Here is a 56,986-nt window from a genome sequence, read left to right on the forward strand (position 1 = left end):
GACACCTCCGGCACGGTCTTCGCCGGGGCCAAGCGCTACGTCGTGGTCCGGACCGACAAGGGCGGCGTCGCCACCGCCCCCGCCCTCACGGCGGGTGACAAGGCGGGCGCGAAGAACGGCGCCTTCACCCTGCGGGCCACGCTCTACGGCACCCGCGAGTTCACGGTGAAGTTCACCGCAACGGTCACTCCGAAGCCCGCTCCCGTCGTGGACGCGCTGGCCCGTACCACCACCAAGCCGCTCACCGCGGTCGCCGGCTCCAGCTTCGTGGGCGTGGAGGTCAAGGCCACCGCCAAGGACGCACCCGTCGCGGGGACGAAGATCACGGCGGCCCTGGTCGAGAAGGACGCGAAGGGCGCCTGGGTCCCGGTGGACCCGGCCGCGAAGACGCCGTTCTTCAAGGACAAGGACGGCAAGCTCCTGCACACGGTGGCGCTGGCGCCGACCGGCGCCGACGGCGCGGTCGTGCTGCCGGACCTGTTCACCGCCTCGGCCCCGGGCGCGGACGCCGTCTCGGCCGCACCGGGGACGTACCACCTGCGCCTGGTCACCGAGAACGGCGTGGAGCTGATCCTGGACCTGATCGTCACGGCGGCCGCACCGGCTCCGGCGAATTCGGCGAACCCGACGGTCCCGGCCGCGTAAGCACACGAAGAGGGGGCCGGGACCCATCGGGTCCCGGCCCCCTCTTCTCTTGTGCCCCCGTCGGGGCGAAAAGGCAGGAGCCCCGCCCTCTCCGCTCGCACGGAGGAGGCAGGGCTCCTTGGGTACTGCATCTCCAACCCGCGATCGGGCTGGCCCAGGCGACTAGGCCGGGGTGACGTTCTCCGCCTGCGGGCCCTTCGGACCCTGCGTGACGTCGAAGTTCACGAGCTGGTTCTCCTCAAGGGAGCGGAAACCAGCCGCGTTGATCGCGGAGTAGTGGACGAAGACATCCGGGCCGCCGCCGTCCTGGGCGATGAAGCCGAAGCCCTTTTCAGCGTTGAACCACTTCACGGTTCCGGTAGCCATGAGCCCTCCTATGGGCCAAAGGGTCGCCCTGCTCCAGAACCTGCTAAGAAGTCTGAAAACTACAAAAGCCTGCGGGTCACATGCTCCGCAGGCTTCGTACTGCAAGGGAAACCAAACTGCAACTTGCGTCGAGCCTAGCACGCAGACTGCGGGGTCGACCAGAGGGAAAGATCACGTCACCCGGACGTTTGAGACCCGTCCGAAGGCTGACGGTCGGACGGGGGCTAGTCTCGCGATGTGGACGTCTATCGCAGCCGGCCCAGGGTCGGCCACATCCAGTTCCTGAACTGCCTGCCGCTGTACTGGGGGCTGGCCAGAACCGGCACGCTCCTGGACCTGGAGCTGACCAAGGACACCCCCGAGAAGCTCAGCGAGCGGCTCGTCCGGGGCGAGCTGGACATCGCCCCGATCACCCTCGTCGAGTTCTTGCGCAACGCCGACCAGCTCGTGGCCTTCCCCGACCTCGCGGTCGGCTGCGACGGCCCCGTGATGTCCTGCGTGATCGTGTCCCAGGTGCCCCTGGAGCAGCTCGACGGAGCCCGGGTCGCCCTCGGGTCCACCTCTCGTACGTCCGTACGGCTGGCCCAGCTGCTGCTCGCCGAGCAGTACGGCGTACAGCCCGACTACTACACCTGCCCGCCCGACCTCGGGCTGATGATGCAGGAGGCGGACGCGGCCGTACTGATCGGTGACGCGGCCCTGCGGGCCTCCCTGCACGACGCGCCCCGACTCGGTCTCACCGTGCATGACCTGGGGCTCATGTGGAAGGAGTGGACCGGACTGCCGTTCGTCTTCGCCGTCTGGGCCGCCCGCAAGGACTACCTCGAGCGCGAGCCCGCCATGGTGCGGGAGGTCCACGGGGCCTTCCTCGCTTCCCGGGACCTGTCCCTGGAGGAGGTCACCAAGGTGGCCGAGCAGGCGGCCCGCTGGGAGGCCTTCGACGCCGAGCTGCTGGAGCGGTACTTCACCACCCTGGACTTCCGCTTCGGCCCGGACCAGCTGGCGGGCGTACGGGAATTCGCGCGCCGGACCGGGGCGACGACCGGGTTCCCGGCGGACGTGGCCGTGGAGCTGCTCGTCCCGTAGCGGCGGCCCGTGGGGGCGGCCCGCGGCGGCGCCTCGGTGACCCTGTGGCGGCTCCGTGGCGGCGGCGTCGGAGGGCCGGTCCTCAGCGGGTGGGGACCGGTGCCTGGAGGTGGTCGCTGATCCACTTCATGGTGCCCTCGCCCATGCCCCGGATGTAGGTCTTGGCGTTGTGCTCGCCGCCCTGAATTACCTGCAAATGGGTCTTTACCGGACCCTTTCCATAATTCGCGATGAATTTCTGCACATTGGGCAGGCTGCTTTCCTTGCTGCCGACCTGGAACGCGAGATAAACATCCGGGCCCGTCTTCGCCGCGAGTTCCGTGGAGAGTCGTTCCGGATTGTTGGCCTGGCGCTCGTCCTCGAATCCTTTCCACAGCGGGGAGTCCGGCACGGTGTCCGGTCCGGAGGCGATGGCGGCCTTGAATTGGTCCGGCTTCTGGAGCACGGACTTCAGCGCCGCGAAGCCGCCCGAGGAGGAGCCCATGAAGGCCCAGCCGTCCCGGGCGCGGAAGGTGCGGAAGTTGGCCCGCACCAGATCCGGGACGTCCTCCGTCAGCCAGGTTCCCATCTTCGGCTGTCCCGGGATGTCGCTGCCGTCGTAGTAGTGGGACTTGTCCGGGTTGAGGACCGGCATCACCACCAGGAACGGCAGGCTCCGGCCCTCCAGCGACCAGTGGGCGATGCTGCTCTGGAGCTTCAGACCGGCTGCCATCCAGTAATTCTTCGGAAAACCGCGGCCGCCGGGGAGCGCGATCAGCACCGGGAAGCCGCTGTGCGCGTACTGGGGTTCGAAGTACTGCTTCGGCGCCCACACCCAGACTTTGCCGGTGAAACCCGATTTCTGGCCCTCCAGGGTGGTCACGCCGATCGTCGTGCCGTCGGGGAGCCTGCTCTCCTCGTGGAACTCCGCCTCGGGGCCGGTCGGGGGCAGGGTCAGCCGCTCCGCCTCGCTCACCGGACGCGGGCTGACGCCGCTGGTGGGCGTGGCGGTCGGGGTCGTGGCCGGGGCGTCGAAGCTGACCCGGGCGCCCTGACCGGAGCAGGCCGCGAGCGAGGCGGTGAGGCAGGCGGTGAGCAGGACGGCGGCCGAGGTCGCCGTGGCCGCCGTGGTGGTGCGCGGTCTCATGCCGATCACCGTGCCACGGATTCGGTGCCTCCGTGGGCCGACAGGGCCTAGTGTGCTGAGCCGTCGGGCAGGTACGGGGGAGCAGAGGACGGGGGACGCGATGCAGCCGCTGGAAGCCGGTGAACCGCGGGTGATCGGGGCGTACCGGCTGCTGGGCCGCCTGGGCGCGGGCGGTATGGGCCGGGTCTACCTGGGCCGCAGCGCCGGTGGCCGTACGGTCGCGGTCAAGGTCGTGCACCCGCACTTCGCGTCGGACGACGAGTTCCGCGCCCGGTTCCGGCGTGAGGTCGCCGCCGCGCGCCGGGTGGGCGGGGAGTGGACCGCCGAGGTACTGGACGCGGACCCGGAAGCAGCCGTTCCGTGGGTGGCCACGGCCTACGTCGCCGGGCCCGCGCTGGACCGGGCGCTCGCCGCGCACGGGCCGCTGCCCGCGCGGTCCGTTCGGGCGATCGGCGCGGGGCTGGCCCGCGCGCTGGTGGCGGTGCACGCGCTGGGCCTCGTACACCGGGACGTGAAGCCCTCGAACGTGATGCTCACCCTCGACGGGCCGCGGCTGATCGACTTCGGCATCGCCCGGGCCACGGACGGCACCGCCTCGCTGACCTCCACCGGGGTGTCGGTGGGCTCGCCCGGCTACATGGCGCCCGAGCAGATCCTCGGCAAGGGGGCCACCGGGGCTTCGGACGTTTTCTCGCTGGGTGCGGTACTGGCCTTCGCGGCGACCGGGAAGCCGCCCTTCAGCGGGGACAACGCGGCGACCCTCCTCTACAAGGTGGTGCACGAGGAGCCCGACCTGAGCGCGGTACCGGCCGGGGAGCTGCGCGAACTGATCGCGGCCTGCCTGGCCAAGGCGGCGGCCGACCGGCCCGCCCCGGAGGCGGTCGCGGTGGCGCTCGCCGGAGCCCTGGGCGCGCCGGGCTGGCTGCCGGGGCCGCTGGTGGAGGAGGCGAGCCGGGCGAACGCGCGGCTGCTGGACCTGGACGCGGACGTGCCGGACGCGTGGGGGGCCGCCGGTTCGTCGGGGGCCTCCGGCCTGGTGCCGTTCGCGACGCCGAGCTACGGGGACGGGGCGGGGGCCGGGGGCTCGGGCACGGGCTCGGGCTCGGGTGCGGGCTCCGGCCCGGGTGGCTCGCTCGGCTCCGGAGGTTTCGGGCCCGCGGACTCCTCGTACTCCGCTTCCGGGTCGGCTTCCGGGCCCTCGTACGACGGGTGGCGGGCCCCCGTCGGGCCGGTGGGGCCGTACGGGCTCCCGACCGGGGCGGGCGGCACGGGCGGGAGCGGGGCCGGGCACGCCGCCGGGCATGCCGAGACCGCCGCGGACGGGGTGGGCGGCGGGCAGCGCGGGGTCCGCTTGAGCGCGGCCGGGCGCCGGGTCAGCTGCACGCTGGTGCTGGCCCTGGGCGCCGTCGCGGTGGCCCTGGGGGGCGGGCTGTACGGGCTCGGACTCCTGCCGACGGGCCCGGGCGGCGGGCACGACGTGGCCTCCGGCCGTCCGTCCGCCTCGGCGCCGGCCACCGGGTCGTCGCCCTCGGTGTCGTCGTCGGCGTCGCCGCCCGCGCCGGGGGACGGGTCCGCGCCGCCGACGCGGAGCACGCGGGAGGACGTACCCAAGGAGTTCATCGGGACCTGGAAGGGCTCGCTCACCACCAACCTCGGCCTGCCCAGCCAGTTCGAGATCACCATCCGGGCCGGGAAGCGGGGCGCGGTCGTCGCGCGCGACACGTCGGTCATCGACCTGCTCGGGACGACCTACGACTGCAGCGGTGACTGGAAGCTCGCCGTGGCCACCGACCGCGCGCTCGTCCTGGACACCGCGGGCGGCCCCAACCCGCACCCCGGCATCTGCGCCCCCGGCTCCGCCGACGAGCGGTTCAGCCTCACCGGGAGCGGCGCTGTGCACTACCGCTCCGGGGACAAGGCCGCCGGGAACCCGGAGGGCGACCTGACGCGGGGGTAGCCCGGGCGTTCGCCCCGGCCCCCCGCGAGGGCACCCGACCGCTGGCGTAGGCTGGATCGGTCCGGACAACCCTTGACACACCGCCGAAAGGTGACGCACCGGTGACCGACCAGGCCGCTCTCCAGTCTGTCCTCGACCGTGCCGCCGCAGGGGGCCGGATCACCCAGCAAGAGGCCCTCGACCTCTACCGCGACGCGCCGCTGCACGCGCTCGGCCAGGCGGCCGACGCGGTGCGCCGCCGCCGGTACGCGGGTACCGAGCACATTGCGACGTACATCATCGAGCGCAACATCAACTACACCAACGTGTGCGTCACGGCGTGCAAGTTCTGTGCCTTCTACGCGGCCCCCAAGGACACCAAGAAGGGCTGGTCCCGCGACCTCGACGACATCCTGCGCCGCTGCGCGGAGACCGTCGAGCTGGGCGGCACCCAGATCATGTTCCAGGGCGGCCACCACCCGGACTACGGCGTCGAGTACTACGAGCACCACTTCGCCGCGATCAAGAAGGCCTACCCGCAGCTGGTCATCCACTCCCTCGGCGCGTCCGAGGTCGAGCACATGGCCCGCATCTCGGGCGTCTCGGCGGAGGAGGCCATCCAGCGGATCCACGCCGCGGGCCTCGACTCCTTCGCGGGCGCGGGCGCCGAACTCCTGCCGGAGCGGCCCCGCAAGGCGATCGCCCCGCTCAAGGAGTCCGGCGAGCGCTGGCTGGAGATCATGGAGATCGCCCACCGGCTGGGCGTGGAATCCACCTCCACCATGCTGATGGGCACCGGCGAGACCAACGCCGAGCGGATCGAGCACATCGCGATGATCCGCGACACCCAGGACCGTACGGGCGGCTTCCGCGCCTTCATTCCGTACACCTACCAGCCCGAGAACAACCACCTCAAGGGCCGCACCCAGGCGACGATCTTCGAGTACCTGCGCATGATCGCGATCGCGCGGCTCTACCTCGACAACATCGCGCACATCCAGGGGTCCTGGCTGACGGTCGGCAAGGAGGCGGGCCAGCTGTCGCTGCACTACGGCGCGGACGACCTCGGCTCGATCATGCTGGAGGAGAACGTCGTCTCCTCGGCCGGTGCGAAGCACCGCTCGAACCGCATGGAGATCATCGACCTGATTCGCAAGGCGGGCCGGACCCCGGCGCAGCGCGCGACGACGTACGAGCACCTGCTGGTCCACGACGACCCGGCGAACGACCCGGTCGACGACCGCGTGGTCTCGCACATCTCCTCGACGGCACTCGAGGGCGGCACGGCGCACCCCGAGCTGAAGCTCATCGCGACGAACTGACGCAGGCCTTCCCATGCTGACGCTGCACACCGCGGACCTGGTCGTGACCGGGCCGTCCTCGCCGCTGCCCGTCCTGCGGGGCGGGGCGGTCCTGGTCGAGGGGGACCGGATCGCCGAGGTGGGGGCGTACGAGGACCTCGCCGGGCGGTACCCGCTGGCCCGGGTCCGGCACTGGCCCGGGGTGCTGACCCCGGGGCTGGCCGTGGCCGGGGCGGCGGCGCTGCTGGAGGGGACGTACTACCCGGACGATCCGTCCGAGACCGCCGAGCTGGGCGCCGATCCGATCACGGGGGCGGCGGAGCTGGCGGCCCTCGGCCTGACGGAGGCGCGGCGGGGGGCCAGTGCGCGGAGGGGCACGCAGAAGCTGCTGTCGCGGGGGGTGGTGGTGGTCGTCGGGTCGCTGCGCGTGGCGGCCGTCCGTACGGCGGTGGCGCGCTCGGGGCTGACCCTGCGGGCGGACCTGGCGGTCGGCCGGGCGCCCTCTTCGGCGCCCTCTCCGGCCCTCTCTCCGGCCCCTTCCCTCGACCCCTTCGCGGGGCGGGCGTCGGTCGCCGAGGCGTTCTGCGGTGGGCTGGAGCCGGGGGGCGCGGCGCGCTTCGCGGTCTTCGACGCGCCGGACCCGGAAGCGCTGCTCGCCCTCGGCGCGACCACGTGCGTAGCCACCGTCATCGCCGGCCGCCTCCTCCACCGCCGCCGCTGACCCTCCGGGGGCGCGGCTGAGGATCCGGCGCGTCCGGCGCGTCCGGAGCTTCCGGGGGCCTGGTCCTCAAACGCCGGACGGGCTGAAGCTCCGGAGCCCGCGTTGTCGTCCGCGGCCGTGTGCGCCCTCCGGGGGCGCCTCAATCGCCGGCGAGGCTGGATGTGCCGGAGCCGGGACCTTCAGCCCGTCCGGCGATTGAGGACCGGGTGCGGGCGGAGGTCGTGTGTTGCGGGTGAGGCTGGATGTGCCGGGGCTGAAAATCAGGCCCGTCCGGCGTTTGAGGACCGGGTGCGGGCGGAGCCCGGGGGGTGGGCCTGAGAGGATGGGGGGTACATCAGCACCGCGCCCGGCGCCGCGCAGCGGACCGGCAACCCGATCTCTGCGAGGCCAACGCCAGTGACCCGCGCATCCCTGGACAAGCAGCCGCACGAAGTCGCCTCCATGTTCGACGGCGTGGCGGCCAACTACGACCTCACCAACGACGTCCTCTCCCTCGGCCAGGCCCGTCTGTGGCGCAAGGAGGTCGCCAAGGCGGTCGACGCCCGCCCCGCGCACAAGGTGCTGGACCTGGCCGCCGGGACCGCGACCTCCTCGCTGCCCTTCGCCGCGACCGGCGCGTACGTCGTCCCCTGCGACTTCTCCCTCGGCATGCTCCGCGAGGGCAAGAAGCGCAACCCGTGGCTCCCGCTCACCGCGGGCGACGCGACGAGGCTGCCCTTCAAGGACGCGGTCTTCGACACCGTCACGATCTCCTTCGGGCTGCGCAACGTGCAGGACACCGAGGGCGCCCTGCGCGAGCTGTACCGGGTGACCAAGCCGGGCGGCCAGGTCGTCATCTGCGAGTTCTCGCAGCCGACCTGGGCCCCCTTCCGGACCGTCTACACCGAGTACCTGATGCGCGCCCTGCCCCCGGTGGCCCGCGCTGTGTCCTCCAACCCCGACGCGTACGTCTACCTCGCCGAGTCCATCCGCGAGTGGCCGGACCAGCCCGCCCTGGCCGGGCTCCTGCAGAAGGCGGGCTGGTCGAAGGTCGCCTGGCGCAACCTCAGCGGCGGCATCGTGGCCCTGCACCGCGGGGTCAAGGACTAGCCGTGGACTACCAGGCGCTGCTGGAGCAGGTCGCGGCCGACACGGCCCCGCTGACCGGCAGCGGGACGCCCGCCGAGTACATTCCGGCGCTCGCGTCCGTCGACCCCCGCCAGTTCGGCATGGCCATCGCCGACCTCGACGGCAACGTCCACGGGGTCGGCGACTGGCGGACGCCGTTCTCCGCGCAGTCCATCACCAAGGTGTTCTCGCTGGCCCTCGCCCTCGCCGAGGGCGGCGACAGCCTGTGGGAGCGGGTCGGCCGCGAGCCCTCCGGCAACCCCTTCAACTCGCTCGTGCAGCTGGAGTACGAGAGCGGCATTCCGCGCAATCCGTTCATCAACGCGGGCGCGCTCGTCGTCACCGACCGGCTCCAGACCCTGACCGGTGACGCGAGCAGCGAACTCCTGCGCTTCCTGAGGGAGGAGAGCGGCAACCCGGACATCGGCTTCGACGCGGAGGTCGCCGCCTCCGAGGCGGAGCACGGCGACCGCAATGCCGCCGTCGCCCACTTCATGGCCTCGTACGGGAACCTCGACAACCCGGTCCCGGCCCTGCTCGACCACTACTTCTGGCAGTGCTCCATCGAGCTGAGCTGCGGCGACCTCGCCCTCGCCGCCCGCTTCCTGGCCCGGCACGGGCTGCGCGCCGACGGCTCGCGGCTGCTGACCCGCAGCGAGGCCAAGCAGATCAACGCGGTGATGCTGACGTGCGGGACGTACGACGCGGCGGGCGAGTTCGCCTACCGCGTCGGCCTGCCCGGCAAGAGCGGGGTCGGCGGCGGCATCGTCGCCGTCGTCCCGGGGCTGTGCACGCTCGCCGTGTGGAGCCCGGGGCTGGACGCCCAGGGCAACTCGGTCCAGGGTGTGGCCGCCCTGGACCGGTTCACCACGCTGACCGGTCTCTCCGTCTTCTGACGACCGCTCGGCCGGCCTATCCGGCGTTCTCGGGGAAGGTGAGCGTGTACTTGCGGCCCGGGTTTCCACTCGGAGTGGTGAACTCCTCGGCCAGTTCCATCCCGAGCCGCTCCGCGACCGCGATCGACCGGGTGTTGCGCGTGTCGATCATCGCCATGACGTACGGGACGCCCGCCGCCCGGACCCGTTCGACGGTGGCGAGCGCGGCGGTGTAGGCGTACCCCTTGCCCCAGAACTCGCGGCCCAGCCGCCAGCCGATCTCGATCTCGCCGAGGGGCGGACCCCAGGGTTTGGGCCACGGCTGCGCCCCGGTGAAGCCCATGACCGCGCCGTCCGCGTCCACCAGGGTCCACAGGCAGAACCCGCGCTGGGCGTCGTGCATCCGCTGGCGGGCGGTGAATTCCTCGTACACGGAGAGTTCGGCGGGCCCGCCCAGGAACTCCATGACGTCGTTGTTGCCGAACACCCGGTGCCAGGCGTGCGCGTCCTCGTCGGTGGGCACACGCAGCTGTACATCCGGGAGCGGCCGGGTCGGTGAGGCGGTCATCGTGGGCAGCCCTTCGGATCGTGATCTCTCTCGCTGCTTAGACTGCACATGTCTCGTGCCGTTCGGCACCCCTTATCGAGCCTTCGGGAGATCCCGCAGTGAGCGAGCCCCTGTCCGAACACTCCGCGGATGTGATCGTCGTCGGGGCCGGGCCCGCCGGTTCCACCACCGCTTACTACCTCGCCAAGGCCGGACTCGACGTCCTGCTGCTGGAGAAGACGGCCTTCCCGCGCGAGAAGGTCTGCGGCGACGGGCTGACCCCGCGCGCCACCAAGCAGCTCGTCGCGATGGGCATCGACGTCTCCGAGGAGGCGGGCTGGCTGCGCAACAAGGGCCTGCGGATCATTGGCGGCGGCCAGCGCCTCCAGCTGGACTGGCCCGAGCTGGCGTCCTTCCCGGACTACGGACTCGTTCGCAAGCGCGACGACTTCGACGAGACCCTCGCCCGGCAGGCGCAGAAGGCGGGCGCCCGCCTCTACGAGCGCTGCAACGTCGGCGAGCCGGTCCGTGACGCCCGTACCGGCCACATCACCGGGGTGCGCGCGAAGCTCGGCGAGGAGAAGACCGAGGTCACCTTCCGCGCCCCGCTGGTGGTCGCGGCCGACGGCAACTCCTCGCGGCTCTCGCTGGCGATGGGCCTGCACCGGCGCGAGGACCGCCCGATGGGCGTCGCCGTACGCACGTACTTCACCTCGCCCCGCCACGACGACGACTACCTGGAGTCCTGGCTGGAGCTGTGGGACCGGCGCGGCGCGCAGGACCGGCTGCTGCCCGGCTACGGCTGGATCTTCGGCATGGGCGACGGGACGTCGAACGTCGGCCTCGGCATCCTCAACTCCTCCTCCGCCTTCAAGGAGCTGGACTGGCGCGAGGTGCTCAAGGCGTGGTGCGCGTCGATGCCCGCCGACTGGGGCTACACCCCGGAGAACATGACGAAGCCGATCCGCGGCGCGGCGCTGCCGATGGCGTTCAACCGGCAGCCGCACTACACGAAGGGCCTGCTGCTGGTGGGTGACGCGGGCGGCCTGGTCAATCCGTTCAACGGCGAGGGCATCGCGTATGCGATGGAATCCGGCCAGATCGCGGCCGAGGTGATCGTCCAGGCGCACGCGCGGGCCACCCCGGCGCAGCGGGAACTGGCGCTGCACAGCTACCCGAAGGTCCTCAAGGAGACGTACGGCGGCTACTACACGCTGGGCCGCGCCTTCGTGAAGCTGATCGGCAACCCGAAGGTCATGAAGATCGCCGCTCAGCGCGGGCTGACGCACCCGGTGCTGATGCGGTTCACGCTGAAGATGCTGGCGAACCTGACGGACCCGCAGGGCGGCGACGCGATGGACCGCATCATCAACGGCCTCAGCAAGGTGGCTCCGAAGGCCTGATCAGGCCCAGCTCGACCGGTGTGATCGGGCCGATATGACCGCTTCTGGGGGGTACGTCGTCCAGCGCGCCGGGGTCGGCGCCGTGGACGGCGTGCACCCCCCGGCGGAGCAGGACCAGCCCGCACAGCAGCACGGACAGCGCGGAACCCCAGTACAGGGCGAGCACGGCCGGGCCGTCGGGACGGTTCCAGGGGCGGGTGGTGGTCAACAGCCAGCCGCCGAGCGCGAGCAGGCCGAGGCCCACGGCGGCCGCGACCGCCGTCGCGTCGGGGGCGGGGGCGTGGTCGTGCTGCCCGAAATCGTCCCCGTCGGGGGTGTTGTCCTGCGCGTGGTGATGCGTACTCATCCGGCCACCTCCTGAAGAGGATGGTAGGCCTCCGGGGCCCGGTACGGCGCCGAGGGGCGTACGGGCCGTGAGAGCGGACGGCGGCGTACCGGTGGGGGACGGACCCCCACGGGCGCCCGGGGGCGCGGAGACGGCGCGTCAGGCGTGCGCAAGGGCCGGTACCCGCCCCCCGAGCGGGGGAGTACCGGCCCTTCGCGGGCTCCGGGGGGCCGGAGCCGGGTGGATCAGAGGACGCGGACGGCGCCGGTCGGCGGGTCGTAGCTCAGCGAGCGCTCGACGATGCCGGTACCGGAGTTCTGCGCGCCGACGAACTTGCCGCCGCCGACGTAGAGGGCGACGTGGTAGGCGTTGCCGCGGCTGCCCCAGTAAAGGATGTCGCCCGGCTTGAGGTTGCTCAGCGAGACGGACGTGCCCTCGGAGGACTGGTCCTGGGACATGCGCGGCAGGGAGATGCCAGCCTGGCGGTAGGCGGCCTGCACGAGACCGGAGCAGTCGTACGAGGACGGGCCGGTGCCGCCGAGGACGTACGCCTTGCCGACCTGGTTGCGCGCGAAGTTGATGACGGCCGAGGCGGAACCGGTGGCCGGGGCGGTGACGCCCGAGTCGTCGGAGGAGCCCGAGCCCGCGGAGGAGCCGGAGCCGGAGGACGAACCGGAGGCGGAGGCGCTCGCGAGCTGCGTGCGGCTGGAGCTGCGGTTGGCGCGGTCGGCGTCGGCCTGGCGCTTGGCCTCGTCGGAGGCCTTCTTCTCCGCGTCGGCCTTGGCCTGCGCGTCGGCCTTGGCCAGCTTGGCCTCGGCGGCGGCGCCCGTACGGGCGGTCTCCTCCTGGGCGGTCAGTTCGCCCACGAGAGCGGCGGCGCGGGTGTTGTCCGCGGCCTTGACGACGGCGGAGGACACCTCCGAACCGAGGTCCATGTTGAGGACCGGCATCTCGAGGGTGGTTTCGGTGACGGGCTCGGCGGCGGGGGACGCGCTCGCCGTGCCGGCCATCGCCAGCGTGCTGAGAACGCCACCGGCAACTCCGGCGCGGACCGCGAGCTTCGAGGCGCTGCGGCGGGGCTTCCGGTGGCTGGGTATGTGAGCGGTGTGGGACATAGGGACAACCGGTATCAGGGGGTGGTGGGTCCCATCAAGAAACGTGGTCTGCGCCACAGTTGCGTCAGAACAGGTTTAACCGGGCGCGTCGCGGGCGTTATTGACGCCGTAACGGGCGAATCGGGCAGCGGCCCCCAGGGCTGTGATCATGGGTTTTCCGTATTAAGTCCGAATTGACCAGGCGGCTACCATCCACCTGCACAGATGGCCAAGCCCCCTTTCCCCGGCGTGAATTCGATTGTGGTGCAGGTCACAGAACCGTCACGCGGTGCGGGTGCTGTGACCCGTCCGTGATGCGGCTGTGAAGTTCGTGAACGGATGCACGCGTCCGCCGCCGGCCGCCGGGGTCCACTCGCGTCCTCGCGGGGTCCCCCGACCGGGGGACGCGGCTTCCCTTTACCATCCGCGCCCACCGCTCGCCAATTTGCGTGCCGTCTCCATCATTTGATAGGGCGACACCCCTTCCACCTGCGGTGAAGGGCACGGATGTCACCTTTGGTGATCATGTGGATGCTTCGCGTATGAAGATCACCACTCATCGGACTTCATGATCGTTCGTCAGGTGGTGGAGATCACAAACTCGTTGTTGTTACCCGTGTCGCAGATCACAGACCGCCGGGCATAAGATGCGCACCAGTCCGGCTTGTGAACTGCCTCACATGCAAGCGTTCGATCAAAAGCGTGATCTTTCCGAGGCGGAACAGTGCGCCGGTGCAGCGGTCCAACGGTCAAGGACGACTGGAAGGAGCGAGGAGCGTGAATGCGTACGCGCCCATCCTCGTGCTCGGCGCCCTCGGCGCAGGGTTTGCGATCTTCTCCGTGGTCATGGCCACGCTGATCGGCCCAAAACGGTACAACCGGGCGAAACTTGACGCCTATGAATGCGGGATCGAACCGACCCCGGTTCCGGCGGGCGGCGGTCGCTTCCCGATCAAGTACTACCTGACGGCGATGCTCTTCATCGTCTTCGACATCGAGGTTGTCTTCCTCTACCCCTGGGCCGTCACCTTCGACTCCCTGGGGATCTTCGGGCTCGTCGAGATGCTGCTCTTCGTGCTCACCGTCTTCGTCGCCTACGCGTACGTATGGCGGCGGGGCGGCCTGGAATGGGACTGAGGGGCTGAATTTTCCATGGGACTGGAAGAGAAGCTGCCGAGCGGCTTTCTGCTGACCACCGTCGAACAGGCCGCGGGCTGGGTGCGCAAGTCATCCGTCTTCCCGGCCACGTTCGGCCTCGCGTGCTGCGCCATCGAGATGATGACCACCGGAGCGGGCCGGTACGACCTGGCCCGCTTCGGCATGGAGGTCTTCCGCGGTTCGCCGCGGCAGGCCGACCTGATGATCGTGGCCGGGCGGGTCAGCCAGAAGATGGCGCCGGTACTGCGGCAGGTGTATGACCAGATGCCTTCTCCCAAATGGGTCATTTCTATGGGGGTTTGCGCATCTTCAGGTGGAATGTTCAATAACTACGCGATTGTCCAGGGCGTCGACCACATCGTCCCCGTGGACATCTATCTGCCTGGCTGCCCGCCCCGCCCCGAGATGCTGATGGACGCGATCCTCAAGCTCCACCAGAAGATCCAGGGCTCCAAGCTCGGTGTGAACCAGCGGGAGGCGGCCCGGGAGGCTGAGGAGGCGGCCCTCAAGGCGCTCCCCACCATTGAGATGAAGGGGCTGCTCCGGTGAGCGCGACGAACGAAGAGCCGGAGGGGAACGGGAACGTTCCCGTTCCCCGCGGCAGCGCGGGCGGCGAGGTCATCGGCGTCCGCAAGGGCATGTTCGGGGCCGAGAACGGCGGTGACACCAGCGGCTACGGCGGCCTGGTCCGCACCGTCGCCCTGCCGGGCGAGAGCAGCCGCCCCTACGGCCCCGCCGTCGAAGGCGGCTCGGCGTACGGGGTCTTCGACGAGGTCGTCGACGAGTTGGAAGGCGCCCTGGAGGAGCAGGACCTGCTCCCGGAGAACGCGATCGAGAAGGTGGTCGTCGACCGCGGGGAGCTGACGCTCCACATCGCGCGCGAGCACCTCGTACGGGTGGCCTCCACCCTGCGCGACGACCCGGCCCTGCGCTTCGAACTGTGCACCGGCGTCTCCGGGGTCCACTTCCCCGGGGACAAGAGCCGCGAGCTGCACGCGGTCTACCACCTGCGCTCGCTCACCCACGGACGGGTGCTGCGCCTGGAGGTGTCGGTCCCGGACCGCGATCCGCACCTCCCGTCGCTCGTCGCGGTCTACCCGACCAACGACTGGCACGAGCGCGAGGCGTACGACTTCTTCGGCCTGGTCTTCGACGGGCATCCGGCCCTCACCCGGATCATGATGCCGGACGACTGGCAGGGCTTCCCGCAGCGCAAGGACTACCCGCTCGGCGGCATCCCCGTCGAGTACAAGGGTGCCCAGATCCCGGCTCCCGACCAGCGGAGGTCGTACAGCTGATGTCCACTTCACCCGAGACGTCCCACGCCTCCTCCCGGGAGACCACCGAGGGCACCGTCTACACCGTCACCGGCGGGGACTGGGACGAGGTCGTCCAGTCCGCGGCCCGCGCCGACGACGAGCGGATCATCGTCAACATGGGTCCCCAGCACCCGTCGACGCACGGCGTGCTGCGGCTGATCCTGGAGATCGACGGCGAGACGGTCACCGAGGCCCGCTGCGGAATCGGCTACCTGCACACCGGGATCGAGAAGAACCTCGAATTCCGGAACTGGACGCAGGGCACCACCTTCGTGACGCGCATGGACTACCTGACGCCGTTCTTCAACGAGACGGCGTACTGCCTGGGCGTCGAGAAACTCCTCGGCATCACGGACCAGATCCCCGACCGCGCCACCGCCGTCCGCGTCCTGCTGATGGAACTCAACCGGCTCTCCTCCCACCTGGTGTGCATCGCCACCGGCGGCATGGAGCTGGGCGCGACCACGATCATGATCTACGGCTTCCGGGACCGCGAGCTGATCCTCGACATCTTCGAGCTGATCACCGGCCTGCGCATGAACCACGCGTTCGTCCGCCCCGGCGGCCTCGCCCAGGACCTGCCCGCCGGTGCGATGGACCAGCTGCGGGACTTCGTGAAGACCATGAAGAAGAACCTGCCGGAGTACGACAAGCTCGCCACCGGCAACCCCATCTTCAAGGCCCGCATGCAGGACGTCGGCTACCTCGACCTCACCGGCTGCATGGCGCTCGGCGCCACCGGCCCGATCCTGCGCTCGGCGGGCCTGCCGCACGACCTGCGCAAGACGGACCCGTACTGCGGGTACGAGGAGTACGAGTTCGACGTACCGACCACCGAGTCCTGCGACTCCTACGGGCGCTTCCTGGTCCGCCTCGAAGAGATGCGGCAGTCGCTGCGGATCGTCGAGCAGGTCCTGGACCGGCTGGAGCCGGGCCCGGTCATGGTCGGCGACAAGAAGATCGCCTGGCCCGCGCAGCTCGCGATGGGCCCGGACGGCCTCGGCAACTCGCTCGACCACATCAAGAACATCATGGGCACCTCCATGGAGGCCCTCATCCACCACTTCAAGCTGGTGACCGAGGGGTTCCGGGTCCCCGCCGGGCAGGTCTACGCGGCCGTCGAGTCCCCCAAGGGCGAACTGGGCGTCCACGTCGTCTCCGACGGCGGCACCCGCCCCTACCGGGTCCACTTCCGCGACCCGTCCTTCACCAACCTGCAGGCCATGGCGGCGATGTGCGAGGGCGGCCAGGTCGCCGACGTCATCGTGGCCGTCGCCTCCATCGACCCCGTGATGGGAGGCGTCGACCGATGAGCACTGCGCTTTCTGGAGGGGACACCCCCCAGTCCCCCCTCTCGCTGGGGATGCCCCAGCTGCCCGCCCCCGACTATCCGGCCGAGGTGCGCGAGCGGCTCGCGGCGGACGCCCGGGACATCATCGCCCGCTACCCGGACAGCCGCTCCGCGCTGCTGCCGCTACTGCACCTCACCCAGTCCGAGGACGGGTACGTCTCGCGCACCGCGATCCGGTTCTGCGCCGAGGTGCTGGGTCTGACCACCGCCGAGGTCACCGCCGTCGCCACCTTCTACACGATGTACCGGCGCAAGCCCTCCGGGGACTACCAGGTCGGCGTCTGTACGAACACCCTGTGCGCGGTGATGGGCGGCGACGCCATCTTCGACGAGCTGAAGCAGCACCTGGGCGTCGGCAACAACGAGACCACCGGCGACGGCAAGGTGACGCTGGAGCACATCGAGTGCAACGCGGCCTGCGACTTCGCCCCCGTGGTGATGGTCAACTGGGAGTTCTTCGACAACCAGACGCCCGAGTCCGCGAAGGCCCTGGTCGACGACCTGATCGCGGGCCGCGAGGTGCGGCCCACCCGGGGCGCGCCGCTGTGCACGTACAAGGAGACGGCCCGGATCCTGGCCGGGTTCCCGGACGAGCGTCCCGGCGCCGTCGAGGCGAGCGGCGGCGCCGGACCCGCCTCGTTGATCGGCCTGCGGATCGCGCGCGGTGAAGTCCCGCACCAGAGCGGCAAGGTCGTCCATCCGCGCGCCGGGGCAGACGCCGAGGAGGGGGAGTGATGACGGTGACCACCGAACTGAACGAGAACGGCACCAGCCCCGAGAAGCTGCTGGCGCCCGTACTGTCGGCGTTCTGGGACGACCCGCGGTCGTGGACGCTGGAGACCTACCGGCGCCACGAGGGGTACGAGGGCCTGCGCAAGGCGCTCGCGATGACCCCGGACGACCTGATCGCCTACGTGAAGGACTCGGGGCTGCGCGGGCGCGGCGGCGCGGGCTTCCCCACCGGAATGAAGTGGCAGTTCATTCCGCAGGGCGACGGCAAGCCGCACTACCTGGTGGTGAACGCGGACGAGTCGGAGCCGGGGACCTGCAAGGACATCCCGCTGCTCTTCGCCAACCCGCACTCCCTCATCGAGGGCATCGTGATCGCCTGCTACGCGATCCGCTCGCAGCACGCCTTCATCTACCTGCGCGGCGAGACCGTCCCCGTACTGCGCCGCCTGCACGAGGCCGTGCGGGAGGCCTACGCGGCGGGCTACCTCGGCAAGGACGTACTCGGCAGCGGCCTGGACCTGGAACTGACGGTCCACGCGGGCGCGGGCGCGTACATCTGCGGTGAGGAGACCGCGCTCCTCGACTCGCTCGAAGGCAGGCGGGGCCAGCCCAGGCTGCGTCCCCCCTTCCCCGCGGTCGAGGGGCTCTACGCCTGCCCCACCGTGGTGAACAACGTCGAGTCCATCGCGTCCGTTCCCGCGATCCTGAACCGGGGCAAGGACTGGTTCAAGTCGATGGGTACCGAGAAGTCCCCCGGTTTCACGCTGTACTCGCTGAGCGGGCACGTCGTGGGGCCCGGGCAGTACGAGGCCCCCCTCGGGATCACCCTGCGCCAGCTCCTCGACATGAGCGGCGGGATGCGGCCCGGGCACCGGCTGAAGTTCTGGACCCCCGGCGGCTCCTCCACCCCCATGTTCACCGAGGAGCACCTCGACGTGCCCCTCGACTACGAGGGCGTGGGCGCGGCCGGCTCCATGCTGGGCACCAAGGCCCTGCAGTGCTTCGACGAGACGACCTGCGTGGTCCGCGCGGTCACCCGCTGGACCGAGTTCTACGCGCACGAGTCCTGCGGCAAGTGCACACCGTGCCGCGAAGGCACGTACTGGCTGGTCCAGTTGCTCCGCGACATCGAGGCGGGCAAGGGCGTCATGTCCGACCTCGACAAGCTGAACGACATCGCCGACAACATCAACGGCAAGTCGTTCTGCGCGCTCGGCGACGGTGCGGCCAGCCCGATCTTCTCCTCGCTGAAGTACTTCCGCGCGGAGTACGAGCAGCACATCACGGGCAAGGGCTGCCCCTTCGACCCCAGGAAGTCGACCCTCTGGGCTGACACGGAGGTGAACGCGTGACCGTCACCAGTAATGCTCCCGCCGGTGGCGGAGAGGCAGTGCAGCCGCCCGCCGACCTGGTGTCCCTGACCATCGACGGCGTGGAACTGTCGGTGCCCAAGGGGACCCTGGTCATCCGGGCCGCCGAGCAGATCGGCGTGGAGATCCCCCGGTTCTGCGACCACCCGCTGCTCGACCCGGTCGGCGCCTGCCGGCAGTGCATCGTCGAGGTCGAGGGCCAGCGCAAGCCGATGGCCTCCTGCACCATCACCTGCACCGACGGCATGGTCGTCAAGACGCAGCTGACCTCGCCGGTCGCCGAGAAGGCCCAGCGCGGGGTGATGGAGCTGCTGCTCATCAACCACCCGCTGGACTGCCCGGTCTGCGACAAGGGCGGCGAGTGCCCGCTGCAGAACCAGGCGATGTCCCACGGCAACGCCGAGTCCCGCTTCGAAGGGCGCAAGCGCACCTACGAGAAGCCCGTACCGATCTCCACCCAGGTGCTGCTGGACCGTGAGCGCTGCGTGCTGTGCGCGCGCTGCACCCGGTTCTCCAACCAGGTGGCCGGTGACCCGATGATCGAGCTGCTGGAGCGCGGCGCGCTCCAGCAGGTCGGCATCGGCGAGGGCGACCCCTTCGAGTCGTACTTCTCCGGCAACACCATCCAGATCTGCCCGGTCGGCGCGCTCACGTCCGCCGCCTACCGGTTCCGCTCCCGCCCCTTCGACCTGGTGTCCTCCCCGAGCGTGTGCGAGCACTGCGCGGGCGGCTGCGCGACCCGCACCGACCACCGCCGCGGCAAGGTGCTGCGCCGCCTGGCGGCCGAGGACCCCGAGGTCAATGAGGAGTGGGTCTGCGACAAGGGCCGCTTCGGGTTCCGCTACGCGCAGCGCCCCGACCGGCTGAACACCCCGCTGGTGCGCGGCAGCGACGGGGTGCTCGCCCCGGCGAGCTGGCCCGAGGCGCTGGCGGCCGCGGCCGCCGGACTGGCCGCCGCGCGCGGCCGGGCGGGGGTGCTCACCGGCGGCCGGCTGACCGTCGAGGACGCCTACGCCTACGCGAAGTTCGCGCGGGTGGTGCTGGACACCAACGACATCGACTTCCGGGCCCGGGTGCACAGCGCGGAGGAGAGCGACTTCCTGGCCTCCTCGGTCGCGGGCCGCGGCAAGGACCTCGACGGCACCGGGGTCACCTACGGGTCGCTGGAGGCGGCCCCCGCCGTCCTGCTCGCCGGCATCGAGTCCGAGGAGGAGGCCCCCGGGGTCTTCCTGCGGCTGCGCAAGGCGCACCTCAAGCGCAAGCAGCGCACCTTCGGCCTCGCGCCGTTCGCCACTCGCGGTCTGGAGAAGGCGGGCGGCACCCTGCTGGCCGCCGCCCCCGGCACCGAACCCGAGTGGCTGGACGCGCTGGCCTCCGGCACCGGTCTGGAGGCGGGCGGCCAGGAGGCGGCCGAGGCGCTGCGCGCTCCCGGCGCGGTCATCGTGGTCGGCGAGCGGCTCGCCGCCGTCCCGGGCGCGCTGACCGCGGCCGTACGGGCGGCCACCGCGACCGGTGCCCACCTGGTGTGGATCCCGCGGCGGGCCGGTGAGCGGGCCGCCGTCGAGGCGGGCGCGCTGGCGTCGCTGCTGCCGGGGGCCCGCCCGGCCACCGACCCGCGGGCCCGCGAGGAGGTCGCCGCGGCCTGGGGCCTGGACGAGCTCCCGCACCGCTACGGCCGGGACACCGGCCAGATCGTCGAGGCGGCGGCGGGCCGGGAACTGGGCGCGCTGCTCGTCGCGGGCGTCGAGGTCACCGACCTGCCGGACCCGGAGCGGGCCCGCGAGGCCCTCAAGGAGGCCTTCGTGGTCTCCCTGGAGCTGCGGCCCAGCGAGGTCACCGACCACGCGGACGTGGTGTTCCCGGTGGCGGCGGTCGCGGAGAAGCCGGGTGCCTTCATCAACTGGGAGGGCAGGGTCCGGCCGTTCGAGGCCGCGCTGAAGCCCGAGCAGATGACCCGGCGCCTGGCCCCGGCCGACTCCCGCGTGCTGCACATGCTGGCGGACGCCGCCGACCGGCCGATCGCGCTGGCCGACGTCCACGCCGTACGCCGGGAGATCGACCGGCTCGGGCCGTGGACCGGGGAGTACGCGGGCGCGCAGGGCGCGGACACCGCGCCGCTGCCCCGGCCCGGCGCGGGCGAGGCGGTCCTCGCGGGCCACCGGCTGCTGCTCGACCAGGGCAGGCTCCAGGACGGGGACGAGGCGCTCGCCGGTACCCGGCACGAGGCCCGTGCCCGGCTGTCGGCGGCGACCGCGGAGGAGACCGGGGTGAAGAACGGCGATCTCCTCGCCGTCACCGGACCGGCCGGTTCCGTGGAACTGCCGCTGCGGATCACCGAGATGCCCGACCGGGTGGTCTGGCTCCCGCTGAACTCCACCGGCTCCGGAGTCCTCGCGGACACCGGCGCCCGCCCGGGCGCCCTGGTCCGCATCGGACCCGCGACCCCGCGGCCCGACACCGGCGACGCCACTTCGGAGGTGGACGCGTGAACGGCGTACAAATCGCTGCCGAGGACCTGTCGCTGTTCGGCAAGGACGTCTGGTGGCTGGTGCTCATCAAGGCGGTGTTCTGCTTCGCCTTCCTGATGGTGACCGTGCTCTTCTCCATCGTGTGGGAGCGCAAGGTCGTCGCCTGGATGCAGCTGCGCATCGGCCCCAACCGGCACGGCCCCTGGGGCCTCCTCCAGTCGCTCGCCGACGGCGTCAAGCTGATGCTGAAGGAAGACATCGTCGTCAAGCGGGCCGACAAGGTGGTGTACATCCTGGCCCCGATCATCGCGGCGGTACCGGCCTTCATGGCCATCGCGGTGATCCCCTTCGGGCCCTCCGACAACCAGGTCTCGATCTTCGGCCAGCGCACCACGATGCAGCTCACCGACCTGCCGATCGCGATGCTGTACGTCCTCGCGGTGGCCTCGGTCGGCATCTACGGCATCGTGCTGGCGGGCTGGTCCTCCGGCTCGACCTACCCGCTGCTCGGCGGTCTGCGCTCCTGCGCGCAGATGATCTCGTACGAGATCGCGATGGGCGCGGCCTTCGCCTCGGTCTTCCTCTACTCCGGGTCGATGTCGACCTCGAAGATCGTGGAGGCGCAGGGCGACCGCTGGTTCATCGTGCTGCTGCCGGTGTCCTTCATCATCTACGTCGTCACGATGGTGGGCGAGACCAACCGCGCCCCCTTCGACATGCCGGAGTCCGAGGGCGACCTCGTCGGCGGCTTCAACACCGAGTACTCCTCCATCAAGTTCGCGCTGTTCATGCTGGCCGAGTACGTCAACATGGTCACCGTCTCCTCGGTCGCCACCACCCTGTTCCTGGGCGGCTGGCGGGCCCCGGCGCCGATCTCCACCTACTGGGAGGGCGCGAACCACGGCTGGTGGCCGATGCTCTGGTTCGTCCTCAAGGTGCAGCTGCTCCTCTTCTTCTTCATCTGGCTGCGCGGCACGCTGCCGCGCGTGCGCTACGACCAGCTGATGAAGCTCGGCTGGAAGGTCCTGATCCCGGTCTCCGTGGTCTGGCTGATGCTCGTGGCGACCGTCAGGGCGCTGCGCAACGAGCGGTACGACTTCTCGGAGATCGTGCTGTACGTCGGCGGGGGCGTCGTCGCGATCCTGCTGCTCTCCCTGATCGTGGACGTCTTCCGCGACCGCAAGGGAAAGGCGGCCGAAGCGGCCGGTGCGGGCGGGGCCGCCGAGGCCTTCGACCCGCTGGCGGGCGGCTTCCCGGTTCCCCCGAAACCAGGCCAGCACCTGGCGCCCGTACCGCGCAGGCGGCCCCGCGGAGAGCGGGAGCTGATCGTCAGTGGTGGGCCGAACAACGACAGTGACCGAGAGGAGGGTGCTGAGGATGTCTGACGCCGACCAGAACGAGAAGTGGCAGAACCCGGTCGCGGGCTTCGGCGTGACCTTCAAGGCCATGTTCAAGAAGCGGCTCACCGAGCAGTACCCGGAGCAGCAGAAGACCACCGCTCCGCGCTTTCACGGGCGGCACCAGCTCAACCTCCATCCGGACGGCCTGGAGAAGTGCATCGGGTGCGAACTGTGCGCCTGGGCCTGTCCCGCCGACGCCATCTACGTGGAGGGCGCGGACAACACCGAGGAGGAGCGCTACTCCCCGGGTGAGCGCTACGGCCGCGTCTACCAGATCAACTACGCCCGCTGCATCCTGTGCGGGCTCTGCGTCGAGGCGTGCCCGACCCGGGCGCTGACCATGACCAACGAGTTCGAGCTGGCCGACTCCAGCCGCGAGGCGCTCATCTACACCAAGGAGCAGCTCCTCGCCGGGCTGACCGAGGGCATGGTCGAGGCCCCGCACTCCATCTTCCCGGGCACGGACGACCAGGACTACTACCGGGGGCTGGTGACGGAGGCCGCTCCGGGCACCGTCCGCCAGGTCGCGGTCTCCAAGGGCGAGACCGCCGACGGGAACGCCACCGAGGGGGTCGGCGCGTGAACGCCATGGCCGCCGCTTCGCTCACCTCCACCGGTGAGGCCGTGCAGTTCTGGGTCCTGGGCACCGTCGCCGTGATCGGCGCGCTGTGCACGATCCTGATGAAGAAGGCCGTGCACAGCGCGCTGTGCCTGGCCGGGACGATGATCATCCTGGCGGTCTTCTACCTCGCCAACGGGGCGTACTTCCTGGGCGTCGTCCAGGTCATCGTCTACACCGGCGCGATCATGATGCTCTTCCTCTTCGTGGTCATGCTCGTCGGCGTCACCGCCGCGGACTCCCTCAAGGAGACCATCAAGGGCCAGCGCTGGCTGGCGGTCCTGTGCGGGCTCGGCTTCGGCATCCTGCTGATCGCCGGCATCCGCAACGCCTCCCTGACCCACTTCAACGGGCTGGGGAAGGTCAACTCCGCGGGCCACGTCGAGGGTCTGGCCACCCTGATCTTCACCAAGTACGTGTTCGCCTTCGAGATCACCGGCGCGCTGCTCATCACGGCGGCCGTCGGCGCGATGGTGCTCACCCACCGCGAACGCACCGAGCGGCCCGCCACGCAGCGCGAGCTGGCCGAGAAGCGCGTACGCGACGGAGTCCAGCTCCCGCCGCTGCCCGCCCCCGGCGTCTACGCCCGGCACAACGCGGTGGACGTCGCGGGTCTGCTGCCGGACGGCACCCCGTCCGAGCTGACCGTCAACAAGACCCTGCGCGCCCGCGGCCAGATCCGGGACGTGTCCAGCACGGCGCTGGAGGACCTGAAGGCGCTGGAGCAGGCCTCGTCCGAGCGGCTCGGCCGTGAGGAGGCATCGAAGTGAATCCCGTCAACTACCTCTACCTCGCCGCCCTGCTGTTCACCATCGGCGCGGCCGGTGTGCTCATCCGCAAGAACGCGATCGTCCTGTTCATGTGCGTCGAGCTGATGCTCAATGCCTGCAACCTGGCCTTCGTGACCTTTTCCCGGATGCACGGCAACCTCGACGGCCAGATCATCGCGTTCTTCACGATGGTCGTCGCCGCCGCGGAGGTCGTGGTCGGCCTGGCGATCATCGTGTCGTTGTTCCGTACCCGCCACTCGGCCTCGGTCGACGACGCCAGCCTGATGAAGCTGTAAGGGGCGCTCACCGTGGAGAACCTGATCGCGCTGCTCGTAGCGGCGCCCCTGCTCGGAGCGGCGGTGCTGCTGTGCGGCGGCCGGCGCCTCGACAAGGCCGGGCACTTGCTCGGCACCCTGTTCGCCGCCGTCTCCTTCGGGATCGGCGTGGTGCTGTTCACCGACATGCTCGGGCGCGGCGCCGAGGAACGGGCCATTCACCAACGGCTGTTCAGCTGGATTCCGGTGGAGGGCTTCCGGGCCGACCTCGGCTTCCAGCTCGACCAGCTGTCGATGACCTTCGTCCTGCTGATCACCGGCGTCGGCACGCTCATCCACGTCTACTCCATCGGTTACATGGAGCACGACGAGCGCCGCCGCCGTTTCTTCGGCTACCTCAACCTGTTCCTCGCGGCGATGCTGCTCCTGGTCATCGCCGACAACTACCTGCTGCTGTACGTCGGGTGGGAGGGTGTCGGCCTGGCGTCGTACCTGCTCATCGGCTTCTGGCAGCACAAGCCCAGCGCGGCCACCGCCGCGAAGAAGGCCTTCCTGGTCAACCGGGTCGGCGACATGGGCCTGTCGATCGCCATCATGCTGATGTTCACCACCTTCGGGACCTTCGCCTTCGGGCCGGTCCTGGGCGCGGCGGACGCCACGGGCGAGGGCAAGCTGACGGCCATCGGCCTGATGCTGCTGCTGGCCGCCTGCGGCAAGTCGGCGCAGGTGCCGCTGCAGTCCTGGCTGGGCGACGCGATGGAGGGCCCGACCCCGGTCTCGGCCCTGATCCACGCGGCGACGATGGTGACCGCGGGCGTGTACCTGATCGTCCGCTCCGGGGCCATCTTCAACGGGGCGCCGGACGCGCAGACCGCGGTCGTCGTGGTCGGCGCGGTGACGCTGCTCTTCGGTGCGATCGTCGGTTGCGCGAAGGACGACATCAAGAAGGCCCTCGCCGGGTCCACGATGTCGCAGATCGGCTACATGATCCTGGCCGCGGGCCTCGGCCCCATCGGCTACGTCTTCGCGATCATGCACCTGGTGACGCACGGCTTCTTCAAGGCCGGTCTCTTCCTCGGCGCGGGTTCCGTGATGCACGGGATGAACGACGAGGTCGACATGCGCAAGTACGGCGCCCTGCGCACGTACATGCCGGTCACCTTCGTCACCTTCGGCCTCGGCTACCTGGCCATCATCGGCTTCCCGGGCCTGTCGGGCTTCTTCTCCAAGGACAAGATCATCGAGGCGGCCTTCGCGAAGGGCGGCACCGAGGGCTGGATCCTGGGCGGAGTGGCCCTGCTGGGCGCGGCGATCACCGCGTTCTACATGACCCGCGTGATGCTGCTGACGTTCTTCGGCGAGAAGCGCTGGCAGCCCGCGCCCGACGCGGACACCACGCCCGGTGCGGAGCCCGCGGCCGAGGACGCGGCCGGCCGGATGCCGCACCCGCACGAGTCCCCGAAGTCCATGACCGTCCCGATGATCATCCTGGCCTTCGGCTCGGTGTTCGCGGGCGGCATCTTCGGGATCGGTGACCGGTTCCTCAAGTGGCTGGAGCCCGTCACCGGGCACGAGCACGGGAACCCGCCGGTCAGCGCGCTGACGGTGACCCTGTCCACCATGGTGGTCCTGGTCCTCGGTGTCGGCGTCGCCTGGATGATGTACGGGCGGCGGCCGGTCCCGGTGGTCGCCCCGCGCGGCTCCCTGCTGACCCGGGCCGCCCGCCGCGACCTGCTCCAGGACGACTTCAACCACGTCGTCCTGGTGCGCGGCGGCGAGCACCTGACCCGCTCGCTCGTCTACGTCGACCACAGCCTGGTCGACGGAGTGGTCAACGGTACGGCCGCCGCGGTCGGCGGGCTGTCGGGCAGGCTCCGCAAGCTCCAGAACGGCTACGCCCGCAGCTACGCGGTCTCGATGTTCGGGGGCACGGCGATCCTGATCGCCGCGACCCTGCTGATGAGGGCGGTGTGAGATGAGTTTCCCGCTTCTGACGGCGACGGCGGCGCTGCCCGCGGTCGGCGCGATCCTGACGGCGGCCGTACCGGCCGCCCGCAGGACCGCCGCCAAGTGGCTCGCGCTGCTGGTGTCGGTGGCGACGCTGGCGCTGGCCGCCATCGTCGCGGTCCGCTTCGATCCCGGCGGCGACCGCTACCAGCTCACCGAATCCCACTCCTGGATCAAGGACTTCGGGGTCCGCTACGAACTGGGCGTGGACGGCATCGGGGTGGCGCTCATCGCGCTCACCGCGCTGCTGATCCCGTTCGTGATCGCGGCCGGCTGGCACGACGCCGACCCGCTGGACGAGCCGACCAGTGGCTCCGCCACGTGGCACCCTTCGCGCTGGCGGCCGACCCAGGGCTTCTTCGCCCTGATCCTGCTGGTCGAGGCGATGGTGATCATCTCCTTCGAGGCCACCGACGTCTTCCTCTTCTACATCTTCTTCGAAGCCATGCTGATCCCGATGTACTTCCTCATCGGCGGCTTCGGGGACCGGGCTCACTCCGGCTCCGACGAGAACGCGGCCGCGCAGCGCTCGTACGCGGCCGTCAAGTTCCTCCTCTACAACCTGGTCGGCGGACTGATCATGCTGGCCGCGGTCGTCGGGCTGTACGTGGTCGCGGGGAACTTCTCCCTCCAGGAGATCGTCGAGGCCCGGGCCGCCGGGACCCTGGACATGTCCCAGGGCACCGAACGGCTGCTGTTCCTCGGCTTCTTCTTCGCCTTCGCGGTGAAGGCCCCGCTGTGGCCGCTGCACACCTGGCTGCCCAACGCGATGGGCGAGGCCACCGCCCCGGTCGCCGTCCTGATCACCGCGGTGGTCGACAAGGTGGGCACCTTCGCGATGCTCCGCTTCTGCCTCGGGCTCTTCCCCGAGGCGAGCAAGTGGGCCACCCCGGTCATCCTGGTCCTGGCCCTCATCAGCATCGTCTACGGCGCGCTGCTCGCGGTCGGCCAGCGCGACATCAAGCGCCTCGTCGCCTACGCCTCGATCTCCCACTTCGGCTTCATCATCCTGGGCATCTTCGCGATGACCTCCCAGGGCCAGTCCGGGGCCACCCTCTACATGGTCAATCACGGCCTGTCGACGGCGGCGCTGATGCTGGTGGCCGGATTCCTGATCTCGCGGCGCGGCTCGCGGCTCATCGCCGACTACGGCGGTGTGCAGAAGGTGGCCCCGGTGCTCGCCGGGACCTTCCTGATCGGCGGCCTCGCCACCCTCTCGCTGCCGGGCCTCGCGCCCTTCGTCAGCGAGTTCCTCGTCCTGGTGGGCACCTTCGCCCGCTACCCGGTCGTCGGCATCATCGCGACCTTCGGCATCGTGCTGGCCGCGCTCTACACGCTGGTGCTCTACCAGCGCACCATGACCGGCCCGCTCAAGGAGGAGGTCCGCACCATGCCGGACCTGCACCTGCGGGAGGTCCTCGTGGTCGCCCCGCTGATCGCCCTGCTGATCGGGCTCGGCGTCTACCCGAAGCCGCTGACCGAGATCGTCAACCCGGCGGTGAAGCACACCATGTCCGATGTGAACCAGAAGGACCCCAAGCCCGCCGTACCGGTGAAGAGTGTGGAGGCCGCCAAGTGAGCACCACCGCTGTGGGCCTCTGGTCCCTGGCCGCCGGCCCGATCGACAAGATCCCGGCCCCGCACATCGAGTACGTCCAGCTCTCGCCCACGCTGATCGTGCTGGGCGCCGCGCTGATCGGCGTCCTCGTCGAGGCGTTCGTACCGCGCAAGGCCCGTTACTACGCCCAGGTGTTCCTCACCGTCGCCGCGCTGGCCTCGGCCTTCGCGGCGGTGGTGGCGCTCGCCGCGGGCGGGTACGGCACCGCCAAGGCGCACGTCGCCGCGATGGGCGCCGTCGCCGTCGACGGGCCGGCGCTGTTCCTCCAGGGCACCATCCTGCTGGCCTCGATCGTGGCCGTCTTCACCTTCGCCGAGCGGCGCCTGGATCCGTCCCCTCGCTTCGCTGGGGAGACCCCAGAGGCCCACGGCAGCCGGCGGGTGGACTCCTTCGCCGCCCAGGCCGCGTCCGTACCGGGCAGCGACAGCGAGAAGGCCGCCGTCAAGGCCGGGTTCGCCACCACCGAGGTGTTCCCGCTGGTGCTGTTCGCGGTCGCCGGAATGCTGATCTTCCCGGCGGCCGACGACCTGCTGACCCTGTTCGTGGCGCTGGAGGTCTTCTCCCTCCCGCTCTACCTGCTCTGCGCCCTCGCCCGCCGCCAGCGGCTGATGTCGCAGGAGGCCGCGGTCAAGTACTTCCTGCTGGGCGCCTTCTCCTCCGCCTTCCTCCTCTTCGGCATCGCGCTCCTCTACGGCTACGCGGGCTCCGTCTCGTACTCCGTGATCGCCGACGTGGTGGACGGCACCGTCCAGAAGATCGACCCGGCCCTCGCGGGCACCATGGGCAACGACGCGCTGCTGCTGATCGGCGGCGCGATGATCCTGATGGGCCTGCTGTTCAAGGTCGGCGCGGTCCCCTTCCACATGTGGACCCCGGACGTCTACCAGGGCGCCCCGACCCCCGTCACCGGCTTCATGGCGGCGGCGACGAAGGTGGCCGCCTTCGGCGCGCTGCTGCGGCTGCTGTACGTCGTCCTGCCGGGCCTGCGCTGGGACTGGCGCCCGGTGATGTGGGGCGTCGCGATCGTCACGATGCTGGCGGGCGCGGTCATCGCGATCACCCAGACCGATGTGAAGCGGCTGCTGGCGTACTCCTCGATCGCGCACGCGGGCTTCATCCTGGCCGGTGTGATCGCCACGTCGAAGGAGGGCGTCTCCTCCGTCCTCTTCTACCTGGCGGCGTATTCCTTCGTGACGATCGGCGCCTTCGCCGTGGTCACGCTGGTGCGCGACGCGGGCGGCGAGGCCACGCACCTGTCCAAGTGGGCGGGCCTCGGGCGCCGTTCCCCGCTGACGGCGGCGGTCTTCGCGGTGTTCCTGCTCGCCTTCGCCGGTATCCCGCTGACCTCCGGCTTCGCTGGTAAGTTCGCGGTCTTCAAGGCGGCGGCGGAGGGCGGCGCGGGGGCGCTGGTCGTGGTCGGTGTGATCTCCTCGGCCATCGCGGCGTTCTTCTACATCAGGGTCATCGTGCTGATGTTCTTCAGCGAGCCGAAGGCCGACGGCCCGACGGTGGCGGTCCCCTCGTTCCTGACGATGACCACGATCGCGGTGGGCGTGGCGGTCACGGTGGTCCTGGGCGTCGCACCCCAGTACTTCCTGGAACTCGCCGGCCACGCGAGCACGTTCGTGCGCTGACCGGTTCTTCGCGGGTACGCACCAGGGCCCGGGCCCCCGAGGGGGTCCGGGCCCTGTGCCGTCCTCAGCGGCCGTGATCGTGCTCGTGCGCGGCGGGCTTCGCCGGGGTGGCGGCCTTGCCGGGGCAGGTCAGGGCGGGGTTCCAGTTGTGGAAGCGGCCGGCCGGGTTGTCCTTGTACGCCCACATGTGGAGGTCGTAGTGCTTGGGCATGCCCGCCCAGTGGCCGGGCATGGGCCCGTCGAACGGCAGGCCGAACATGCTCGGCCGGTCGTCGCTGGTCTTCAGGTCCTGGTCCCGGTCGGTGGACATCCACTCCACGGTCTGGAGCTTGCGGCGGCCGTGCCGGTCCTTCTCGGTGCTGTAGAGGAGCGCGGTCGGCCTGCTGGGGTCCAGGGAACCCCAGTAGGACTCCTTGACGTAGTGGTAGCCCATGGAGCCCACCCCGAACGGGTTGGTCATGCACGCTTCACCGTGCGGTACGTACCCGTCCTTGAGGGCCTCCCGCTCGTCCGCGTACTTGGCGGTCACCGCCATCGCCGTGGCCATGTCGCGCATCGCCCGCTGATCGCGGGGATCGGGCGCCGGCCCGTCCACCGCCTGGGCCGAGGGGACGGCGGTCCAGACGAGGGACGCGGCGGCCGCGCAGGTCAGGACGGTTTTCAGGTGACGGGCGGTCATGGGACTCCTCGCGGTGGGGTGCGGGATACGGGATGGGGCCCTCCCGGGTTCCGTCCGCCCACCCTCTCGGCCCGCGCCGCCGGCCGCACGCGGGCGGCGCCCAATGGGGGAGCTGCCCGCGCGAGTCACCCCTGCCGCGACTCCACCCGTCCGGCGTAGGCGCGCGCGTCCGGGTCCCCCAGCCGCAGCGGCACGCCGCACTGTTCGGGCACGCCACCGGGCGGGACTCGACGTACGGCTCTGGCCCGGGGCTCCGGCGGGGCGACGGGAAGATCCGCCGCCCCGCCGGGAAACTCGCCCCCGAGGCGTGGACTAGCGGGCGTCCACGATCCGGGCGGCGGCGATCGTTCCGGTGACCTCGCCGAGGCCGACCTTGGTGCCGTCGGGGCCGGGGGCCCAGGCGGTCAGGGTGACCGTGTCGCCGTCCTCCAGGAAGGTGCGCTTGCCGTCGGGGAGTTCGAGGGCGTCGCGGCCGTTCCAGGTCAGCTCCAGGAGCGAACCGCGCTGGCCGGTCTCGGGACCGCTGACGGTGCCCGAGCCGTAGACGTCACCGGTGCGCAGGGAGGCGCCGTTGACGGTCATGTGGGCGAGCTGCTGGGCGGCCGTCCAGTACATCGAGGAGAACGGCGGGTGCGCGACCTCGTGGCCGTTGATCGCGACCGTGATGCGCAGGTCGAAACCGCCCTGTTCATCGGCGCCGGCGTCCGAGTCGTCGAGATAGGGCAGCAGCGGGAAGTCGCGCGCCGGGGGCGTCACACGGGCCGCGTCCAGGGCCTCCAGCGGAGTGACCCAGGCGGAGACGGAGGTCGCGAAGGACTTGCCGAGGAAGGGGCCGAGCGGCACGTACTCCCAGGCCTGGATGTCCCGCGCCGACCAGTCGTTCAGCAGGAACAGGCCGAAGACGTGCTCGCGGAAGTCCCCGAGCGGCACGGCCGTGCCCAGCTCGGAGGGGGTGCCGACGACGAAGCCGACCTCCGCCTCGATGTCGAGCTTGATGCTCGGGCCGAAGACCGGCGCCGGGTCGGCGGGCGCCTTGCGCTGGCCGCAGGGCCGTACGACGTCCGTGCCGGAGACCACGAGGGTGCCCGCGCGGCCGTGGTAACCGATGGGCAGGTGCTTCCAGTTGGGGGTGAGCGCGTCACCGTCCGGGCGGAAGATCTGCCCCACGTTGGTGGCGTGGTGCTCGCTCGCGTAGAAGTCGACGTAGTCCGCGACCTCGTACGGCAGGTGCATGGTGACGGCTTCGAGGGGCACCAGGTGCGGCTCGACGGCGGGACGGTGGCCGGGATCGGTCACCCACGCGGTCAGCGCGCGGCGCACGTCGTGCCAGGCGGTGCGCCCGGCCGCGAGCAGCGGGTTGAGCGTGGGGCGGCCGAGCAGCCCGGCGTACGGGGACCCGAGCGCGAGGGCCACGGCCCCGGCGTCCAGCACGTACCCGCCGATCCGCACGCCGATGCGCCGTCGGGGTGCCGTGTCGCCGCCCGTGTTCTCGGCGGTCGAGAAGACGCCGTACGGGAGGTTGTGCGGCCCGAACGGGTCGCCCTCGGGAACGTCGAGGGGGCTCTGCAGGGGCATGGGATACTGCCTCGCTTTCCGCGCGGTCCGGGGGTGTCCCGGGTCTTGTTGACACGTTACGTGCCTGGTGGGGCCTGCGGGAGGCCGGATTCGGGCGCTATTTGTAGGACTTGTCCAACGAGGTCCGTATCCTTGAACCCGTGACTTCCGCCCTCCCGCACGCCCTCCCCTACGCCCTCATCGCCACTGACCTGGACGGGACTCTGCTGCGCGCCGGTGACACGGTCTCCGCCCGCTCGTACGCGGCGCTCGCGACGGCGCGCGCGGCAGGCGCCCGGCACATCATCGTCACCGGGCGCCCCGTACCGCAGGTCCGCCACGTACTTGAGGACCTCGGCTACACGGGGCTCGCGGTGTGCGGGCAGGGCGCGCAGGTGTATGACGCGGCGGCCGGGCGCATGCTGCACTCCGTCCCCCTGGACCGGGACCTCGCGGAGGTCGCGCTCGGCAAGATCGAGGCGGAGATCGGGGAGGTGTTCGCGGCCGTCAACCGGGAGGGGGTGGACGCGGAGATGCTGATAGGGCCGGGCTACCGGATGTGGCACCCGCACCTCCCGACGGTCCGCGTCCCGCGCCGCTCCGACCTGTGGTCGGCCCCGATCAACAAGGTGCTGCTCCAGCACCCGGAGCTGGACGACGACGAACTGACCCGGGTCGCGCGGGGGGTGGTCGGTGACCTCGTGAACGTGACGATGGCGGGGGAGCACACGGTGGAGCTCCAGCCGCCGGGGATCGACAAGGCGAGCGGGCTGGCGTGGGCGACCGGTGTCCTGGGCCTGGACGCGTCCTCGACGATCGCCTTCGGCGACATGCCGAACGACATCCCCATGTTCGCGTGGGCCGCGCACGGGGTGGCGATGGCGAACGCGCACCGGGAGCTGGTGGCGGTGGCGGACGAAGTGACCCTGTCGAACGAGGCGGACGGGATCGCGGTGGTCCTGGAACGCCTGTACCGGTAGCCGGGGGCGGCGGCCGTTCCAGCCCGCCCGGCGTGTGGGGGCCCGCTGGAGGGCAATCCCAGCCCGCCCGGCGTTTGAGGGCAGCGTTTCGCGCCGCGGGTGCCTCCGGCGGCGCCTCAAACGCCGGCGGGGCTGGATTTGGTCCGGCCCGGAGGGCAGCTTCAGCCCGCCCCGCGGGGGAGGCGGCGTTCCCACGTGCGGTGGAAGAGGACTTCGTCGGCCTCGCGGCAGACGACCTCGTTCGACGTCACGAAGCCGCCCTCGTCGCACGAGATCTCCGACCGGGTCTCGACCCTCACGTCCCAGCCCAGCTCCGGCCGGTGCAGCCGGATCCGCCAGTCCGAGCGGGTGCGGGCCGACAGGGGGTCCGCCTCCTGGATCTCGTACACCTCCAGCGCGTCCTCGCTGAACTCCAGCCCGTCCGGGTACACCCGCGTCCCGCCGTAGCGCGGATCCACCTCCAGCCGCCACGTCCCGCGCGCCACGTCCCGCACGACCAGCCGTTCCGGACGCGGCTCGTCCAGGGTCCCGGGATAGGACACCCCCAGCCCCTCCGACTGTTCCGGGGCCTCGAAGGCGATCTCCGCCGCGGCGGCCCCGGGCGCCCGGACCGGCAGGGTCAGCGCGCTCCCCGCCGGTTCCAGCGTCCAGCCCGCCTCCGAACCGGCCCGCGGCCAGATCCACGGCCAGTACGCGGAGGACAGGGCGAGCCGGATCCGGTGCCCGGCCGGAAAGGCGTGCCCGATGCCGTTCAGCTCGAAGGTGACGTCCTCGTACGCGCCCACCGGCCACGCCACCGCCTGGTCCCGCCCCCGGCGCGCGGACAGGTTCAGGGCGCCCCGCGTGACCAGGGTCGAGGACCCGTCGGGCGCCACGTCGCAGACGCGGGCCACGACCTGCCCGTACGGCACGTCGAGCCGCAGCCGCAGGGTGACCCGGGGCCGGCCGAGGATCTCCACCCGCTCGCCCGCCCCCACCGGGAACTCGAAGCACGCCGACTTTGCGTCCTCCTCCCGCTGGTCGGGCGGCAGGTCCCCGTCGTTGCCGAAGGGGAAGAAGCGGCCCGCGTCCAGGCCGGTGTGCTGCGGGGACGCGACGACCACGGGGGCGCCCTGGAGCCCGTACGAGAGCGGCGAGACCGAGGGGGAGGGCCAGGCGGTGTCGCCGACCCAGCGGCCCTCCAGCCGTTCGTACACGGTCGCCGGGCGGTGCGACTCGCTGATCCAGGAGCGCAGCAGCGGCTCGTCCATGACCCCGTTGTCCACGCCCTTGAGCCAGTGGTCCCACCACCGCAGGGTCTCCTGGAGGAAGCCGATCGCCGGGCCGGGCGGCAGCCCCCGGTCGGGGTACTGGTGGGACCAGGGGCCGATCAGGCCGCGCACCCGGTCGGGCGGCAGGTGCTCGACCAGGCGCAGGACGGTGTCCCGGTAGGGGTCGTGCCAGCCGCCGACGGCGAGGACGGCCGCGCCGATCGCGGAGTAGTCCTCGCAGACGCTGCCGTGCTTCCAGTAGCCGTCGCGGGTCTGGTGCGAGAGCCAGGTGTGGACGAGCGGTTCGACGGCCTCCAGCCGCTCCAGCCACCGCTCCTTCCAGCCGTCGCCCGCGTAGAGCGGGTCCGGCGGGCGGGCGGCGAAGGCGAGCATGGTGGCGGCCCAGGCGTGCATGTCGACGGCGAGGACGCAGCCGCCCATGTAGTGGACGTCGTTGTCGAAGCGGTCGTCGGTGGAGCAGACGGTGACGACGGCCTTGAGCGGTTCGGGGGCGAGGGCGGCGATCTGGAGGGAGTTGAAGCCGCCCCAGGAGATGCCGAACATGCCGACGGCCCCGGTGCACCACGGCTGCGCGGCCAGCCACTCCACGACGGCGACCCCGTCGGCCAGCTCCTGGGCGTCGTACTCGTCGCCGGGGAGGCCCCCGCTGTTGCCGTGCCCGCGTACGTCGACGCGCACCGAGGCGTAGCCGTGCCCGGCGTACCAGGGGTGGCGCTGCCGGTCGCGGGGGGCGGTCCAGTCGGTGAGCCGGTACGGGAGGTACTCCAGCAGCGCCGGAACGGGCTCGTCGGTCACCGGCCGCCAGATCCGGGCGTACAGCTCCACGCCGTCGTCGCCGGGAAGCGGGATCCGGACGTCCTCGTGGGTGGTCCCGTAGGGGAAGTCGGTACGGATGATCATGGGTGGGCAGCCTCCGGTCGACTCGTGGGCATCGGCTCAGTGGACGGGGTGCATCGTGCGCCGCAGCCAGGGGGCGAGGGCGATCACGGCCACGCCCGCGGCCACCGCGATCCCGCCGTTGACACCGAAGTACACGGGGTTGGAGACCTCGCCGTAGATCTTGACGACCTGCGCCTGGATGCCGTTGGCGAGGGCCAGCGAGAGGAACCACAGCGCCATGGTCTGGCTCGCGTACGCCCTGGGGGCGAGCTTGGTGGTGGCCGACATGCCCGAGGTCTCCAGCAGGACGTCGCCGAGGCCGAGCAGCAGGTAGGAGCCGACGATCCACCAGGCGGCCATCTCGTAGGTGCCGTCGCCCGCGTGCCCGGAGGTGGGGACGACCATCAGGAGGAAGGACAGGCCGCCCAGGATCACCCCGATGGCGATCTTGTTGGAGGAGTGCGGCTGGCGGGGGCCCATGCGCACCCACAGGGCCGCGACGACCGGGGCCAGCGCCACCTCGAACGCGCCGAGCGCGGAGGCGTACCAGCCCGCGGGGAAGTCGAAGCCGAGGATCGTGGTCCGGGCGTTCGTCGAGGCCAGCAGCATCATCGTCGAGTACGCCTGGAACAGGATGAAGTTGAAGGCGACGGAGGCCAGGAAGAGCACCACGTACGGGCGCAGCCTGCCGCGCTCCTCGGCGCTCACCCGGGGGCTGCGGAACATGACGGTGAAGTAGACGACCGGGGCGATCACCGAGAGCAGGGTGAGCAGGTCGACGAGGCGGCCCAAGGTGAGCCAGCCGAGGGAGGCCAGTACGGTCGCCAGCGCGGCCACGGCCAGCGGTCCGCCCGCGATCGTCCACACGGCGCGGCGCATCGCGTCGGGGGCGAGGGCGTACTCGGCGGAGTGCTTTCGTCCGGCCAGATGGCGGCGCCCGAGGACGTACTGGATCAGCCCCGCGGTCATGCCGACGGCGGCGGCGGAGAAGCCCCAGTGCCAGCCCTGGTGCTCGCCGAGCCAGGCGGTGACGAGGGGTCCGGCGAACGCGCCGATGTTGATGCCCATGTAGTAGAGGGCGAATCCGGCGTCGCGGCGCTGGTCGTCGGTGCGGTACAGCTTGCCGACCATGCTGGCCACATTGGGCTTGAGCAGGCCGGTGCCCGCGCTGATCAGGCCGAGGCCCACCCAGGTCATGGCGGCGGTCGGCACGGCCATCGCGTAGTGGCCGCAGGCGATCAGGACGCCGCCGCAGAGGACGGCCCGGTAGGAGCCGAGGATCCGGTCGGCGAGCCAGCCGCCCGCGACGGAGACCAGGTAGACCATGGTTCCGTAGGCGGCCGATACGGAGGCGGCGGTTCCCGGATTCATTCCGAGGCCGCCGTTGGCTACGGTGTCCGCGAAGTACAGAACGAGAATGGCCTGCATGCCCAGGAACGAGAAGCGCTCCCAGACCTCCAGTCCGGAGAGCGTCGCCAGACCCCGGGGGTGGCCGAGGAAGGCGTGGTCGTCGCCGGGCGGCGGCTGCTCGGTCTCCGGGTCCACCGGTTCGTCGGTATCGGTCGCAGTTATGGACAAAACGTATTCTCCGGTCGTATCGGCTCCCCCAGAACATACCGGTGCGGTTCGGGCAGTGCGCGGGTGGCGACCGGGCAGGCGCTCTCGGTGATCGAAAACAGACCGGATACGCTGGCTTGAGTGATGGCAGCGACACATCGACAATCCAGGTGATCGTCACCGTGATCGTCAGCAGACAGGAGTACCCCTCGTGACCGTCGTCGGGCCGTTCGGACTGAGCGTGCGGGACCAGGCTCTTGAGAGCGATGTCCAGGCCGGACTGGCCGCAGTCGAGGCGGGTCTGCTGGAGGCCACCAAGAGTGAAGTCCCCTTCATCACCGAGGCCGCGCAGCACCTGATCAAGGCGGGCGGCAAGCGGTTCCGGCCGCTGCTGGTGATGCTCGCGTCCCGTTTCGGCGACCCCTACGCACCCGGCATCGTGCCCTCCGCGGTGGTCGTGGAACTCACGCACCTCGCCACGCTCTACCACGACGACGTCATGGACGAGGCGGACGTCCGGCGCGGGGTGGAGAGCGCCAACACCCGCTGGGGCAACTCCGTGGCGGTCCTGACGGGTGACTTCCTGTTCGCCCGCGCCTCGCACATACTGGCCGACCTCGGGCCCGAGGCCGTACGGATCCAGGCCGAGGCCTTCGAGCGGCTGGTGACGGGCCAGATCCTGGAGACCGCCGGCCCGCGCGACGGCCGCGACCCCGTCGCGCACTACCTCGACGTCATCGCCGGCAAGACCGGCTCGCTGATCGCGGTCTCCGGCCGCTTCGGCGCGCTGATGGCCGGGGCGGACGACTCCGTCGTCGACATCCTCACGCAGTACGGCGAGCGCCTCGGCACCGCCTTCCAGCTCGCCGACGACGTCCTGGACATCGCCTCCGACTCGCACGAGTCCGGCAAGACGCCGGGTACGGACCTGCGCGAGGGCATCCCGACGCTGCCGGTGCTCCGGCTGCGCGAGACGGCCGCCCGGGACGGGCGGGCGGAGGACCTGGACCTCGTACGCCTCCTGGACGGCGATCTGACGGACGACGCCCGGCACGCCGAGGCGCTGTCGCGGCTGCGGGTCCACCCGGCGCTGGAGCAGGCCAGGCGGGACACCATCCGCTACGCCGAGGACGCGCGTGCCACGCTGGCGCCGTTGCCCGAGTGCTTCGCGAAGTCGGCCCTGGAAGAGCTGTGCGACGCGGTGGTGCACCGGGCCGGATAGGCCCCCGGCAGGCCGCGGGTGTGCCGCTGCTCGGCCATTGGACAGAGGCGAGGCCCCGCGACCCCTACTGGATGGGGGCGTGGGGCCTCTCTCATGTCATCCCAGGGGTGTACGCCGGATTGGCTCCGAGGAGTGATGACGCGACCCCCTCCTCTTTGGTCAGATAGAGGCACATCCCCACCAGATCGGGTGAGAGTGGCGGCGCGGGGTGGACGCAAGACAGCCGGGACGGGTAGGTCGCCGCCTACACACAGAGGTAGGGCAGAGACATGGAAGCGAACGTAAAGACTTCTCGCAAGGCCTCGCGGTACGCGGTACCGGTCGTGGTCCTGGGAGTGGCCGTGGCGACCGTCGGACTGGTTCCGGCCTTCGCCAACGCGAGCGGACCGGACCTTCCCAAGGTGACGGCGCAGCAGCTCATCGAGAAGATCGCGGCATCGGACACGCAGCAGCTGTCCGGCACCGCGAAGATCAGCACCGACCTCGGCCTGCCGAGCCTGGCCACCGGCCTGCTGGGCGGCGGGGGCGTCACCGGGGGCTCCGCGAACCCGGAGGACAAGGTGGCGCAGCTCGCCGCCGGCACGCACACCTTCAAGGTCGCGGCCGACGGCCCGGACCGCCAGCGGCTCACGTTTCTGGACGGGAAGGACGAGTACAGCCTCATCCACAACGGTGACGAGGTCTGGGGCTACGACAGCAGGGCCAATGAGGCCTTCCACGAGAAGAACGCGGGCGCCAAGGCCGGGGAGAGGGCCAAGGAGCACAAGACGGCCGACCGCCTCGGCACCTCGCCCGCCCAGCTCGCCGAGCAGGCCCTGAAGGCCGCCGGACCCACCACGGACGTCAGCGTGGGCGATACCGCCCAGGTGGCGGGGCGCGATGCCTACCAGCTGGTGCTCAAGCCGAAGGCGAGCGGCTCCACGATCGGCTCCGTGCAGATCGCGGTGGACGCCAAGAACGGCGTGCCGCTGCGCTTCCAGGTGCTGTCCAGCCAGGGCGGCAAGCCCATCGTGGACGTCGGCTTCAACAAGGTCGACTTCGTCAAGCCCGCGGCCGACACCTTCACCTTCACCCCGCCCAAGGGCGCCAAGGTGAAGGAGGGCACGGACGCCCCGGGGGCGGCCACGGGCGACAAGGGCGCCAAGGAGCACCGGGGCCTGCAGTCCCTGCCGATCCCCGGCCTGGACGGTCTGGGCGGCGGCACGGGCAAGGGTGACACGACCGTGCTCGGCGAGGGCTGGGCCTCGGTCGCCCGCATCGACTCCGGCAACGGCAAGGGCCTCAAGGACCTGGAGGGCAAGGCCAACGAGAAGGACGCCCCCAAGGAGGCCAAGCAGTTCCTCGACTCGCTCGGTGACAAGGTCACCGGCACGTTCGGCTCGGGCAAGGTCTTCTCGACCCGCGTGGTCAATGCCCTGATCACGGACGACGGCAAGGTCTACGTGGGCGCGGTCACCAAGGACACGCTCGTGAAGACGGCCAACGCGGCCAAGTAGCCGCCCGTACGCGAAGGGTGGCCCGGGACATGTGTCCAGGGCCACCCTTCCGGCGTAACCCTCCTCCGTACAGCGGGCCCGCTGTACGGTGAGGGGCATGTCGAGACACGTCACCATCCGCCTGGAAGAAGAGTTCCACGAGCGCCTCAAGGCGCGCGCGGCGGCGCTGGGGACGACGGTGACCGCGCTGATCACCGAGGTCACCGAACGCGAACTGGACGAGGACCGCAAGAACTTCCTCTCCGGTATCGAGGAGTTCGCCGACCACTGGGGCTACTTCCAGGAGCGGTTCGGCCATTGAAGATCACCATGGAGTGGGCCTGGACCGCTCTGGCCCACCATCTCCCGTCCGATCCCGCCGTCTGGGATCCCTCCGGGGTGGCCGCCGCGGTGGCCCGCCACCAGAACGATCTGGTGCTGGTCCCCGAGCAGCCCGCCCCCGACACCGCCTGGCGGGCCGCCGCGTTCCTGCACACCCTCGCCGTGTGCCCGGCGCTGGAATCCCCGATGAACGAGTTCTACGCGGCCGCCGCCACCCGCTCGTACCTCCGGGTGGCCGGGGCGAAGCAGCTGCCCTCGCCCGAAGCGCTCGGTGACCTGGTGGAGGCCGCGAAGCTGGGCCGCGCCGACATCGCGGCGGTCGCCGAGGAACTGCGCGCCCGGATACAGGAACCGGTGCCCGAGACGATGCCGGTGCGCGCCGAGGGCGCGTAGCCGCACCGGACGGTGCCCGGCCGCGCGGCTGAGTGCCGCGCGGCCGGGCCGGCCGGTCACCTGGTTCAGAAGGTGATCTTCCAGCTGTTGATGTAGCCGACGTCCTGCGCCGCCACGTCCTTGACCTGGAGCTTCCAGATTCCGTTGGCGACCTCGCTCGACGCGTTCACCGTGTAGGAGGCGATGACGTTGTCGGCGGAGTCCGAGCTGGAGTTCTTCAGCCGGTACGCCGTGCCGTCCGGGGCGATCAGGTCGATCTGGAGGTCACCGCGGTAGGTGTGGACGATGTTCACGTCCACCTTCGTGGTGGCCGGGGCGTTGCCCGTGACCCCCGAGGCGGTGATCGGTGAACTGACCCCGGCGGCCGGGGAGTCGGGGATGGCGTAGTCGGTGGTGTTCTCGAACGACGCGCCCGGCGGGACCTGGGTGGCGGCGCCCAGCGTCCAGACCGCGTAGGCGATCGCGTCGCTGTTGTGGTCGAGCGCGGTGTCGTCGATGTTCGCCGAGGTGTCGCACGACCGGTGGTAGCAGGCGTCGAAGGCCTTGCCGGAGGTGCCGCCCCACTTCTGTGCCTGCGCGGCGGTCTTGATGTAGTCGGCGCCGCTGAAGAGGCCGCCGACCGGGATGCCCGCGTTCTTGAACGGGGCGTGGTCGGAGCGTCCGTCGCCCTCGGTCTCGATCTCGGTGGGGATGGCGATGCCCGAGAAGTACGTCTTGAAGGTCTGTTCCAGCGTGGCGTCGTCGTCGTAGACGAAGTAGCCGGGGTTCGGCGAGCCGACCATGTCGAAGTTCAGGTAGCCGGAGATCTTCGACTTCTCCGCGCTCGGCAGGTTGTTGACGTAGTACGTCGACCCGACCATGCCCAGCTCCTCCGCGCCCCACCAGCCGAAGCGCAGGTGCTTGGTGGACTGGAGGCCGGCCCGGGAGACGGCGAGGGCGGTTTCGAGGATGGCCGCCGAGCCGGAACCGTTGTCGTTGATGCCGGGGCCCGCGGACACCGAGTCCAGGTGCGCGCCGGTCATCAGGACCGAGTTGGGGTCGCCGCCCGGCCAGTCGGCGATCAGGTTGTAGCCGGTGGCTCCGCTGGAGGTGAAGGTCTGGAGGGTGGTGGTGTAACCGGCCGCGTCCAGCTTGGCCTTCACGTAGTCGATCGAGGCCTTGTACCCGGCCTTGCCGTGGGCGCGGTTGCCGCCGTTGGCGGTGGCGATGGACTGGAGCTGGGTCAGGTGCGCCTTGACGCTGGCGACCGGGATGTCGGGGGGTGTCGGCGCGGCGGTGGCCGAGGCGGGAGAGGCCAGGGCCGCGGGGGCGGTGGAGGCGAACAGGCCGGCCACCGCTATCGCGGTGACGGCGGCCAGGCGCCGGGAGACGGACAGGCTCATGTGGGGGCTCCGGGATTCCGCGGGGATATGACGGAACGTGCGGGGATAGAGCAAGTGAGCGTTCGTGCGCCAGTGCGAGCCTGATGTTCAGCGAGAGTATGACTGTCCGTCAAGGTCATAATCCGGTCACGAGGGTTCGGAAAACGGACGATCCCCGGTACGGATGTTCCGTACCGGGGACCGTGAGGCGGATGAGGCGCCGCTACGCCGGTTCGCGCGCCGGAGCCGCGGGGCTCGCCGGAGCTTCCGCGGTGGCGGTCGACCGCGCGGTGGCCGCCGCCGCGAGGTCCGCGCGCGAGCGCCGGGCGGTGCGCAGCGCGTCCCAGGTGAGCAGCGCGAGCGCGGCCCACACCAGGGAGAACCCGGCCCAGCGCTCGGGCGGCATCGCCTCGTGGAAGTAGAGGACGCCGAGGCCGAACTGGAACACCGGGGCCAGGTACTGGAGCAGCCCCAGGGTGGAGAGCGGGACCCGGATGGCGGCGGCGCCGAAGCAGACCAGTGGGACGGCGGTCACCAGGCCGGTCGCCGCGAGGAGGGCCGCGTGTCCGGGGCCCTGGCCGGTGAAGGTGGACTGGCCCTGGGCCGCCAGCCACAGGAGGTAGCCGAGGGCGGGCGGGAAGAGCAGCGCGGTCTCGGCCGCGAGCGAGTCCAGACCGTGCAGGTTGATCTTCTTCTTGAGCAGCCCGTAGGCCGCGAAGGAGAAGGCCAGCGTCAGCGAGATCCACGGCGGGCGGCCGTACCCGATCGCGAGGACCAGGACGGCGGCGACACCGATGGCGACGGCCGCCCACTGGGCGCGGCGCAGCCGCTCGCCGAGGACGAGGACGCCGATGGCGATGGTGACCAGCGGGTTGATGAAGTAGCCGAGGCTGGCCTCGACGACGCGGCCGTTGTTCACGGACCAGATGTAGAGGCCCCAGTTCACCGAGATCACCGCGGCCGCGAGCGCGGTCAGGCCCAGCCTGCGCGGCTCGCTCGCCAGGGTGCGTATCCATCCCCAGCGGCGCGTCACGACCAGCGCGAGGCCGACCGCGGCCAGCGACCACACCATGCGGTGGGCGAGGATCTCGACCGCGCCGGAGGGCTTGAGCAGCGGCCAGAAGAGGGGGACCAGCCCCCAGAGCCCGTACGCGCCGAATCCGTAGAGCAGACCCGTGCGCTGCTCGTTGTCTGCCTTCACGGGCCCTCCTGGGTTACTTCAAGCCAACCTCATGAAGGTAGCGCCGCCGGGGCGGGATGTCATGTCCGTTACACGGTGACAGTCATGACATCCCCGGCTCGTCCAGCGCGGCTCAGGCGAGCGAGGCGGCGATCGCGTCGGCCACCGGGGTGGTCGGGCGGCCGATGAGGCGTGCCAGGTCCCCGCTGGTGCCCGCGAGGCGGCCGCGCCCGATGGCCGCGTCCACGTCGACGAGGATGGCCGCGAAGCCTTCCGGGACACCGGCGCCGGTCAGCACCTTGAGGTGCTCCTCCGCCGGGACCGCCGCGTAGACGACCTCGCGGCCGGAGCGCGCCGCGACCTCGGCCGCGTACTCGGCCAGGCTCCAGGCGGTGTCGCCGCTCAGCTCGTACGTGCGGTTCAGGTGGCCCTCGCCGGTCACCGCGACGGCCGCGGCGGCGGCGTAGTCGGCGCGCGCCGCGGAGGCGATCCGGCCCTCGCCCGCGCTGGCGACGACCGCGCCGTGCTCCAGTACGTTCCCCAGCTGAGCGGTGTAGTTCTCGTGGTACCAGCCGTTGCGCAGGAAGGTGTAGGGCAGCCCGGAGCCGAGGATGAGCCGCTCGGTGATCCGGTGCTCGGCGGCGAGGTCGAAGTCCGCCTCGGGGCCGCCGAGGATCCCGGTGTAGGCGAGCTGGGCGACCCCGGCGGCCTTGGCGGCCCCGATCACGGCGGTGTGCTGCGGGACCCGGCGGCCGACCTCGCTGCCGGAGATCATCAGCACCCGGTCCCCGGCGCGGAAGGCGCCGTCCAGGCTTGCGGGGTCGTCGTAGTCGGCGACGCGCACCTCGATCCCGCGCTCGGCGAGGTCTGCGGCCTTCTCCTTGTTCCGGACGACGACGGCGATCCCCTCGGCGGGGACGGTGGCCAGAAGTTCTTCCAGGACCAGACGGCCGAGGGCTCCGGTGGCTCCGGTGACGACGATGCTCATGACGCGCTCCTTGGGTCCTTCGGATTGATGACACCACCCTACGGAAGGCGCTAACTATTATATAGTACCCACTTGGAAGTAAGGTACTGGCATGGGAGTAAGTGGTGTCAGTGCCGAGAGTTTCAGTGCCGAGAGTGTCCGGGCCGTGAGCGTCAAGGCCCCGATGTGTCCCTCGCGGGGCGTCCTGGAGCACGTCACCAGCCGCTGGGGGGTCCTGATCCTCGCCGCGCTGGTGGAGCGCTCGTACCGGTTCAGCGAACTGCGCCGGGAGGTGGGCGGGGTCAGCGAGAAGATGCTGGCCCAGACCCTCCAGACGCTGGAGCGGGACGGGTTCGTCCTGCGGGTCGCCCGCCCGGTGATCCCGCCGCGCGTGGACTACTCGCTCACCGAGCTGGGGCGCGAGGCCGCCGAGCAGGTGTGGGGGCTGGCCCGCTGGACGGAACGCCGGCTGGGCGCGGTGCAGGCCGCCCGGGCGGAGTACGACGGAGCCCGGACCCCGTGAGGACGGGATCCGGGCTCGGCGCGTGCGGGGGCTCGTCCCGCGTCGGCTCAGCCGACGACGGTCCAGTTGTCGGTGCCGGCGAGGAGGGCGGTGAGGTCGCCCTTGCCGTGCTGTTCGACGGCCGTGTCGAGCTGGTCGGCCATCTGGGTGTCGTAGACCGCCCGTTCGACGCTGCGGAACACGCCGATGGGGGTGTGGTGCAGGGTGTCGGGGTCGGCGAGGCGGGACAGTGCGAACGCGTTGGTCGGTGACGTGGTGTGCGCGTCGTGGACCAGGATGTCCGCCTCGTTGGCCGGGGTGACGGCCACGACGCGGAGGTCTCCGGTGGCGGGGTCGCGGACGACGCCCTTGGCGTTGTCGGCGCCGAAACGGATGGGCTGCCCGTGGGTGAGGCGGATGACGGCTTCCTGGGCCTGTTCCTGGTCCTTGAGGACCTCGAAGGCGCCGTCGTTGAAGATGTTGCAGTTCTGGTAGATCTCCACCAGGGCGGTGCCCTGGTGGTCGGCGGCGGCCCGCAGGACCTCGGTGAGGTGCTTGCGGTCGGAGTCGACGGTGCGGGCGACGAAGCTGGCCTCGGCGCCGATCGCGAGGGAGACCGGGTTGAACGGCGCGTCCAGGGACCCCATCGGGGAGGACTTGGTGAGCTTGCCGACCTCGCTGGTGGGCGAGTACTGGCCCTTGGTCAGACCGTAGATCCGGTTGTTGAACAGCAGGATCTTGAGGTTGACGTTGCGGCGCAGGGCGTGGATGAGGTGGTTGCCGCCGATGGACAGCGCGTCGCCGTCACCGGTGACCACCCACACGGACAGGTCCCGGCGCGAGGACGCCAGGCCGGTCGCGATCGCGGGGGCGCGGCCGTGGATGGAGTGCATCCCGTAGGTGTTCATGTAGTACGGGAACCGGGAGGAGCAGCCGATCCCGGAGACGAAGACGATGTTCTCCTTCGCCAGACCGAGTTCGGGCATGAAGCCCTGGACGGCGGCGAGGACGGCGTAGTCGCCGCAGCCGGGGCACCAGCGGACTTCCTGGTCGGACTTGAAGTCCTTCATCGACTGCTTGGCCTCGGCCTTGGGGACCAGTGACAGCAGCGTCGGCGTCTGGGCGGGTGCTTCAGTCATCGATGGCCTCCTTGAGGACCGTGGCGAGCTGCTCGGCCTTGAAGGGCATGCCGTTGACCTGCGTGTACGAGCGGGCGTCGACGAGGTACTTGGCGCGCAGCAGCATCGCGAGCTGGCCGAGGTTCATCTCCGGGACCACGACCTTGTCGTAGCGGGCCAGGACCTCCCCGAGGTTCTTGGGGAAGGGGTTGAGGTGGCGCAGGTGCGCCTGCGCGATCGGCAACCCGGCCAGTCGCAGGCGGCGCACGGCCGCCGTGATCGGCCCGTAGGTGGACCCCCAGCCCAGCACCAGCGTGGTCGCCTGCTCCGGGTCGTCGACGTCGAGGTCGGGGACCTGGATGCCGTCGATCTTGGCCTGGCGGGTGCGGACCATGAAGTCGTGGTTGGCCGGGTCGTAGGAGATGTTCCCGGTGCCGTCCTGCTTCTCGATCCCGCCGATGCGGTGCTCCAGGCCCGGGGTGCCGGGGACCGCCCAGGGGCGGGCCAGGGTCTGCGGGTCCCGCTTGTAGGGCCAGAAGACCTCGGTGCCGTCGGCGAGCTGGTGGTTGGGGCCGTCCTGGAAGGGGACCCGCAGGTCGGGCAGGTCGCTGACGTTCGGGATCCGCCAGGGCTCGGAGCCGTTGGCGAGGTAGCCGTCGGAGAGCAGGAACACCGGCGTGCGGTAGGTCAGCGCGATCCGCGCCGCGTCCAGGGCCGCGTCGAAACAGTCGGCCGGGGTGCGCGGGGCGACGATCGGGACCGGCGCTTCACCGTTGCGCCCGAACATGGCCTGGAGCAGGTCGGCCTGCTCCGTCTTGGTCGGCAGGCCCGTGGAGGGGCCGCCGCGCTGGATGTCCACGATCAGCAGCGGCAGCTCCAGGGACACCGCCAGCCCGATCGTCTCCGACTTCAGCGCCACACCCGGGCCGGACGTGGTGGTCACCGCGAGGGACCCGCCGAACGCCGCGCCCAGTGCCGCGCCGATCCCGGCGATCTCGTCCTCGGCCTGGAAGGTGCGCACCCCGAAGTTCTTGTGCCGGGACAGTTCGTGCAGGATGTCGGACGCCGGGGTGATGGGGTACGAGCCCAGGTACAGCGGCAGATCGGCCTGCTGCCCGGCCGCGATCAGCCCGTAGGACAGCGCCAGGTTCCCCGAGATGTTGCGGTACGTACCGGTGGGGAACGCCTTCGTCGCCGGAGCCACCTCGTAGGACACGGCGAAGTCCTCGGTGGTCTCGCCGAAGTTCCAGCCCGCCCGGAAGGCGGTCACGTTCGCCTCCGCGATCTGCGGCTTCTTCGCGAACTTCGACCGCAGGAACGCCTCCGTGCCCTCGGTCGGCCGGTGGTACATCCACGACAGCAGACCCAGCGCGAACATGTTCTTGCTGCGCTCGGCCTCCTTGCGGGAGAGCCCGTAGTCCTTCAGCGCCTCCACCGTCAGCGTGGTCAGCGGCACCGGGTGCACGTTGTAGGCCTCCAGCGAGCCGTCCTCCAGGGGAGAGACCGCGTAGCCGACCTTGGCCATGGGGCGCTTGGTGAACTCATCGGTGTTCACGATGATCTCCGCGCCGCGCGGGACGTCCGCGATGTTCGCCTTCAGCGCCGCCGGGTTCATCGCGACCAGCACGTTCGGCGCGTCACCGGGGGTGAGGATGTCGTGATCGGCGAAGTGCAGCTGGAAGGAGGAGACGCCGGGCAGGGTTCCGGCAGGAGCCCGGATCTCGGCCGGGAAGTTCGGCAGCGTCGAAAGATCGTTGCCGAAGGACGCGGTCTCGGACGTGAAACGGTCACCCGTGAGCTGCATGCCGTCACCCGAGTCACCCGCGAAACGGATGATCACGCGGTCGAGCCGACGGACTTCCTTGGTACCGGCCGCGGCCGTGCGCTGTCCACCGACAACAGCGCCTCCGGCCCCGTCGGCCTGCTCGGCTGGGCTACTGACCTGGCTGGTCACTGAACTGGACCTCCTTCGAGGCGTGGCGTTCGCAAGGCCAACCCTACGTCGGTAAGGGTGTCCTTCCTTGAGCCGCTCATATTCTGGACCGTCCCGTGAGACGGTCTGGTCCAGAGTGTCCCCTGCCTGGCAAATAGCCCTCCAAGGGACACTCCACCATCACATTCTTTTGACACCCGACGTCGTCATTACCTGACAGGGTGTCAGTCAATCAAGATCGCAGGTAAGTGAGGACGGCGAGCACGCGCCGGTGATCCCCGTCACTCGGCGACAGGCCGAGCTTCATGAAGATGTTGCTGACGTGCTTCTCCACCGCTCCGTCGCTGACCACCAGCTGCTTGGCCACGGCGGAATTCGTCCGGCCCTCGGCCATCAGCCCCAGCACTTCGCGCTCGCGCGGCGTCAGCCCCGCCAGCACGTCCTGCTTGCGGCTGCGGCCCAGGAGCTGGGCGACCACCTCGGGGTCCAGGGCCGTGCCGCCCCGGGCCACCCGGACCACCGCGTCGAGGAACTCCCGCACCTCGGCCACCCGGTCCTTGAGCAGGTACCCCACCCCGGTGCTGGACCCGGCCAGCAGCTCGGTGGCGTACTGCTCCTCCACGTACTGGGACAGCACGAGCACCCCGATCCCGGGGTAGTCCTTGCGCAGCCGTACGGCCGCCCGCACCCCCTCGTCGGTGTGGGTCGGCGGCATCCGTACGTCCGCCACCACCACGTCCGGCAGCGCGTCCTGCGCCGCCAGCTCCGCCACTGTCTTGATCAGGGCTTCCGCGTCCCCGACGCCTGCGACGACGTCATGCCCCCGGTCGGTCAGCAACCTGGTCAGGCCCTCACGCAGCAGCACTGAATCCTCGGCGATGACCACCCGCACCCTGTCTTCCACGACTCAGCAGCTCCCGCGTCCCTCGTTGTCGATCCCTGGCACAGCCAAGCATCCCAGCCTCGGGGCCGGGTCAAGGCCGGTCCGGGCCTACGAATCGGCGTACGGGCGGTGTTTCGGGAGCGGCGGAGGGCGCGGGCCGCTCCGCGCGCCGCGAGGACCCACGACGCTCGACGCACGACGCACGACGCGGACGGGCCCCGGGGGAATCCCGGAGCCCGCCGCCGCGTCCCTCGCCTCGCCGGACGCCCTCGCCTCGCCGGACGCCCTCGCCTCACACGGCGTCCTCGCCTTGCACGGCCGTCCTCGCCTCACACCCGCCAGGGCAGCTCGGCGGTCGCCGTGGTCCCGCCGCCGGGGGGCGAGTCCAGGACCAGTACGCCGTCCACCGCGTCCAGCCGCTCCGCCAGGCCCGCCAGCCCCGTACCCGCCGAGGTGCTCGCGCCGCCCCGGCCGTCGTCGGCGACCTGGATCAGCAGCCGTTCCCCGGACTTCCACACGTCCACGCTCGCCATCCGGGCCCCCGAGTGCTTGCTGACGTTCTGGAGCAGCTCGGAGACCGTGAAGTACGCGATCCCCTCGATCGCGGCCACCGGCCGCCCCGGCAGCTCCACGTGCACCCGGACCGGGACGGTGCAGCGCGAGGCCACCGACGACAGGGCCGCGTCGAGCCCCCGGTCGGTCAGCACCGCCGGGTGGATGCCGCGCGCCAGGTCCCGCAGCTCCTGGAGGGCGATCTTCACCTCGCCGTGCGCCTCGTCCACCATGCGGGCCGCGGCCAGAGGGTCCTCGGAGAGCTTCTCCTTGGCCAGGCCCAGATCCATGGCGAGCGCGACCAGCCGGGCCTGGGCGCCGTCGTGCAGGTCGCGCTCGATCCGCCGCAGGTCGGCGGCGGCGGTGTCGACGACGATCCCGCGGTCCGTCTCCAGCTCGGTGACGCGATGGGCCAGCCGGGACGGGCCCAGCAGGCCGCCGATCAGGATCCGGTCCACCGCGGCCAGGCCGTGGATCAGCCACGGCGTGACCAGGGTGAGGCCCAGCCCGACCACGAAGGTCAGGGCGATCATCGGCGGGGCGTCCAGGTAGAAGGTGTAGTCGTCACCGTTCTGGAAGAGCTGGAGCCCGGGCTGGTCGGTGAAGGCGGGGAAGACCCAGAACCACAGCGGGTAGGTGAGCATCGTCCAGCCGAGGGACCAGAAGGTCAGCGCCACGGTGAAGCCGAACATGGCCCACGGGAGGTGGATCACCGAGTACAGGACGTGCCGCCAGGCGCTGCCGCTCTTCAGCATCGCGCCCATGGCCGTGAGCGCCCCGCCGCCGCGCTCGATCCGCACCGGCTCCGGGTCGGAGATGTCCATCCCGAGCAGGGCGCGCGCCCGGGACCGCTCCAGGTGGCCGAAGCCGCGGGCCATCGCGAGTACGCCCGCCAGGACCGGTACGCCGATGAACGTGACCAGGAGCCCGGCGCCGAGGGTCACTCCGGTGAGGGCGAGCGAGAAGTACAGGAGGCTCAGCGGCATCCCGATCAACAGGTGCCCGAACTCGCGCCAGGTCCGCCCCGCGAAGGGCGCCGTCAGCGTGGTGGGCACCCGGGCCCCCGCGCCGTCCGTACCCGAGCTGTAGCCGATCGCCATGATCCCGTCCCGTCCTCTTCCCGTGCCCTGCCTACTCCCTCAACCCTGTCTCCTCCCCACCCCCGCAACCATCCGGCACGTCGGCGTCCCCACCGGGGGGTTATCCCCACCCCACCCCACCGCCCCCGCCCTCAATCGCCGGGCGGGCTGGATTCGCCCCGCCGGGCCCGGCCACGTCCGGTGGTCCGGCATCCGGGCCGGGCCCAGTCCAGCCCCGCCGGCGTTTGAGGCGCCCCCGGAGGGGAGTGCGGCCCGCGCATGCCTCCGGCGGGCCCTCAATCGCCGGGCGGGCTGGATCTCGCACGCGGGCAAGCGGCCCGCGCATGCCTCCGGCGGGCCCTCAATCGCCGGGGGGGCTGGATCTCGCACGCGGGCAAGCGGCCCGCGCATGCCTCCGGCGGGCCCTCAATCGCCGGGCGGGCTGGGTTCGCCGAAGGGCCCCGCGTCTCCGGGAAGGTCACCGCCCCCGGTCGCGCCACGGCAGCTCCGCCGTGACCACGGTCCCGCCACCCTCCGGCGAGTCCACGACGAACACCCCGTCCACCGCCCCCAACCGTTCCGCCAGCCCCGCCATCCCGGTCCCGCCCCCGGTCCCCGCGACGGCCGCCCCGCCCCGCCCGTCGTCCGACACCCGGATCAGCAGCCGGGCTCCCGACCGCCACACCTCCACGCTCGCGATCCGCGCCCGCGCGTGCTTGCTCACGTTCTGGAGCAGCTCCGAGACCGTGAAGTACGCGATCCCCTCGATCGCCGCCGCGGGCCGCGCGGGCAGGTCCACGTCCACCTTCACCGGCACCACGCACCGCGACGCCACCGACGACAGGGCCGCGTCGAGCCCCCGGTCGGTCAGCACCGCCGGATGGATCCCGCGCGCGAGATCCCGCAGCTCCTGGAGCGCGATCTTCACCTCGCCGTGCGCCTCGTCCACCATCGCCGCCGCCGACTCCGGGTCCTCCAGCAGCTTCTCCTTGGCCAGACCCAGCCCCATCGCCAGCGCGACCAGCCGCGCCTGCGCGCCGTCGTGCAGGTCGCGTTCGATCCGCCGCAGGTCGGCGGCGGCCGTGTCGACCACCACCCCGCGGTCCGATTCCAGCTCGGCGATGCGCCGCTCCAGCCCGTCCACGGGCGAGAGCAGGCCCCGTACCATCGCGCGGTCCACATTCGTCAGACCGCGCGTCAGGTAGGGAAGTACGGGCCACAGCACGAACAGCCCGACCAGCGCGAGCGTGAAGGTGAGGATCCCCCACGGCAGCCGGATCAGCCCGTACAGGGACGTCCGCCACGCGACCGGGTCCTTGAGGCTCGTCCACAGCCAGGGGAAGAACCCGCCCGCCCGCGCGGGACCGGGGATCGGCGTCGGCTCGTCCACCCGCACGCCCAGCAGGGCCCGCGCCCGTGCCCGCTCGGTGCGGCCCAGCAGCCGGTTCACGTACAGACCGCACGCGAGCAGCGGCAGACCGATCGCGGTCACGGACAGACCGCCGCCCATGGAAACCATGAACACCGTGTAAACAAAGCCGATGATCGCCATCGGCAGATTCATCAGAAGATGGGCGATCTCCTTCCACGTCTCGCGCCCGAACACGGGGCGGACGGGCGGCGGGCGGTCTTCGGCGGGGGCTGGGAGGTTGACGGTCATGGGGCCCAGCCTGTCAACGGCGGGCCGCCGGTGCCATGGGGTGACCGGGGGGCGGTGAACGGGGGATAACCCCACCCCGTGTGGCCAGGCCCTAGACTCCCGTGCGTACCAGATCATCGACAGTTGCCGGGAGCGAGGAGCGCACGTGCCCGAACCAGCGGTGTCAACGACCGTATCCGTGCTCGCGGCCGACTATTTCCGGAGTTATTCGGTCGTCGGGCTGCTCGCCGTCCTCGGTGTGCTCTTCGTGGCCGTCGCCTTCGGCGCGGGCCGGCTGCTGCGTCCCTCGGTGCCGACCCGGGAAAAGCTGCTGACGTACGAGTGCGGTGTGGACCCCGTCGGCGAAGGCTGGGCGCACACCCAGGTCCGCTACTACGTCTACGCGTTCCTCTACGTCATCTTCGCCGTCGACTCGATCTTCCTCTTCCCCTGGGCGACCGTGTTCGCCGCTGCCGGTTACGGCGCCACCACGCTCGTGGAGATGTTCGTCTTCCTGGGCTTCCTGGCCGTCGGCCTGCTCTACGCGTACAAGAAGGGCGTCCTCGAATGGACGTGACACCCGGGGCGACCCCGGAGCTGCTGCCGGAGCCGAAGCGGCTGGGCGTGCTCTCCCGCCTGGCCCCCGAGCCGATGAAGGTGGTCCTGAACTGGGGCCGCCGCTACAGCCTGTGGGTCTTCAACTTCGGGCTCGCCTGCTGCGCGATCGAATTCATCGCCGCGTCCATGGCGCGGCACGACTTCATCCGGCTCGGCGTGATCCCCTTCGCGCCCGGCCCGCGCCAGGCCGACCTGATGATCGTCTCGGGCACGGTGACGGACAAGATGGCCCCGGCCGTCAAGCGGCTCTACGAGCAGATGCCGGAGCCGAAGTACGTCATCTCCTTCGGCGCGTGCTCGAACTGCGGCGGCCCGTACTGGGACTCGTACTCGGTCACCAAGGGCGTGGACCAGATCATTCCGGTCGACGTCTACGTACCCGGCTGCCCGCCCCGCCCCGAGGCGCTCCTCCAGGGCATCCTCAAGCTCCAGGAGAAGATCGCTCGCGAGTCGCTCGCGGAGCGGTACGCGCAGGGCCCGTCGGTGGCCCAGCTGACGAGCGGCCTGGTCACGCCCCCGCCGGTGGGGGAGACCCGCGCATGAACCTGTACGAATCCCTCCCCGACGGGGCCCCGCAGATCTTCGGCGAAGAGGCCCTCGGCTCGTACGCGTACGACGTCCTGACGGTCGACGTGCCCGTCGGCAGCTGGATCCCGGCGTTGGAGATCGCGCGCGACAAGCTGGGCTGTACGTACTTCGACTGGCTGAGCGCGGTCGACGAGCCGGGCACCGGCTTCCGGATCTGCGCGCACGTCGTGGCGCTGGAGAACCACCGCGTACGCCGCCTGCTGCTGCGCACCACGGTCCCGCACACGGCGCCGTCCCTGCCGTCCGCGGTCGCGGTGTACGCGGGAGCGGCGTGGCACGAGCGCGAGACGTTCGAGATGTTCGGCGTGGACTTCACCGACCACCCGAACCTGATCCCGCTGCTGCTCCCCGAGAACTTCGAGGGCCACCCGCTGCGCAAGGACTTCGTCCTGGCGGCGCGGGTCGCCAAGGCCTGGCCCGGGGCCAAGGAGCCGGGCGAGGGCGCGGACCCGGACGGGCCGAAGCGGCGCCAGATGCTGCCCCCGGGCGTCCCGGACCCGAACGAGTGGGGCCCCCTCAAGGGCCAGCTCCCCCCGGCCCCCACCCGCCCGGCGCGCCCCCCGCGCGCGGCGGGCGCCGCCGCCCCGGCCCGCACCCCGCGCGAGGGCGCCCCGGTCCGCCGCGCCCGCTCGGTGGCCGACGGCTCGGCCACCCAGGCCGCCGCCCCGGACGCCCCGCGGACCCCGGACGACGCCGCCGCGCGCCCGCCCCGCCGCACCCGCCCGGCAACGGACGGCCCGGCCACCCAGACCCCGCCCCCGGCGCCCACGGCAGGCACGGCCGCCCCGGCCGCTCCCGCGCCCCCGGCCCGCCGGGCCGCACCGACCACCCCGGACGCCCCCTGGCACGACCCGAAGCCCGCCTTCGACCCGCCCCCGGCGGCCGCCCCGGCTGAACCGGCGGCCCCGACTGAACCGGCGGCCCCGGCGGCCCCGGCGGCCCCGGCTGAACCGGCGGCCCCGGCGGCCCCGGCTGAACCGGCGGCCCCGGCGGCCCCGGCGGCCCCGGCTGAACCGGCGGCCCCGGCGGCCCCGGCTGAACCGGCGGCCCCGGCGGCCCCGGCGCCCGAACCGGCCGAACCGGCGCCCCAGGCCACCCCGAAGCCCGCCGCAGGCGACCCGGCAGGCGACCCGGCCGACCCGGACCAGGACCCCACCCGCCCGGCGCCGGAACCAGGAGGCTCCGCGTGAACGACGTACTCGACGTCGCCCTGCGACTGATCGTCGTCTTCGTCGCCTTCCTCGTCCTGCCCCTCGTCATCGGGCAGGCCGAACACAAGGTGATGGCCCACATGCAGGGCCGCCTCGGCCCCATGTACGCGGGCGGCTTCCACGGCTGGGCCCAGCTCGTCGCCGACGGCGTGAAGTTCGTACAGAAGGAGGACGTCGTACCGGCCAACGCCGACCGGCGCATCTTCCAGCTCGCCCCCGCCGTCGCGCTGCTGCCCTACCTCCTCGTCCTCGTCGTCATCCCCGTCGGCCCCGGTGACGGCGCGGTCGGCCAGGTGGTCGACGCGGGGATCTTCTTCGCGCTCGCCGTCATGGGCGTCGGCGTACTCGGCAGCCTCATGGCGGGCTGGGCCTCCGCCAACAAGTTCTCCCTGCTCGGCGGCCTGCGCACGGCCGCCCAGCTGCTCGCGTACGAGCTGCCCATGCTGCTCGCCGCCGCCTCCGTCGCGATGGCCGCCGGGACCGTGTCTCTGACCGGCATCGCCGCGGCCTTCGCATGGTGGTGGCTGCCCTGGCAGATCGTCGGGGCCGTGGTCTTCTTCGTGGCGGGGCTCGCCGAACTCCAGCGCCCCCCGTTCGACATGCCCGTCGCCGACTCCGAGATCATCTTCGGCGCGTACACGGAGTACACCGGCCTGCGCTTCGCGCTGTTCCTGCTCTCCGAGTACGCGGGCATCCTCGTGCTGAGCGCCCTGACCACCGTCCTCTTCCTCGGCGGCTGGCACGGCCCCTTCGGCGGTGACGGCCTCGGCTGGGTCTGGACCCTGCTTAAGATCGCCGCACTGTCGTTCGTGGTGATCTGGCTGCGCGTCACCTACCCGCGGCTGCGCGAGGACCAGCTCCAGAAGCTCGCCTGGACCGTACTCATTCCCCTCGCGCTCGCCCAGATCGCGCTCACCGGCATCGTGAAGGTGGCGATCAGCTAATGCCCCCCGTCCCAGGATCCGGCCTCGCCAAGGGTCTCGCCGTGACGCTGCGCACGATGGTGAAGCGCTCGCACACGGCCCAGTACCCCGAGGCCCAGCCCGAACTGCCGCCGCGCTCGCGCGGGGTCATCGCGCTGTTCGAGGAGAACTGCACGGTCTGCATGCTGTGCGCGCGCGAGTGCCCCGACTGGTGCATCTACATCGACTCGCACAAGGAGACGGTCCCGGCGACCGCCCCCGGCGGGCGCGAGCGCAGCCGCAACGTCCTCGACCGCTTCGCCATCGACTTCTCCCTCTGCATGTACTGCGGCATCTGCATCGAGGTGTGCCCCTTCGACGCCCTCTTCTGGTCGCCGGAGTTCGAGTACGCGGAGACGGACATCCTCGAACTCACCCACGAGCGCGACAAGCTGCGCGAGTGGATGTGGACCGTCCCGGCCCCGCCCGCGCTCGACCCGGCCGCCGAGGAGCCCAAGGAGCTCGCCGCCGCCCGCAAGGCCGTGGAGAAGGCCGAGGCCGCGGCGGCTGTCGAGGCCGCTGCCGCCGGAGCCGCTGAGCCCGAGGCCGCGCCCGAGACCCCGCCCGAGACCACCCCGGAGGCAGACGCGTGAGCCCCGCCGCCACCCTGGCCGCCGCCACGGCGGGACCCGGGTTCCTCTCCCCGACCGGGGTCGAGATCGCCTTCGTACTCGTCGCCGTCGCCACCCTCGGCGCCGCGCTCATCACGGTCACCACCAAGCAGCTGGTGCACGCCGCCCTCTGGCTGGTCGTCGCCCTCGGCGGGATCGCCGTCGAGTACCTGCTGCTGACCGCCGAGTTCATCGCCTGGGTCCAGGTCCTGATCTACGTCGGTTCCGTGGTCGTCCTCCTCCTCTTCGGGCTGATGCTCACCAAGGCCCCCATCGGCCGCTCCCCGGACGCCGACTCCGGCAACCGCTGGGTCGCGCTGGCCGTGGCGGTAGCCGCCGCCGCCTCCCTCGTCTGGGTCGTCGTCGACGCCTTCCGCACCACCTGGATCGACCTCGACGGCCCCTCCCAGGGCTCCACCAAGGTGTCCGGCGAGTTCCTCTTCCAGCACTGGGTGCTGCCCTTCGAGGCGCTGTCGGTCCTCCTGCTGGCCGCCCTGGTCGGCGCGATCGTGCTGTCCCGCAAGTCCGACCCGGCCGCCGACGGCAGCGAAGACAAGGAGCGGCAGCGCTGATGCACCTCGCCTATCCCGCCGTACTGGCGGCGCTCCTCTTCTGCACCGGCCTGTACGGGGTACTGGCCCGCCGCAACGCCATCCTGGTCCTGATGTCCGTCGAGCTGATGCTCAACGCCGTCAACCTCAACCTGGTGGCCTTCGACGTCTGGCTGCGCGACACCCTGCACGCCGGACAGGCCCTCACCCTCTTCACGATCGCCGTCGCCGCCGCCGAGATCGGCATCGGCCTGGCCATCGTGCTGATGGTCTACCGCAACCGCGGCACCTCGGACGTCGACAAGCTCCGCGACACCGCCGAGCCGACCGGTGCCGGCAGCGGCCACGGCCAGAACCCGAACAACCCCGGATACCCGAGCAACCCGAGCGAGGTCACCGCGTGAGCACCACGACCCTCGCCGTCCTCGTCCCCGCGCTGCCCTTCCTGGGCGCGCTGGCCGGACTGCTCCTCGGCCGCAGGGCCCCCGGATTCGTCCGCCCGCTGGCCGTGCTGCCCGCGCTGGCCGCCGCCGTACTGGCCGTCCTGGTCGCCGTCCGCCACGGCGGCGGGCGCGCCATCGACGCCGCGACGGAACTGACCCCGACCGGCTCCGTGCCCATCGAACTGGCGATCCACCTGGACGGCTTCGCCGTCCTGGCGGCCGTACTCGTCGGCGTCGTCGCGACCTGCGTCCAGCTCTTCTCGACGGCGTACCTGCGCGAGGACCCGCGCTACGCCTCCTACGCCTCCCTCGTCTCCCTCTTCACCTCCGCCATGCTGCTCGTCGTCTACTCCGGCGACCTGATGGTGCTGCTGGTGGGCTGGGAGGTCATGGGCATCTGCTCGTACTTCCTGGTCGGCCACTACTGGGAGACCGAGGCCGCCCGGGCCGCCTCCCTCAAGGCCTTCCTCGTCACCAAGCTCGGTGACGTGCCCTTCCTGATCGGCCTGTTCGCGCTCGCCGCCGACGCGGGCTCCTTCCGGATCACCAAGATCCTCGGAGCCGTCACGGCGGGCGGACTCGACCACCCGACCCTGATCGCCCTGCTCCTGCTCGCCGGAGTCGCGGGCAAGTCCGCGCAGTTCCCGCTGCACACCTGGCTCCCCGACGCCATGGCGGGCCCCACCCCGGTCTCCGCGCTGATCCACGCCGCGACGATGGTCGCCGCCGGTGTCTACTTCATCGCGCGCCTCCTGCCCGTCTTCACGGCCTCCGGGGCCGCGCTGGTGGTCATGGCCGTCATGGCGGCCGTGACGATGGTCGGCTCCGCCCTCGCCGCCCTCGCGCAGGACGACATCAAGCGGGTCCTCGCCTACTCCACGATCGGCCAGCTCGGCTACATGACCGGGGCCCTGGCCGTGGGCGACCGCGGGGCCGCCGTCTTCCACCTCCTGTCCCACGGCGCCTTCAAGGCGCTGCTGTTCCTCGGCGCGGGCGTGGTCATCCACGCCGCCGGTACGAACTCCCTGGCCGCCATGGCCCGGATGGACGGCCTGGCCAGGCGCATCCCGGACGCCTTCTGGACGATGACGATCGCGCTCCTCGCGCTCGCCGCCGTCCCGCCCTTCGCCGGGTTCTTCTCCAAGGAGACCGTGCTGGTCGCCGCCGAGCACGCGGCCACCGG

At 71.2% G+C, this 56,986-nt stretch carries 53 protein-coding genes (2 of these 53 cut by a window edge); 36 read left to right on the plus strand and 17 right to left on the minus strand.

Annotated features, from left to right (window positions below; all coding sequences use genetic code 11):
- Positions 1-645: the end of a lytic transglycosylase domain-containing protein gene (locus QMF80_RS11515; RefSeq protein WP_283452234.1), read on the plus strand. The gene continues 1,080 nt to the left of window position 1, outside the view; only the last 645 of its 1,725 coding nucleotides appear in the window; the start codon falls outside the window, past its left edge; the stop codon is at positions 643-645.
- Between the two features lie 162 nt (positions 646-807).
- Here QMF80_RS11515 and QMF80_RS11520 read toward each other — a convergent pair whose 3' ends face one another.
- Complete coding sequence (locus tag QMF80_RS11520) at positions 808-1,011, minus strand: cold-shock protein (protein WP_112451444.1); 204 nt, start codon at positions 1,009-1,011, stop codon at positions 808-810.
- A 237-nt stretch (positions 1,012-1,248) separates the two neighbouring features.
- Here QMF80_RS11520 and QMF80_RS11525 point away from each other — a divergent pair, with 237 nt between their 5' ends.
- Positions 1,249-2,097 carry a menaquinone biosynthetic enzyme MqnA/MqnD family protein gene (locus QMF80_RS11525; protein ID WP_283452239.1) on the plus strand — a complete coding sequence of 283 codons (849 nt, stop codon included), beginning with the start codon at positions 1,249-1,251 and terminating at the stop codon, positions 2,095-2,097.
- 82 nt (positions 2,098-2,179) lie between these two features.
- On the opposite strand, the gene QMF80_RS11530 is transcribed toward QMF80_RS11525, so the two are convergent.
- Positions 2,180-3,223, minus strand: a complete 1,044-nt coding sequence (locus QMF80_RS11530; protein WP_283452241.1) for an alpha/beta hydrolase — start codon at positions 3,221-3,223, stop codon at positions 2,180-2,182.
- 100 nt (positions 3,224-3,323) lie between these two features.
- On the opposite strand from QMF80_RS11530, the gene QMF80_RS11535 reads away from it, so the two are divergent.
- The 5 genes from QMF80_RS11535 (at position 3,324) to QMF80_RS11555 (ending at position 9,184) form a co-directional block, all read left to right on the plus strand.
- On the plus strand, positions 3,324-5,180 hold the full coding sequence (locus QMF80_RS11535; RefSeq protein ID WP_283452243.1) for a protein kinase domain-containing protein: 1,857 nt from the start codon (positions 3,324-3,326) through the stop codon (positions 5,178-5,180).
- 101 nt (positions 5,181-5,281) lie between these two features.
- Positions 5,282-6,481, plus strand: coding sequence for a cyclic dehypoxanthinyl futalosine synthase (gene mqnC, locus QMF80_RS11540; RefSeq protein ID WP_283452245.1), 1,200 nt, complete (start codon positions 5,282-5,284; stop codon positions 6,479-6,481).
- Positions 6,482-6,494: 13 nt separating this feature from the next.
- Positions 6,495-7,181: an imidazolonepropionase-like domain-containing protein gene (locus tag QMF80_RS11545; protein ID WP_283452247.1), complete on the plus strand. Its 687-nt coding sequence runs from the start codon at positions 6,495-6,497 to the stop codon at positions 7,179-7,181.
- Between the two features lie 396 nt (positions 7,182-7,577).
- Positions 7,578-8,270 (plus strand): demethylmenaquinone methyltransferase, encoded by a 693-nt coding sequence (locus QMF80_RS11550; RefSeq protein WP_283452249.1) that lies wholly within the window; start codon positions 7,578-7,580, stop codon positions 8,268-8,270.
- Between the two features lie 2 nt (positions 8,271-8,272).
- Complete coding sequence (locus QMF80_RS11555; protein WP_283452251.1) at positions 8,273-9,184, plus strand: glutaminase; 912 nt, start codon at positions 8,273-8,275, stop codon at positions 9,182-9,184.
- Between the two features lie 16 nt (positions 9,185-9,200).
- Here the strand turns inward: QMF80_RS11555 and QMF80_RS11560 are convergent, their stop codons facing one another.
- Positions 9,201-9,731, minus strand: a complete 531-nt coding sequence (locus QMF80_RS11560; protein WP_283452253.1) for a GNAT family N-acetyltransferase — start codon at positions 9,729-9,731, stop codon at positions 9,201-9,203.
- A 98-nt stretch (positions 9,732-9,829) separates the two neighbouring features.
- Between QMF80_RS11560 and QMF80_RS11565 the strand changes: the two genes are divergently transcribed.
- Positions 9,830-11,113: a geranylgeranyl reductase family protein gene (locus tag QMF80_RS11565; protein ID WP_283452254.1), complete on the plus strand. Its 1,284-nt coding sequence runs from the start codon at positions 9,830-9,832 to the stop codon at positions 11,111-11,113.
- Here the strand turns inward: QMF80_RS11565 and QMF80_RS11570 are convergent.
- Positions 11,088-11,459, minus strand: a complete 372-nt coding sequence (locus tag QMF80_RS11570) for a hypothetical protein (RefSeq protein WP_283452256.1) — start codon at positions 11,457-11,459, stop codon at positions 11,088-11,090. The two genes, QMF80_RS11565 and QMF80_RS11570, sit on opposite strands and share 26 nt — an antisense overlap.
- Before the next feature lie 224 nt (positions 11,460-11,683).
- Complete coding sequence (locus QMF80_RS11575) at positions 11,684-12,553, minus strand: C40 family peptidase (RefSeq protein WP_283452257.1); 870 nt, start codon at positions 12,551-12,553, stop codon at positions 11,684-11,686.
- Positions 12,554-13,309: 756 nt separating this feature from the next.
- Between QMF80_RS11575 and QMF80_RS11580 the strand changes: the two genes are divergently transcribed.
- The 14 genes from QMF80_RS11580 to nuoN are packed head-to-tail and all read left to right on the plus strand — an operon-like array spanning position 13,310 to position 29,253.
- Positions 13,310-13,669, plus strand: a complete 360-nt coding sequence (locus QMF80_RS11580; RefSeq protein WP_283452259.1) for an NADH-quinone oxidoreductase subunit A — start codon at positions 13,310-13,312, stop codon at positions 13,667-13,669.
- Between the two features lie 15 nt (positions 13,670-13,684).
- Positions 13,685-14,239, plus strand: coding sequence for a NuoB/complex I 20 kDa subunit family protein (locus tag QMF80_RS11585; protein ID WP_283452260.1), 555 nt, complete (start codon positions 13,685-13,687; stop codon positions 14,237-14,239).
- Positions 14,236-14,988, plus strand: a complete 753-nt coding sequence (locus QMF80_RS11590) for an NADH-quinone oxidoreductase subunit C (protein WP_283452262.1) — start codon at positions 14,236-14,238, stop codon at positions 14,986-14,988. Before QMF80_RS11585 ends, QMF80_RS11590 begins: the two co-directional genes overlap by 4 nt.
- A complete protein-coding gene (locus QMF80_RS11595) occupies positions 14,988-16,322 on the plus strand; it encodes an NADH-quinone oxidoreductase subunit D (protein ID WP_283452264.1) in 1,335 nt (444 codons plus the stop codon). The genes QMF80_RS11590 and QMF80_RS11595 overlap by 1 nt, the downstream gene beginning before the upstream one ends.
- Positions 16,319-17,095: an NADH-quinone oxidoreductase subunit NuoE gene (nuoE, locus tag QMF80_RS11600; RefSeq protein ID WP_283452265.1), complete on the plus strand. Its 777-nt coding sequence runs from the start codon at positions 16,319-16,321 to the stop codon at positions 17,093-17,095. Before QMF80_RS11595 ends, nuoE begins: the two co-directional genes overlap by 4 nt.
- Complete coding sequence (gene nuoF, locus QMF80_RS11605; protein WP_283452267.1) at positions 17,095-18,444, plus strand: NADH-quinone oxidoreductase subunit NuoF; 1,350 nt, start codon at positions 17,095-17,097, stop codon at positions 18,442-18,444. The genes nuoE and nuoF overlap by 1 nt, the downstream gene beginning before the upstream one ends.
- Complete coding sequence (locus QMF80_RS11610) at positions 18,441-20,951, plus strand: NADH-quinone oxidoreductase subunit G (protein ID WP_283452269.1); 2,511 nt, start codon at positions 18,441-18,443, stop codon at positions 20,949-20,951. The genes nuoF and QMF80_RS11610 overlap by 4 nt, the downstream gene beginning before the upstream one ends.
- Positions 20,948-22,315, plus strand: coding sequence for an NADH-quinone oxidoreductase subunit NuoH (gene nuoH, locus QMF80_RS11615; RefSeq protein WP_283452271.1), 1,368 nt, complete (start codon positions 20,948-20,950; stop codon positions 22,313-22,315). The genes QMF80_RS11610 and nuoH overlap by 4 nt, the downstream gene beginning before the upstream one ends.
- Complete coding sequence (nuoI, locus tag QMF80_RS11620; protein ID WP_283452273.1) at positions 22,308-22,913, plus strand: NADH-quinone oxidoreductase subunit NuoI; 606 nt, start codon at positions 22,308-22,310, stop codon at positions 22,911-22,913. The genes nuoH and nuoI overlap by 8 nt, the downstream gene beginning before the upstream one ends.
- Before the next feature lie 5 nt (positions 22,914-22,918).
- Complete coding sequence (locus tag QMF80_RS11625; protein ID WP_283452444.1) at positions 22,919-23,719, plus strand: NADH-quinone oxidoreductase subunit J; 801 nt, start codon at positions 22,919-22,921, stop codon at positions 23,717-23,719.
- Positions 23,716-24,015, plus strand: a complete 300-nt coding sequence (nuoK, locus tag QMF80_RS11630; protein WP_007265827.1) for an NADH-quinone oxidoreductase subunit NuoK — start codon at positions 23,716-23,718, stop codon at positions 24,013-24,015. Before QMF80_RS11625 ends, nuoK (QMF80_RS11630) begins: the two co-directional genes overlap by 4 nt.
- 12 nt (positions 24,016-24,027) lie before the next feature.
- Positions 24,028-25,968, plus strand: coding sequence for an NADH-quinone oxidoreductase subunit L (nuoL, locus tag QMF80_RS11635; protein WP_283452278.1), 1,941 nt, complete (start codon positions 24,028-24,030; stop codon positions 25,966-25,968).
- Between the two features lies 1 nt (position 25,969).
- A complete protein-coding gene (locus QMF80_RS11640; protein ID WP_283452280.1) occupies positions 25,970-27,580 on the plus strand; it encodes an NADH-quinone oxidoreductase subunit M in 1,611 nt (536 codons plus the stop codon).
- Positions 27,577-29,253, plus strand: coding sequence for an NADH-quinone oxidoreductase subunit NuoN (gene nuoN / locus QMF80_RS11645; protein ID WP_283452282.1), 1,677 nt, complete (start codon positions 27,577-27,579; stop codon positions 29,251-29,253). Before QMF80_RS11640 ends, nuoN begins: the two co-directional genes overlap by 4 nt.
- A gap of 64 nt (positions 29,254-29,317) precedes the next feature.
- Here the strand turns inward: nuoN and QMF80_RS11650 are convergent, their stop codons facing one another.
- Both QMF80_RS11650 and fahA read right to left on the minus strand, forming a co-directional pair.
- Positions 29,318-29,932 carry a hypothetical protein gene (locus tag QMF80_RS11650; RefSeq protein ID WP_283452284.1) on the minus strand — a complete coding sequence of 205 codons (615 nt, stop codon included), beginning with the start codon at positions 29,930-29,932 and terminating at the stop codon, positions 29,318-29,320.
- Between the two features lie 312 nt (positions 29,933-30,244).
- Complete coding sequence (gene fahA, locus QMF80_RS11655; RefSeq protein ID WP_283452286.1) at positions 30,245-31,507, minus strand: fumarylacetoacetase; 1,263 nt, start codon at positions 31,505-31,507, stop codon at positions 30,245-30,247.
- 140 nt (positions 31,508-31,647) lie between these two features.
- Here fahA and QMF80_RS11660 point away from each other — a divergent pair, with 140 nt between their 5' ends.
- A complete protein-coding gene (locus QMF80_RS11660) occupies positions 31,648-32,466 on the plus strand; it encodes an HAD family hydrolase (protein ID WP_283452288.1) in 819 nt (272 codons plus the stop codon).
- A 161-nt stretch (positions 32,467-32,627) separates the two neighbouring features.
- On the opposite strand, the gene QMF80_RS11665 is transcribed toward QMF80_RS11660, so the two are convergent.
- Both QMF80_RS11665 and QMF80_RS11670 read right to left on the minus strand, forming a co-directional pair.
- Positions 32,628-34,637 carry a CocE/NonD family hydrolase gene (locus tag QMF80_RS11665; RefSeq protein ID WP_283452290.1) on the minus strand — a complete coding sequence of 670 codons (2,010 nt, stop codon included), beginning with the start codon at positions 34,635-34,637 and terminating at the stop codon, positions 32,628-32,630.
- Between the two features lie 36 nt (positions 34,638-34,673).
- On the minus strand, positions 34,674-36,194 hold the full coding sequence (locus tag QMF80_RS11670) for a peptide MFS transporter (protein WP_502962823.1): 1,521 nt from the start codon (positions 36,192-36,194) through the stop codon (positions 34,674-34,676).
- 190 nt (positions 36,195-36,384) lie between these two features.
- On the opposite strand from QMF80_RS11670, the gene QMF80_RS11675 reads away from it, so the two are divergent.
- The 4 genes from QMF80_RS11675 (at position 36,385) to QMF80_RS11690 (ending at position 39,605) form a co-directional block, all read left to right on the plus strand.
- Entirely contained in the window at positions 36,385-37,395 is a 1,011-nt protein-coding gene (locus QMF80_RS11675; RefSeq protein WP_283452292.1) for a polyprenyl synthetase family protein, read from the plus strand.
- Between the two features lie 269 nt (positions 37,396-37,664).
- Entirely contained in the window at positions 37,665-38,891 is a 1,227-nt protein-coding gene (locus QMF80_RS11680; RefSeq protein ID WP_283452294.1) for a LolA family protein, read from the plus strand.
- A 97-nt stretch (positions 38,892-38,988) separates the two neighbouring features.
- Complete coding sequence (locus QMF80_RS11685; protein ID WP_239516343.1) at positions 38,989-39,192, plus strand: ribbon-helix-helix domain-containing protein; 204 nt, start codon at positions 38,989-38,991, stop codon at positions 39,190-39,192.
- A complete protein-coding gene (locus QMF80_RS11690; RefSeq protein WP_283452298.1) occupies positions 39,189-39,605 on the plus strand; it encodes a hypothetical protein in 417 nt (138 codons plus the stop codon). Before QMF80_RS11685 ends, QMF80_RS11690 begins: the two co-directional genes overlap by 4 nt.
- A gap of 65 nt (positions 39,606-39,670) precedes the next feature.
- Here QMF80_RS11690 and QMF80_RS11695 read toward each other — a convergent pair whose 3' ends face one another.
- The 3 genes from QMF80_RS11695 to QMF80_RS11705 all read right to left on the minus strand — a co-directional run bounded on the left by QMF80_RS11695 (position 39,671) and on the right by QMF80_RS11705 (position 43,134).
- Positions 39,671-40,987, minus strand: a complete 1,317-nt coding sequence (locus QMF80_RS11695; RefSeq protein ID WP_283452300.1) for a M28 family metallopeptidase — start codon at positions 40,985-40,987, stop codon at positions 39,671-39,673.
- Positions 40,988-41,189: 202 nt separating this feature from the next.
- Entirely contained in the window at positions 41,190-42,167 is a 978-nt protein-coding gene (gene rarD / locus QMF80_RS11700; RefSeq protein ID WP_283452302.1) for an EamA family transporter RarD, read from the minus strand.
- A 112-nt stretch (positions 42,168-42,279) separates the two neighbouring features.
- Complete coding sequence (locus QMF80_RS11705) at positions 42,280-43,134, minus strand: SDR family oxidoreductase (protein WP_283452304.1); 855 nt, start codon at positions 43,132-43,134, stop codon at positions 42,280-42,282.
- 91 nt (positions 43,135-43,225) lie between these two features.
- On the opposite strand from QMF80_RS11705, the gene QMF80_RS11710 reads away from it, so the two are divergent.
- Complete coding sequence (locus QMF80_RS11710) at positions 43,226-43,636, plus strand: winged helix-turn-helix transcriptional regulator (protein WP_502962824.1); 411 nt, start codon at positions 43,226-43,228, stop codon at positions 43,634-43,636.
- 47 nt (positions 43,637-43,683) lie between these two features.
- On the opposite strand, the gene QMF80_RS11715 is transcribed toward QMF80_RS11710, so the two are convergent.
- From QMF80_RS11715 to QMF80_RS11735, 5 genes are all read right to left on the minus strand, one after another.
- Positions 43,684-44,754 carry a 2-oxoacid:ferredoxin oxidoreductase subunit beta gene (locus QMF80_RS11715; protein ID WP_283452307.1) on the minus strand — a complete coding sequence of 357 codons (1,071 nt, stop codon included), beginning with the start codon at positions 44,752-44,754 and terminating at the stop codon, positions 43,684-43,686.
- On the minus strand, positions 44,747-46,687 hold the full coding sequence (locus tag QMF80_RS11720) for a 2-oxoacid:acceptor oxidoreductase subunit alpha (protein ID WP_283452309.1): 1,941 nt from the start codon (positions 46,685-46,687) through the stop codon (positions 44,747-44,749). The genes QMF80_RS11715 and QMF80_RS11720 overlap by 8 nt, the downstream gene beginning before the upstream one ends.
- A gap of 211 nt (positions 46,688-46,898) precedes the next feature.
- Positions 46,899-47,558, minus strand: a complete 660-nt coding sequence (locus QMF80_RS11725) for a response regulator transcription factor (RefSeq protein WP_283452447.1) — start codon at positions 47,556-47,558, stop codon at positions 46,899-46,901.
- A 320-nt stretch (positions 47,559-47,878) separates the two neighbouring features.
- Positions 47,879-49,201: a sensor histidine kinase gene (locus QMF80_RS11730; RefSeq protein WP_283452311.1), complete on the minus strand. Its 1,323-nt coding sequence runs from the start codon at positions 49,199-49,201 to the stop codon at positions 47,879-47,881.
- 457 nt (positions 49,202-49,658) lie between these two features.
- Complete coding sequence (locus QMF80_RS11735) at positions 49,659-50,840, minus strand: sensor histidine kinase (protein WP_283452313.1); 1,182 nt, start codon at positions 50,838-50,840, stop codon at positions 49,659-49,661.
- A 145-nt stretch (positions 50,841-50,985) separates the two neighbouring features.
- Here QMF80_RS11735 and QMF80_RS11740 point away from each other — a divergent pair, with 145 nt between their 5' ends.
- The 8 genes in view from QMF80_RS11740 to QMF80_RS11775 are tightly spaced (each overlapping or abutting the next) and all read left to right on the plus strand, a layout consistent with a single transcriptional unit that may run on beyond the window.
- Positions 50,986-51,396 carry an NADH-quinone oxidoreductase subunit A gene (locus QMF80_RS11740; protein WP_283452316.1) on the plus strand — a complete coding sequence of 137 codons (411 nt, stop codon included), beginning with the start codon at positions 50,986-50,988 and terminating at the stop codon, positions 51,394-51,396.
- Positions 51,387-51,980, plus strand: a complete 594-nt coding sequence (locus tag QMF80_RS11745) for an NADH-quinone oxidoreductase subunit B (protein WP_283452318.1) — start codon at positions 51,387-51,389, stop codon at positions 51,978-51,980. The genes QMF80_RS11740 and QMF80_RS11745 overlap by 10 nt, the downstream gene beginning before the upstream one ends.
- The gene (locus QMF80_RS11750) at positions 51,977-53,215 is read left to right on the plus strand and encodes an NADH-quinone oxidoreductase subunit C (protein WP_283452321.1); all 1,239 of its coding nucleotides are present in this window, start codon (positions 51,977-51,979) and stop codon (positions 53,213-53,215) included. The genes QMF80_RS11745 and QMF80_RS11750 overlap by 4 nt, the downstream gene beginning before the upstream one ends.
- Positions 53,212-54,180: a complex I subunit 1/NuoH family protein gene (locus tag QMF80_RS11755; protein ID WP_283452323.1), complete on the plus strand. Its 969-nt coding sequence runs from the start codon at positions 53,212-53,214 to the stop codon at positions 54,178-54,180. Before QMF80_RS11750 ends, QMF80_RS11755 begins: the two co-directional genes overlap by 4 nt.
- Positions 54,180-54,791, plus strand: coding sequence for a NuoI/complex I 23 kDa subunit family protein (locus tag QMF80_RS11760; RefSeq protein WP_283452326.1), 612 nt, complete (start codon positions 54,180-54,182; stop codon positions 54,789-54,791). The genes QMF80_RS11755 and QMF80_RS11760 overlap by 1 nt, the downstream gene beginning before the upstream one ends.
- A complete protein-coding gene (locus QMF80_RS11765) occupies positions 54,788-55,381 on the plus strand; it encodes an NADH-quinone oxidoreductase subunit J family protein (RefSeq protein ID WP_283452328.1) in 594 nt (197 codons plus the stop codon). The genes QMF80_RS11760 and QMF80_RS11765 overlap by 4 nt, the downstream gene beginning before the upstream one ends.
- Positions 55,381-55,764 carry an NADH-quinone oxidoreductase subunit NuoK gene (gene nuoK / locus QMF80_RS11770; RefSeq protein WP_283452330.1) on the plus strand — a complete coding sequence of 128 codons (384 nt, stop codon included), beginning with the start codon at positions 55,381-55,383 and terminating at the stop codon, positions 55,762-55,764. The genes QMF80_RS11765 and nuoK (QMF80_RS11770) overlap by 1 nt, the downstream gene beginning before the upstream one ends.
- Positions 55,761-56,986, plus strand: partial view of an NADH-quinone oxidoreductase subunit 5 family protein gene (locus tag QMF80_RS11775; protein ID WP_283452332.1) — the 5' portion only. Its footprint extends 775 nt past the window's final position; 1,226 of the gene's 2,001 nt are visible here — the first part of the coding sequence; its start codon is at positions 55,761-55,763; its stop codon lies off the right edge, out of view. Before nuoK (QMF80_RS11770) ends, QMF80_RS11775 begins: the two co-directional genes overlap by 4 nt.

The organism is Streptomyces sp. G-G2, assembly GCF_030063135.1.
Classification (GTDB): domain Bacteria; phylum Actinomycetota; class Actinomycetes; order Streptomycetales; family Streptomycetaceae; genus Streptomyces.

Coding starts and splice junctions, on each gene's coding strand:
- QMF80_RS11570 (WP_283452256.1), bottom strand. CDS start 11,459: ATGAGTACGCATCACCACGCGCAGGACAACACCCCCGACGGGGACGAT.
- QMF80_RS11585 (WP_283452260.1), top strand. CDS start 13,685: ATGGGACTGGAAGAGAAGCTGCCGAGCGGCTTTCTGCTGACCACCGTC.
- nuoK (WP_283452330.1), top strand. CDS start 55,381: ATGCACCTCGCCTATCCCGCCGTACTGGCGGCGCTCCTCTTCTGCACC.
- QMF80_RS11685 (WP_239516343.1), top strand. CDS start 38,989: ATGTCGAGACACGTCACCATCCGCCTGGAAGAAGAGTTCCACGAGCGC.
- fahA (WP_283452286.1), bottom strand. CDS start 31,507: ATGCCCCTGCAGAGCCCCCTCGACGTTCCCGAGGGCGACCCGTTCGGG.
- QMF80_RS11730 (WP_283452311.1), bottom strand. CDS start 49,201: ATGGCGATCGGCTACAGCTCGGGTACGGACGGCGCGGGGGCCCGGGTG.
- QMF80_RS11705 (WP_283452304.1), bottom strand. CDS start 43,134: ATGAGCATCGTCGTCACCGGAGCCACCGGAGCCCTCGGCCGTCTGGTC.
- QMF80_RS11595 (WP_283452264.1), top strand. CDS start 14,988: ATGTCCACTTCACCCGAGACGTCCCACGCCTCCTCCCGGGAGACCACC.
- QMF80_RS11735 (WP_283452313.1), bottom strand. CDS start 50,840: ATGACCGTCAACCTCCCAGCCCCCGCCGAAGACCGCCCGCCGCCCGTC.
- QMF80_RS11715 (WP_283452307.1), bottom strand. CDS start 44,754: ATGACTGAAGCACCCGCCCAGACGCCGACGCTGCTGTCACTGGTCCCC.
- QMF80_RS11680 (WP_283452294.1), top strand. CDS start 37,665: ATGGAAGCGAACGTAAAGACTTCTCGCAAGGCCTCGCGGTACGCGGTA.
- QMF80_RS11640 (WP_283452280.1), top strand. CDS start 25,970: ATGAGTTTCCCGCTTCTGACGGCGACGGCGGCGCTGCCCGCGGTCGGC.
- QMF80_RS11520 (WP_112451444.1), bottom strand. CDS start 1,011: ATGGCTACCGGAACCGTGAAGTGGTTCAACGCTGAAAAGGGCTTCGGC.
- QMF80_RS11650 (WP_283452284.1), bottom strand. CDS start 29,932: ATGACCGCCCGTCACCTGAAAACCGTCCTGACCTGCGCGGCCGCCGCG.
- nuoF (WP_283452267.1), top strand. CDS start 17,095: ATGACGGTGACCACCGAACTGAACGAGAACGGCACCAGCCCCGAGAAG.
- QMF80_RS11665 (WP_283452290.1), bottom strand. CDS start 34,637: ATGATCATCCGTACCGACTTCCCCTACGGGACCACCCACGAGGACGTC.
- QMF80_RS11625 (WP_283452444.1), top strand. CDS start 22,919: ATGGCCGCCGCTTCGCTCACCTCCACCGGTGAGGCCGTGCAGTTCTGG.
- QMF80_RS11745 (WP_283452318.1), top strand. CDS start 51,387: ATGGACGTGACACCCGGGGCGACCCCGGAGCTGCTGCCGGAGCCGAAG.
- QMF80_RS11560 (WP_283452253.1), bottom strand. CDS start 9,731: ATGACCGCCTCACCGACCCGGCCGCTCCCGGATGTACAGCTGCGTGTG.
- QMF80_RS11575 (WP_283452257.1), bottom strand. CDS start 12,553: ATGTCCCACACCGCTCACATACCCAGCCACCGGAAGCCCCGCCGCAGC.
- QMF80_RS11530 (WP_283452241.1), bottom strand. CDS start 3,223: ATGAGACCGCGCACCACCACGGCGGCCACGGCGACCTCGGCCGCCGTC.
- nuoI (WP_283452273.1), top strand. CDS start 22,308: ATGTCTGACGCCGACCAGAACGAGAAGTGGCAGAACCCGGTCGCGGGC.
- QMF80_RS11545 (WP_283452247.1), top strand. CDS start 6,495: ATGCTGACGCTGCACACCGCGGACCTGGTCGTGACCGGGCCGTCCTCG.
- QMF80_RS11760 (WP_283452326.1), top strand. CDS start 54,180: ATGCCCCCCGTCCCAGGATCCGGCCTCGCCAAGGGTCTCGCCGTGACG.
- QMF80_RS11710 (WP_502962824.1), top strand. CDS start 43,226: ATGGGAGTAAGTGGTGTCAGTGCCGAGAGTTTCAGTGCCGAGAGTGTC.
- QMF80_RS11535 (WP_283452243.1), top strand. CDS start 3,324: ATGCAGCCGCTGGAAGCCGGTGAACCGCGGGTGATCGGGGCGTACCGG.
- nuoE (WP_283452265.1), top strand. CDS start 16,319: ATGAGCACTGCGCTTTCTGGAGGGGACACCCCCCAGTCCCCCCTCTCG.
- QMF80_RS11695 (WP_283452300.1), bottom strand. CDS start 40,987: ATGAGCCTGTCCGTCTCCCGGCGCCTGGCCGCCGTCACCGCGATAGCG.
- QMF80_RS11750 (WP_283452321.1), top strand. CDS start 51,977: ATGAACCTGTACGAATCCCTCCCCGACGGGGCCCCGCAGATCTTCGGC.